This window comes from Polaribacter marinaquae (assembly GCF_038019025.1).
GTDB lineage: Bacteria > Bacteroidota > Bacteroidia > Flavobacteriales > Flavobacteriaceae > Polaribacter > Polaribacter marinaquae.
Map to the genome: position 1 here is coordinate 488,468 of NZ_CP150496.1, position 57,671 is coordinate 546,138.

Below are 57,671 nucleotides of genomic sequence, written 5' to 3' on the forward strand. Positions count from 1 at the left end.
TTGGTTGTTGTCTGTTTTGAGCATAAGCATTTACCATATTGTAGCTTTTGCCTAGTTTTTCAGCCAACCAAGTTTGCTTTATTCCTTTCTGTTCCAACACTTCCTTAATTCGGTTCATTTCAGATGTTATTTTTCAGCCACTAATTTACATTTATATCTCAAAAAACTGTGTATTAAATCAAAATATTTTCAGGTGGAGGTGTGTAAGGGTAAGCTCTTTTTATTTTGTGAGGCACGAGCAAAATGAAATGTGCTAGACCGTGCGGTTACTTTTCAGAGCTTGTAGTGACGTTAGGTTCTTCTTTTAAATTTGTGGTAATAGTGTTTATATATATATAAGTTACCTGTTTGTATGAGAAGATAATTTTAAGTAGGGGAGAACGTATTTGTGTATGGCTCGTTGAGGAAAATCAGCTATGATTTTCCGCCGTAACCGAAAGATAGCAAATTGCAATGAATTCCGATTAGGAATTCAGTCGCAATGAGCTATACACGTTGTTGTAGCTAGTTATTTTTTAATATTCGTTAATTATCACTTTATCTCCATTAGCATCTGAATCAATTTCATAGGCGTAAGATTCAGTTGTCCATCCTAAATCAGTCGTGTACATTACAAAAAGTCTATTCTCATCGATTTTGAATTCTTTCCACTCAAGTATGGACTTTTCATCAAAATTACAAGGCCAAGATAAAGCTGGGAAAAAGTATGAATCTTCGTTTAGCCAATATTTTAAATGAATGAATTTAATTTTCTCAAAAGCTTGGTCTGAACTAATTCTTTCATCATTATACTGTTTGTTTATTTCAAGTTTTTCTTTGTGAAATTTTTTTATCAGTTCAATATTTTGTTCATCTTGAATTGGGATTGTATGATTTTTAGGTTCAATTATCGAAATTTCATTTCCGTCTTTGAATATTTTGATATCTAAAAGAGAATAATATATAATTGCATTGTCTTGACGTTTCGAGTCGAAACCATTTGAATTGAAGTTATAGCTAAAAAGGGATAACAAGTTTGAATTGAATTCAGTAGTAGATTTAAATTTATCTTTTTGATATTTTTTTGGTAGCGTCTTTCTAAATGAATTTACTTTACTATTAAGTTTTTCATTAATTGAAGGGTTTTTGTCCGACCATAAAAAGGTTTTATCGTCTAGATTAAATGTTCCTAATATCTCTGGTTTTACAATAACTTCGAATCCATTTTCCTCAACAATATATTTTACTTCTCCTTTAGTTTGGTCAAATAAATATTCATTTGTTGGTTGCATCTGCCAAACTATTCTTTGATACATATTTCTTAAATTCATATCAGAGTTAGATTCTAAAAACTTGGCTTCCAAGTTCGATTGACCTTTAGAAAAGAATGAAAACATAATTAATATGATTGTCAAGTTTGATTTATGCATTTCGTTTAATTAGCTACGACTCGTTATATAAAATCAAATATATTGCATTTAGATTTTATTTATTTGTATGGCAGTACTTTTTTATTTGTAAAAATAAAATATCTTTTAGTTATCAAATACAAACAACATTTGTTTTTTGGCAATATCATCAACTAAATAATGCTGAAGTCTTAAGAAAGTTATTTCTACTTAATAATTTATTAAAGTTCTGTTGATGTTAGGTTTTTTTTTAAAATTTGTGGTATTAACTTTTATATATATAAGTTACCTGTTTGTATGTGTGGATACTTATAAGTAGGGGAGAACGTGTTTATATATGCTTTGTTACGTGTTTCAAGCACCTAATTTAGTACATACAAACCAAATAGAAAGTCTGCGAGGACTTTCGTAAATTGGCTTATACTAGCAATTTTGGTTATATGGTGTTGGCATGGTGTTTTTATTCAGTCAACTTATAATTTCGTCCAGTTTTAAATCCGCTGTATACTATCAATCCAACTATTATTATTTGTAATGAATATAGAACTGTTGAAACATTGTCAAATATTTTGTTAGTTACAAGAAGATTATATTCTGTAGTCTCTGTTACTCCGATATAAGAATTGACAAATGAAATCATTCCAGTAAGAATCCAAATACTCAATACTCCACTAATAACAAAAATCATATTAGCAGTTAAGTTTTTAAAATTCTGTTTTAACATTCGTATAAGATAAACGCTAAAAAAAATCAGAATGGATAATGGCAGAATAAAATGAATATTCGCAATTACAAAATAAGTGTCGTGAACATTTATGTCAGTTACAGATTCAGATTTGAATCCGTCAACACCAAATAGAGAAAAATTTATAATCAGCACAAAAATTGCTGTTCCAATAAGCCAAAATATTTCTTTGCGTTTCAATTCAGTCGTTAGTTTTTAAGTTAGTTCTCAATATTATGCACAACGTGTTTGTGTTAAGGAAAGTTGCGTTTAAAGTGAACGGCTATTTTCCGCAGGAAAATATGAGTTTACATAAATGCGACTAACTTTGATTAAGTTAAAATTAAGCAATTTTTTTTACACGGTGTTAGGGCAAGTTTTTTATTTTCTATGGAACAAATAATCTAACTCAATTTCAATTCGTGGTTTTTCAAATTTTTCATCAGTTAATGGTGAAAACAGAATTTTATAAGGTAATCTTAAATCTTCAAAAGTCTTGAAATATGCAACATAATTTTCTCTTTCAACATAATCGCCTCTGTCTATTGATGAACCGTGAATTAAAAGAGTTGCTGTAATATTCTCAATTTCTCCGTTTGAACCTTTTACAACGAAAATATTTTCTAAATACTTTTCTATTGGTTCATTATTTGTAATTTCAACTTTATATTTTGAGCCTAAACTATCTTTTTCGATTATAATAGCCTTGTCTGTAGATTTGAAAAATGGCAAAGAAACAACATCTCCAATTCTGTTCATTTTTCCAATATAAGATTTTATATTCTTATCAGTATTTAACCTTGGATATTCATTTTGAATTTCTCCATTCAGGTCATAAGTTCTTACGTATGTCTTTTTAATTCTTTCAATTTTGAAATATTGGTCAATTTTTTCTTGATAATCGAAAAATGAATTTTTAAACCCCTCTGTGTTGTTTAAAATCCATTCAGTTTCTATTTCTCCATATAGGTCAAAACTTATTAAAGTCATTATATTTTTCTGGATAGTTGAATAAGGAATTTTAAGTCTAAATCTACCAAAGATATTTTTACCTAATTTTCCTTCGTTATCTTTTAATAATTCCATATCATCAAATAATGTTCCATAAAAATTGAATTTATCGATTGTTTTTGAAATTAGTTTTGAATATTCTGAAATTTTAAAAAAATCAGTTTTATTTTTATGATTTACTATATCTAACAAATAGATATTATTTCTTGTTAAATTTTTAGAATAAATACTTTTTGATGGATTCCCTCTTAAAATATAATGTTTAATAATTTTTTTATTTTGAATAAGTTGAAAGTCATAAATTACATTATTAAGTATGTATTCATTCCATTTTTTTTCTTGAATTTTAGGGTAAAGACTTTTAAATTCTCGATCTTCTGACATTAAATGTTCGTATGGGTCGAAAAATTTAACTTTTAGCTCATAGTTATCAAACTTTATTTTCTCAATTGTTTTGGATTTCTGTGCAATTGAAATATTCAATCCAAATATGAAAAGTGTAATTAATAGGACAAATTTTTCTTTCATAGTTTAACTCTGCGTTTTGAAGGGGATTTGCCCTAACTCGTTATATAAAATCAAATATATTGCATTTAGATTTTATTTACTTGTATAACAGCACTTTTTTATTACTTAAACTAAATATCATGTAGTTATCAAGTAGAAACAGTAATCTATTTTGGCTATATCATTAACTAAATAATGCTGAAATCTTAAGAAGTTATTTCTACTTAATAGTCTATTAAAGTTCTGTTGACGTTAGGTTCTTCTTTTAAATTTGTGGTAATAAGGTTTATGTATATAAAAGTTACTTGTTTGTATGTAGAGATAATTATAAGTAGGGGAGAACGGAATTGTGTATGCTTTGTTGCATGGTTTAAGCAGTGAATTAAATAAATAAAACACGAACAAAGAAAATCCAAGAGGATTGTCGTAAGTTGGCTAAAACCAGCAATTAATTTTATACTGTGTTGTATGTAGTTATTTTTTAATTTCATTTTGAATATCCACTAATTTCAATTCTTTATGGTAGTTTTCTATTCTTGAGTGCGCAGTTCCGTCAACTAATAAAATGACTATTAGCATTGCAATAGCTGTAATACAAATTGCTCTCGAGGTAGGTGTATTTACAAACAGCATTATTAATGCGGCTATGATAATTAATATTGGAATTACTTTAAATACAACTGTATATTCTTTTAAAGTACTTTCTGAACGTTCAATTTCAGATTGATAAAAAGCAGAAGCGTCTTCATTATAATGTTTTTCAAATTGTTTAACTCTTTGAATGTTTGTGTAATTAAGACCGCTACCAATTATTAAAAGTAATATACCTGCCACTAATGTTGGAATGATATAGGCTTTTGCCAAATCTGTTTTTCCTAATTGCCAAAATCCAACACTTGCAAATAAAAACCCTATAGAAAATAAGATAAAAAAACGTGTTGAAAATACTTCGGATTTTGCCCATTCTGTTGCTAATTTTAATAGTTCCATTTTAATTTAGTTTGTATTTTTCTCTGTATTCTGTAGGACTTATGCCTTCTTTCTTTTTAAATAGTCTCGAAAAATAAGGCGGATATTCAAATCCTAATTCGTAAGCCACCTCTGAGATACTTTTATTGGGTTGTAAAAGTATATTTTTAGCCTTGTCTATTAAGTGTAAGTGTAAATGTTCGGTTGTAGTTTTACCTGTTTCTTTTTTTAAAGTGTCACTTAAATAACGTTGTGAAAAGGACATTTTATCTGCAATTTGCTCAATACTTGGAATTCCTTTTTCTTGTAATTGTCCAGACTCTAAATATTCCGTTAAATGCCTATTGAATTGCTCTAACAAATTATTGGATATTTCTTTTCTATTTAAAAATTGCCTTTCATAGAAACGATTGGCATATTTTAATAACGTGTCTAATTGCGAAATGATTATTTCTTTGCTAAAAGCATCTTGGTTATTTTGATACTCAATTTCAATATTTTTAACAATAGATGCTATCTGTTTTTCTTCTTTAGGCGAAAGGTGTAAAGCTTCATTTACAGAATACGAGAAGAAACCATATTTTTTAATTTGTTCTGCCAATTCTGTGCCTTTCAAAAAATCTTCGTGAAAGTTTATCGAAAACCCTTTTTGTTCAAAAACTACGCTGCTATCCCATTGCAAGACTTGTCTTGGTGCAATGAAAATCAAAGCACCATTTGTGAAATCATATTTAGTTCTGCCGTAGTTTAAATTCCCTTCTACATATTTTTTAAAACTTATGGAATAACAATCGTTTGTAATTGGTGGCGAACTTTGTCTTGGACAAGGCAGATGCCCATCTTCTTTAGAGTTAAAAACGCTCAACATGGGATGTTCTGAGCGAGGAAGATCTAAATACTCTAAATAAGATGATAATGTTTTAAAATGTTGCATACTACAAATTTAAATATTCCATTTTACACCTGTCTCTTTTTCAGAAATTTTCCATAGACGCTTTGCCACTGCTTTATCTTTAGCGTGCGGTTCTATTTTGTGAGCGCCAACTGGTCCTACCCAATTGCTTCTTCCTGTTGGTCCATAAAAACCGCTTTGGTCTAAATTTGGTTCTGTTGCACACATTAATTGCGGATAAGCCCCTTTTTCTGCTGACTGTGTTAATGGAGATAATTTCATCAAATTAAAGATGAATTTCATCATAAAACTACCACTTGTGTTTATCAAGTTGGTTCTCGAAGAACCAGGATGACACGCATAGGCTTTAACTTCTGTTTTTTCTGCTGCTTTTAATCTATCTTGTAATTCGTACATTGACATTATTTGAGCCAATTTACTTTGACTATAAGCATTGTTAGGCGTATAGTCTTTATCCCAATTTAAGTCCTCAAATTTTATGGTTTTAATGCCCATATCGTACCCCATACTTCCAACGGTTACAATACGTCCTTTAGATTTTTCAATAAGAGGAAACAATAAAGCTTGCAATGTCCAATTTCCGAAATAATTCGTTCCCATCTGGCTTTCCCAACCGTCTATTGTAAGGGTTTGTTTAGGTACTTGGGCAATTGCTGCATTACAAATAAGCGCATCTATTTGAGAAACTGTTTTTAACACTTCTGCTGCTGCTTTTTTTACAGAAACTTGCATAGACAAATCCATTTGAAGGTTTATTACATCAATATCATTTCCCATTTCTTGTTTCAACATTGCAATAGTGTTTTCTGCTTTTTTAGGATTTCTATTAAGCATAACCACTCTTGCACCTTTTGATAGTAATATTTTCGCTGCTTCAAATCCTGTTCCGCTTGTAGTTCCTGTTATAACGTATGTTTTACCATATAATTTTTCAATCCTGTCTGGTGTCCAACCTTTTTTACCAAATTGATTTGTATTCATTTTATCTATTTTTTAAGGTTAAAATTTTAATACAAAGGTCGGGTAGTAGTGGTCTTAATTGCTTATACATATTTTCAGATGTTGGATACTTTTTGGTTAAAGTACTTATTATAAGTAATATAGTTGTATATGTTTTGTATTTCAAGTAATTAACTTAGTAAATAATTACTGACGAATAAAGTCCGAGAGAATTTATGCAAATTGAGTAAAAACAAGCAATAAATTATAGATGATATCGGCAGTAATAAATCTTTTAGATAAATACTAATCAAGTTAATTTGAATGTCATCTTTTTGATTTTTTACAAGTTTTAGTGCTTTAAAAATTGTTATCAAATAAAAACAGAAACTATATAATCATAATTACTCTTAAAACAATTATATAGGAAACCTAAAGCACTATATCTATAATTATTCGTAAATAGCCATAAAATGGTTATAAGTAAATTATTATGTATTTGTTCTATAATATTCTGCGTTATGTAACTTTGCTTTGGTGAAAAGCGAAGTTCTTTAACCCAATTTTCTTGGATTTTTTTCTTTCTAAAAGTTTCTTTAAAAATGAAATGGAATACGCTTTGCTCGAAGCGACGATAGGAGTGAAATGGTAATGTGTATGGAATGGGTTAAGATTGTATACTTAAAGATTTATTTCACAAACTAAACTTATTATAGGTTAGTTTTCCTAAATACATTTGGAGATATACCTTTTTTCATTTTAAATTGTCTGTTAAAATTAGAGATATTGTTAAATCCCGATTTAAAAGCAATTTCATTAATAGATAGATCCGTGTTAGTATTTAATAATTTACAAGCATTTTCAATTCGTAATTCAGTCAAAAAGCTAATGTACGTCTTGTTCGTTCGTTTTTTAAAATATTTACAAAACGCATTTTTTGTCATATTTGCAACTTTAGAAATGTCATCTAAAGATATTTTCTGACGCGCATTTTCTATTGTATAATCAAATACATTTCGCATTCTTTTTCCTTCTAAATCAGAGTATTTTTTATTGTAAACAAAAGTTGATAATGGTTCTGAATTTGAAATAGTAACCGTTTTTAAAATTTCTAAAAACAAAATAAATCGATTTAATTTTGATGCTTCTTTTAACTGTTTAAAAGCCTTAATAATTACTTTTTTATTAGTTTCGACCTTTAAACCTTGTAGCGATTTAGAAAAAAAATGACTGACTTCAGAAAGCTCTTTCAACTTAAAAAAAGAATCGCCAAAAGAAGATTCAGTAAAAAACAAACTCATCATTTTAGAGGTTTCATCTGTGTTTTTATCACTTTTAAAAGCGTGAGGTAAATTGCTTCCAATTACAATAATATCATTATCACTATAGCTATAAATGCTATCACCAATTAATAGAGTTCCTTTGCCTTTTTCAATAAGGCTAATCTGTATTTCGTCATGTTGATGTAACTTATCATAAAAAACTACCTCAATATCTTCTTGATAAATCAAGGAGTTGTTCTCTGGTTTTGGTATTTTAAAGGGTAGAACTTTCATTTAAAAATTTCATTTATTAACAATATTATGTAAATAATATGCTTTTTTGCGAATTATTGTGTAAAAAAGAATAATATAGTATCAAAAGTGATTAATTTATCATTATTTAAGTATCTGTTAACTCTTTAATTTTGATAACATTAAAAACAGAATTATGAATGTACATTGGAATGGGGTAATGCCAGCAGTTTTTACATGGTTGAAAGAGTCAAAATCTGGCTCACTTGAAATTGACTTTGATGCAACACAAAAACAGGCCGCAGGTATTTTAAAAGTTCCAGGAAAAGGAGGAAGCAGAATGAGCGGACTTGTAGGTTCTGGAACTCTGGGTGAGAATAGCTATCTGAGCAACAAGCAGCGTCTTTCTTTACTTAAATCACTTTCTGAGGTTGCTGAAGAATACAATGTTCCGTTGATTAGCGGAGCAACAGCAGAAACTAAGGAAGAACTTGCCAAAATCATTGAAGGACTTGCAACTGTTGGCGTTGATACAGTCATGGTGATGCCACCAAAAACTAAGGAGATTCCTTCTGAAAAAGAAATGTATGAGTACTATGCACTTTCTGAAGCAACTGCAAAAGATGTAGGTGTAACAATTATGCCTTATAACAATCCTGATGCAGCCGGTTATCATTCGCTCTCTACAGACCTTCTTAAAAGACTTTCGGTTCTTTCTATGGTAACTGCTCTTAAAATATCGACTATAGATGTTTCAATTATTGAAACCTTGTTGTTAGAGAACAAAGATTTAAAAATTTTGGCAGGAGTAGACACCGTTACTGTATATGCAGGACTCGCTGGTGCAAGTGGAGGGATTACAGGTGTAGGTACAATTTTTCCAAAAGCAAGTGTTACTATGCAAGAGTGTGTTTTAAATGGAGAATGGGCTGAGGCAAACAAAATTTCCCAGGCTTTAAATTCATTATCATATCTGGATGCTCAGCCGCTGCTTATGGAATATCTTAAGCTTGCTATGGGAATTCATCATAATGATGTTGCTGGAGGGCTTCGTACTTTTGGTAAGAAATTAACTCAACAGCAAATTTATGATGTCCGTGCAAGATATATTCTGGCAAAAGAAAGACTTGAAATTCTGGACTTAATAGGTTAAGACTTTTTAAACATTCAAAAAAAGTAGCTTACTATCCAATAAAATTGAAAAAAAATACATAAAAATGATTACAGGAAAAAACTACATAGGTAACCAATTATCTGCCATCGGAAATAAAACATATACTACTTTCAATCCAGAATTGAATGAAGAAAATACAACTGTTTTTACAAAAGCAACTTCAGACGAAATAAATGAAGCTGTAGCATTATCTTCAGAAGCATTTAAGGAATTTAGAAAAGTTTCTGGAGAAAGAAAAGCAGCATTTCTAAACGCAATTGCAGACGAAATTTTAACCTTGGATGATTTATTAATTCAAACATATTGTTTAGAAACAGGTTTGCCAGAAGGAAGAGCAAAAGGAGAAAGAGCTAGAACTATTGGGCAGTTAAGAAGTTTTGCAAATCTAGTAGCAGAAGGTTCTTGGGTAGAAGCAACTATAGATACAGCTCAACCAAATAGAGAACCAATGCCAAAATCTGATATCAGAAAAATGTTAATTCCTTTAGGTCCAGTTGTGGTTTTTGGAGCAAGTAATTTTCCTTTGGCGTATTCTACTGCTGGGGGAGATACAGCTGCAGCTTTAGCATCAGGTTGTCCTGTAATTGTAAAATCGCATCCAATGCATGCAGGAACTGGAGAATTAGTAGCTTCAGCAATTATAAAAGCTGCTGAAAAAACAGGAATGCCAAATGGTGTTTTTTCTAATTTAAATTCTAGCGGAATTGACGTTGGGCAACAATTAGTTTCGCATCCAAATGTAAAAGCAGTTGGATTTACAGGAAGTATAAAAGGAGGAAGATCATTGTTAGATTTAGCAGCAAAAAGAGAAGAACCAATTCCGGTTTTTGCAGAAATGGGAAGTATAAATCCTGTGGTTATTTTACCAAAGGCATTAGAAAATAGACAAAAAGAAATTGCTAAAACCTATGCAAGTTCTATAGCTTTAGGAACTGGTCAGTTTTGTACAAACCCAGGCTTGTTGTTAGGTGTAAAAAGTGATTCTTTGTCAAGTTTCATTAAAAGTCTATCACATGAAATTATGAAAATCAATCCTTCTTGTATGTTGCATCCAAATATCAAAAAAGGATATATCAATAATAAAGAAAAGGTAATTTCTCAAGCAAATATTTCTGTTACAGCTAATTATACATCAGAAATAAAAAACAATTATGCAGAACAGGCAATTGTTAGTGTTACAGGAAAAGATTTTTTAGAAAACCCAACATTACATTTAGAGGTTTTTGGCCCATTTTCTATGGTTGTTCAATGTGAAAATGAAGTTGAATTAGAATCAATAATATCAAAAATAGAAGGACAATTAACAGGAACTGTAATTTCTGATGATAATGAAGTTTCTGAATATTCAGAAATAATTGCTGCATTACAAAATAGAGTAGGACGTATTATTTTTAATGGAGTTCCAACAGGTGTAGAGGTTTGCGAATCTATGGTTCATGGAGGTCCTTATCCTGCATCTACAGATAGTAGGTTTTCTGCTGTAGGAATTACTTCAATAAAACGTTGGGTAAGACCATTCAGTTATCAAGATTGGCCTAATAATTTGTTGCCAAAAGAATTACAAGATGACAATCCGTTATCAATTTTTAGAATCAAAGACGGAATTAGATCAAAGTAAAATGGGTAAGCATATTTTTGTTTGTATTGATGCTCATACTTGTGGAAACCCAGTAAGAGTTGTAAAAAGTGGAGGTCCAATTTTAGTTGGAAATTCCATGAGTGAAAAACGACTTCATTTTTTAAAAGAATTCGATTGGATAAGAAAAGGTTTAATGTTTGAACCTCGTGGGCATGATATGATGAGTGGTAGCATCTTGTATCCACCACATAATCCAGAAAATGACTTTGCTATTTTATTTATTGAAACTTCTGGTTGTTTGCCTATGTGTGGTCATGGAACCATTGGTACTATTACAATTGCAATTGAAGAAGGTCTAATACAACCCAAAATTCCAGGAAAAATAAAAATGGAAGCGCCTGCAGGTTTAGTAGAAATTGAATATCAACAGACAAATAAAAAAGTAGATTGGGTAAAATTAACCAATGTTAAAAGTTATTTAGCGGAAGAAAATTTAACGGTACATTGCCCAGAATTAGGTGAAATTACTTTTGATGTTTCTTATGGTGGGAATTATTATGCCATAGTAGATCCACAGAAAAATTTTAGCGGGATTCAAGATTTTACAGCTTCAAAAATTATTCAATATTCGCAAGTTGTTAGAGATAGAATTAATGTAAAATTTCCTAATTTGTTTGTGCATCCAGAGAATGAATCTATAAAAGATGTAACGCATATGTTGTGGACAGGAAAACCAATTGATGAAAAATCTGATGGTAGAAATGCAGTTTTTTATGGTGATAAAGCTATAGATAGAAGCCCTTGTGGAACAGGAACTTCAGCAAGATTAGCGCAATTATTTGCCAAAGGAAAATTAAAAGTTGGTGATGAATTTATTCATGAAAGTTTTATAGGAAGTAAATTTGTTGGTTGTGTAGAAAAAGAAACTACTTTAGATGGCAAAAGAGCAATAATACCTAGTGTAAAAGGTTGGTCAAAAGTTTTTGGACACAATATAATTACTATAGATACTGAAGATGACCCTTATGCTTTAGGCTTTCAAGTGATTTAATATGAATAAAAACGTCATCATCATTGGAGGAGGAATAATAGGTTTATGTACAGCTTATTATCTTTTAGAAGAAGGTAATCAAGTATCAATAATTGATAAATCTAATTTGTCACATGGTGCATCTTATGTTAATGCAGGTTATATAACACCTAGTCATTTTATTCCGTTAGCTGCTCCAGGGATGATTAATAAAGGGATTAAATGGATGTTTAATTCCAGTAGTCCTTTTTACATAAAACCGCGTTTAAATTCAGATTTTTTAAAATGGGCTTGGGCGTTTAAAAAATCGGCTACTACGTCAAAAGTAGAAAAAGCAATTCCAGTTATTAAAGCTATTAATATTTTAAGTAGAGATTTATATGAAGATATTAAAGCTTCTAACGCGTTTAGTTTTCATTATGAACGCAAAGGTTTGTTAATGTGCTATAAATCGGATAAAGTTGGTGAAGAAGAGTGGAAAATTGGTCAACGTGGAATTGAAGAAGGTTTAGGTGTAAAAAAATTAACTAAAGAAGAAGTTAATGTTCTGGAGCCAAATGCAAACCTGAATATTAAAGGTGCCATTTATTTTGATTCGGATGCTCATATGACTCCAACAGATTTTATGCCAGAAATGGTAAAGTATTTAAAGACAAAAGGAGCTGTTTTTTTTACCAATGAAGATGTAAAAGATATTGAATTAATAAACGGAACAATTTCAAAAATAATAACAAATAAACAAGAATTAAAAGCTGATGAAGTTGTTTTATCTGCAGGAAGTTGGAGCCCTTTATTGACTAAAAAACTAGGATTACAAATTCCTATACAAGCAGGAAAAGGATACAGAATTAATGTAAACAGAGAAACAGGAATTACAATTCCTGCAATATTATGCGAAGCAAAAGTAGCAGTTACACCAATGGACGGATTTACACGTTTTGCAGGCACGATGGAAATCGCAGGAATCAATCATAACATTAATCCAATTAGAATACAAACTATTGCCAATGCTGCAAAGAATTATTATACTGATCTGAATATTTCTAAAGAAGAAAAAGAAGCCGCAGATTGCGGTTTAAGACCTTGTTCTCCAGATGGTTTACCATATATAGGCAAATCTTCTAAGTGCACTAATTTAACAATTGCAGCAGGACATGCAATGATGGGTTGGAGTTTAGGACCAGCAACAGGTAAACTAGTTTCTGAAATAATTTCAGAAAAAAAACCTAGTTTAGATTTAAATTCTTTTAATCCAGATAGAAAATTTTAAGAACCAATGTTTTTTTTCAGATGAAGCGTTGGCAAAATGGCCTCAGAAAACTTTGGTTAAAACACAAGACTTTCTGGGATATTTTACATAATATTACATTATAGCTATCAAATGGCATAACAACTGGATATTATCTAAATATGATATTTGTACTATAATTTATATTATGTTAAATAGAATATTTCAAACCATACTTCTATTTTTATAAAATATAATAATTACATGTTCTGAGTGTAAAAATTATAATCTTTTAAAACAACAGATATAAACTCTCTATCACTTTTATGAATAGATTTAATCTGCGTAACTTCTATAATTTTATTACGTAATTTTATTAAAGTTTTATAATCATTAAATTTAATAGCAGTCTTAAATGTATTTTTAATTATTCGTGCATCATTATCAGACAATTTAATCACGTTCGGATATGTTGGTACGTATTTATCAGCTAATTCTTCTAAAATGGTTTCAGAAAACTTTACTTCATCTTTTAAATAAATAACAACGGTGTTTGCAATGATATCGCCAAATCGTTGATTATTGGGTGTAAATAATATCAACAATAATCCTACTAACTTCCCTACAACAAATGTCAATCCTAAAAGAAAATCAGAATCATTAATGGTAATAGATTGAATGTATACTGCTAAGAGTATAAATAAATTAAAATCTACTATTCGTAAAAACCAACGCATTGTATAATCAGAAACCGAAGGTTTAAATCCATCTACATTTATTACTTTAACATGTAAAAGTTTCTTCCCTAATGTTTGTCCGTCCATTAAAATTTCTGAATATAATGTGTAAAAAGTAACCGGAATTAACACTAAAATTCCGACCGCTTGTACCGTCCAAGTATCGCCAGAAAATGTTTCTTCCACCGCTTGAAAATCAAACACATAATACACAAAATAGATATAAGCAAACTTAAGAATATTGTCAAATAAAAACGCTAATAACCTTTGACCAACGTTGGCTACCGTAAAATTTATATTTATATTTTGTGCGGTTTTTATTTGGAGTGTTTTCATGCAATGGTTAAATTCGCTCTTAATGAGAGAGGTCGCTTTTATAAAGCAAAATAAAGAAAAATGGCTCGAATTTGAACAAGTTATTTCAAATAAAACGAAAAAAAGTCCAGATGACATTGCCAACTTGCATATAAAAATCATGAATGATTTGGTATATGCCCAAACCTATTACCCAAAAAGTAAGGTTACTTCGTACCTAAATAAATTAGCTAAAAGCAGTTTCGACAAAGTTTATCATTCTAAAAGAAGAGATCAAAATATATTTTTATATTTCTTTTTTGATAAAGTACCACTTCTCTCCTATCAATACAGAAAATTCTTTTATTTATCATTTACTTTTTTCTTTGTGTGCTTTTTTATCGGTTTACTTTCTACTTTTAATGATGATAGTTTTGCTAGACAAATTTTAAGTGACGAATATATAGATCAAACACTAGAAAATATAGAAAGTGGTGATGCTATGGCGATTTACAAAGGCGGTAGCAATTGGGGTACTTTTATTGGTATTTATAATAATAACCAAAGAGTTGGCCTAAATATGTTTCTTTCTGGATTGTTTCTAGGAATTGGAACAGGTTATTATGTTGTGATGAACGGAATAATGGTTGCTGTATTTCAGGCATTCTTTTACCAACAAAATAGTTTTTTTGATAGTATTAAAGGAATCTGGATTCATGGTACTTATGAAATCTTCGGAATGATTATCGAAGCTGCAACAGGTTATATTATTGGTGCAAGCATTTTGTTTCCTGGAACATTAAAAAGATTCGAATCTTTTAAAAAAGGAGTACGAAATGCTTTTTACATCTTTTTAAGTACCATACCATTTACAATTATGGCTGCTTTTTTAGAAGGTTACGTTACAAGATATTCTAATATTATGCCAACCTTTTTCTGCTTTGCAATCATTCTATTTTGCTTAGCAACCATTAGTTATTACTATTTAATTTTGCCTTTTAAAGTGGCTAGAAAACATCAATTAAGATAATGAAAAAAGTTATTTTATTATTGATGATTTTTACAAGCTTAATTGCCAAAGCGCAAGAAAAAAAGCTTGATAGTATTGTAAAGTACAAAGACACAACCAAATACATTAAAAGTATTGAATACAGTACCTTAAGAACTTTTTCTGATAGTTTACATACAAAATACACAGGTAAAGATTTTATTTATAAAGAAGAAAAAGAAAAGAAAAGATCTAATACCGATTTAAGTTTTTTAACAAGTATTGCCTCTTTTTTAAAAGTAATTTTTCCTTTTCTATTAGGCGGAATTGTAATTTTTATCATCTTAAAAGTGGCTCTTGGTTCTAGAATTGGTTTTTTCAATTTTAAGAAAAATCCTAAAAAAACGTTAGAAAAACTAATTTATGAAGAAGATGATATTAATGAATTAGATCTAAATGCACTTTTAGAAAAAGCAATACAAACAGAAAATTATAAATTAGCTATTCGTTATTATTTTTTAAAAACATTAAAAGCACTTGCTACCAAAAAACTAATTAATTATCATAAAGACAAAACGAATTCAGAGTACAAATTTGAACTTAAAAAAGGTACAATTAGAAATCAATTTTCTTATTTAACCTATGTATATAGCTACGTTTGGTATGGCGATTTTGCCGTGTCTAAAAGTGAGTTTTCTATATTACAAACTAAATATGAATCATTTATAAAAAACATTTCTTAAATGATGTACTTTAAAAACATATTTAGAATTTTCTTAATTATTACCTTGGTTTTTATAACAGGTTGTACAAAAACCAATTGGAATGAAAATTACAGAGAAAAAGAAAAAAGTCCGTTTGGAAATTATATAATCTCAAAAGAAGCTTCTAACTTATTTCCAGATACAGATGTTACAATTCTTAAAGAAAATTTTTACGACACAACTATTTTTTCTTTTGATGGCGATACGATCGGTAAAAAAAATTATGTTTTAATAAAAAATAGTGCTTTTAAACAAACTAAAGAAGGTACTAAATCTTTGTTAGATTTTGTGTCTAAAGGAAATGCTGCATTTATATCTTTACATTATTTTAATGCCGATTTTAAAGAAGCTTTAGAGTTTAGCATCAATAATTTAGATAAAAACACTTTTGGCAATCAAAACTTAAAAAAATTAAACGGAGAATTTTACCTAAAACATCCAGATTTTGGTAAAAAACCATATTTGTATTCTAGAAATATTAAAAGAAATTATTTTTTACAATACAACGAAGGTAAAACAATGGTTTTAGGTACAACAAAGATAGATGGCGAAGAAGTACCTAATTTTGTAAAAATCTATCATGGTAAAGGTGCTTTTTATTTACACACAAACCCTATTGTATTTACAAATTACTACTTATTAGAAGGTAAAACAGATTACGTGGCCAACCTACTCTCCTATTTACCAAACAATAAAGTTTTATGGGACGAGCATATTAAATCGAGTGAATTTTCACAGAATCCAGATGATAAACCATCCGTATTTAATTATTTCTTAAAACACCCAACGCTTACTTGGTTTTTATATGTATCAATAATTGGCTTACTATTTTTTATGCTCTTTAATGCACGCAGAAAACAAAGAGCAATACCAGTTCTAAAACCTTTAGAAAATACCACTGTTGCTTTTACCCAAACAATTTCTAACTTGTATTTAAGCGAAGAAGATCATCAAAATTTAGTTGACAAAAAAATTACATTTTTCTTAGAAAAAATTCGTTCGAAATACTTAATTGATACAACAATTTTAAATGCTGATTTTATTAAAAAACTAGCAGCAAAATCTGGTAACGAACTGCAGAAAACAAAATACTTAATACATACAATTATTACTTTAAATAAAAAGACAGAATATTCTAAAGAACAATTAATTGTATTGCATAAAATGATAGAAAATTTCTTTAAAAAATAACTATGGAATCTTTAAATACAGCACAACCAAATTCATCAGAAGAAACGAATAATATCGAGTTTAAAAATCGATTAGATGTAAGTGAATTACAAGAAAATGTTTTTAAAATTAAAGAACAATTGCAAAAGGTAATTGTTGGGCAAAAGGACATGTTAGAACTGTTAATTGTTGCCTTATTATCTGATGGCCACGTTTTAATTGAAGGTGTACCTGGTGTTGCCAAAACAATTACTGCAAAACTCTTATCTAAAACTATTGCTGCAGATTTTAGTAGAATTCAATTTACGCCAGATTTAATGCCTTCGGATATTTTAGGAACTTCGGTTTACAATCTACAAACCTCTGAATTTGAGTTTAAAAAAGGGCCTATTTTTTCGAAAATGATTCTTATTGATGAAATTAATCGTGCACCTGCAAAAACCCAAGCTGCTTTATTTGAAGTGATGGAAGAAAAACAGGTAACTATTGATGGTAAAACCTATAAAATGGAAGAACCTTTTATGGTTTTAGCTACGCAAAACCCTATAGAACAAGAAGGTACTTATAGATTGCCCGAAGCGCAATTAGATCGTTTTTTATTCAAAATAAATGTAGCATATCCAAATGCAGAAGAAGAATTTGAAATCATATTAAAAGAACAAGCCTTAAATAATACCACAAAATCTAGTAAAATAGAAACTGTAATTTCTGCCTCTAAAATTAAAGAATTTAGAAATTTGGTAAATCAAATAGCAATAGAAGAAAATTTATTAAAATACATTGCTAATATTGTTGTAAACACAAGATCTAATTCTTTTTTATACTTGGGCGCTTCACCAAGAGCAAGTATTGCTATCTTAAATGCATCTAAAGCATTTGCAGCCATAAATGGTAGAGATTTTGTAACACCAGAAGATGTTAAAAAAGCGACAATACCTGTTTTACAACACAGAGTTATTGTAACACCAGAAAGAGAAATGGAAGGTTTGGGAAGCAAGCAAATTATAGAGCAAATTATAGAAGCAGTAGAAATACCAAGATAATTTAAAGAGAAAATCAAACCTTGAAAAACTTTTACAATTCACTCTTTTTAAACAATAGATTTTTCTATTTATTAGGCTCAATTGCAGCACTTTTTGTTGTTGGCTTTTTTGCACCCGTATTTTTCGAAATTTCTAAAGTGCTACTTTTTATACTTTTAACAATTTCGTTAATTGATGTAATTCTTTTGTATAAATTAAGAAATGGTATCGAATTTTCAAGAAATTTACCCGAAAGATTATCTAACGGAGATGTGAATACTATTCGTTTAAACTTTACAAATACTTATGGTTTTAAAGCACATTTAAATATTATTGAAGAGTTACCCTATCAGTTTCAAAAAAGAGATGCCAATTTCAATTTAAAAATTGCTACTGGTGATAATAAATCCCTTTTTTATGATTTAAAACCTAATCAAAGAGGAGTTTATAACTTCGGAAAAACAAACATTTATACGAATACTCCGCTACAATTAGTAACTAGAAAATATGTTTTAGGAGAGGAGAAAATCTTAAAATGTTACCCTTCATTTTTAAAACTAAAAGAATTCGATTTTAAAGCTTTTACCAACAGCACAGTATCTTACGGCACAAAAAAAGTGAGAAGAATTGGGCATTCTTTAGAGTTTGAGCAAATTAAAGAATATGTTTCTGGAGACGACATTAGAACTTTAAACTGGAAAGCAACAGCAAAAAGTAATCAACTGATGGTCAATCAGTATGTAGAAGAAAAGTCGCAACCTGTTTATGCTATAATCGATAAAGGTCGTGCAATGCAAATGCAATTCAATCAGCTTTCTTTATTAGATTACGCTATAAATGCTACACTTGCAATTAGCAATATCGTTTTAAGAAAACAAGACAAAGCCGGAATGTTATCTTTTTCTAAAAAATTAGAAGATTGGATTGTTGCTGAAAAAAGAAATTCTCAAATGAATTTGATTTCTGAATCACTATATAACCTTAAAACTGATTTTTCTGAATCTGATTTTAGTACGCTATACGCAGTTATAAAAAGAAAAATTACGCACAGAAGTTTGTTAATTATCTATACAAACTTCGAAACTATGGATGGTTTAAACAGGCAACTACCCTATTTACGTGCTTTAGCAAAAAATCATTTGGTATTAATTATATTTTTTAAAAACACCGAATTGCAAGCTCTAATTAATACGGATGCAGACAATATACAAGATGTTTACGACAGTATTATTGCAGAAAAGTTTATGTATGAAAAGGTTAGAATTGTTAATGAGTTGAAAAAATACGGAATTCAATCTGTTTTAACTGCACCAGAAAATTTAACAGGAGATGTTATTAATAAATATCTTGAATTAAAATCTAGAGGATTGTTTTAAAAAAACTATTTTCGTCAAAAAAAAGCAATGAATTATTATAAGTACTGCATAAAAAACTATGCAAATTTTTCTGGTCGTGCTAGAAGAAAAGAATATTGGATTTTTCTTCTTTGCAATCTAATTATATTTACAATACTTGGGTTTCTTGCAGAGTTTATAAATACATTTACTTCAACTAACGAAGGTTTTTTATTAATAGGAATTTATGGACTATTTATAATTACACCACATTTAGCTTGTGCAGTTAGAAGATTACATGATGTTAACAAATCTGGTACTTATTGGTTTGTTCGCTTTATTCCGTTAATTGGGCCTATTTGGCTCTTAATTTTATTTTTAGAAAACAGCTGGGAAGGACAAAATAAATACGGAATGAATCCGAAGAAAATGGATACATCAGAATTAGAAAATATAGGAAAAGAATAAAAGCAAAAAACTATGGATTGGTATTTAAAAGTATTAAAAGACTATTTTAAATTTTCTGGCAGAGCTAGAAGAAAAGAATATTGGATGTTCTTTTTATTTCATTATTTGTTTACAGGACTTTTATTGTTTCTTTTTATATATTCTAACGAAAATCTTTTTGATTATAACCAAGAGTTTGAAACTGAAAACACTTCATATCTATTTTTAATACTTCTATTAATTTATACATTAGCTACCATTATACCATCTTTAGCTGTAAGCTCAAGAAGAATGCACGATTTAGGTAAAAGTGGCGCATGGTTTTTTATCAACCTTATACCATACATTGGTGGTTTTTGGTTTTTGATATTAACTTGTATGGAAGGCGAAAATAAAGTGAATCAATACGGAGAAAATCCAAAAGGAATAAACAATAACAGAGAAATAGATTTTATAGGAAAAGAATAAGTTCACTTAAAAATAAGAAAAATGAATTGGTATTTAAAAGTTTTAAAGCAGTATACAGATTTTAAAGGAAGAGCAAGAAGAAAAGAGTATTGGATGTTTGTATTGATAAATTCAATAATATCATTTTCGCTTAAGTTTATAATGCATGGTTCATTAGTTTCTCCTGAAACATCGCTTATTGAAACCATATATTCTATTGCAGTATTTTTACCATATTTAGCAGTAGGAGTTAGAAGAATGCACGATGCTGGTAAAAGTGGTTGGTTTTTATTGATTCCTTTTTACAACTTGTATTTAGCTTGTACTGATAGTGAAAATGGTGAAAATAAATGGGGATCAAACCCAAAAGGTTTAGGAAACAGCAATGAAATAGATTTTATTGGAAATGAATAATTTCTTTAATTTATACACAATAAAAAGGACTGCAATTTTGTAGTCTTTTTTTTTATGTAAAAAACGAATATTTACAGAATTATAAAAGTGAATAAACTACTTTTGCCGAATGAAAATTAGACAAAAATCTGAAATAGAATTTATTATTGTAATGGCTTCTTTAATGTCTTTAGTGGCATTAGCTATAGACGCTTTATTACCTGCAATAACAGATATTGGTATGTCTATTAATGTTATAGATTCTCAGAATAATCAGTTATTAATTACCATGATTTTTCTAGGTTTAGGTTTTGGACAGTTAATTTCGGGTCCGTTATCAGATAGTTTTGGTAGAAAACCTGTAATTTATGTAGGTTTTATTGTCTTTGCTTTTGCAAGTTTGGTGTGTATCTTTTCTAAAAATTTAGAAATGATGATATTTGGTAGAATTCTACAAGGTATTGGTCTTTCTGCACCTAGAACTATAAGTATTGCAATGGTTAGAGATCGTTTTAGCGGTAATTATATGGCCAAAGTAATGTCTTTTGTTGTGGTTATTTTTATTCTAGTTCCTGTTGTTGCACCTGCTATTGGTAAAATAATGCTAGATTCTTATGGCTGGAAATCTATTTTCTATAGCCAATTAGTGTTTGGTTTGTTTGTAATGCTTTGGCTTTGGAAAAGACAACCAGAAACACTGAAAGTAGCAAATAGAAAAAAATTTAAATTATCTTTATTTGTTTCGGGAACAAAAGAATTTATAAAACATAAAAACGCTGTAATTTTTACTTTATTCTCTGGTTTTATTACTGGCTCTTTTATGGTTTATTTAAGTGCAAGTCAGCAAATATTCGAAAAACAATATCATTTAAAAGAAGAATTTCCGTTTATTTTTGCAGGTTTGGCAATTAGCATTGGTATTGCAACATTCTTAAACGGAACTTTAGTTGTGAGATTAGGAATGTTTAAATTGGTTAAAATTTTTACAGTATTATTTACACTTATTCCAATTATCTACATATCGCTATTTTATGGTGAAAGCAACCCAAGTATTTATGTGTTGATAACATTTTTTGCTGTACAATTTTTTGCAATTGGCTTTTTATTCGGAAATACGCGTGCTTTGGCCATGGAACCTATTGGTCATATTGCTGGTATTGGTGCAGCAATTAATGGTTTTTTCTCTACCATAATGGCAGTTCCTATTGCTACATATATTGGTGGATTTTTAGATAAAACTGCATTACCATTATTTATAGGTTTCTTTATCTGCGGATTAATTGCTCTTTGCTTAATTCAGTATTTGAATATTGCTAATAAGAAAGCAAGTTAAAACTTAGTTATTACTGTTTTCGGTTAATACTTTCCAATTTCCGTTATAATAAATTGTTGATCTATGACTGCTATTTACATTCAAACTACAATTGCTGTTTGGGTATAAAGTTAACGTAGCATTGTAACCTTCGTCTTTTGCATTTAAAGTATACTTTAAAATATAAGCTCCTTTTTTAGCATCAAAAGTTTTTTTAACAACCTTTGGCTTGCCTTCAAATTTAATTCCTGCATCTGCATTGTAACCCCTAGACAATTGCTGCTGACCGTAAAAAGGCAAATCTACATGAACACTATCATTTTTAATTCTAAAAAAATTAGCATTTCCAGATAAATTAATATTATTTGTAGAGCTACCTGGCGGTAATAAATTTTCTAATCCTCCTACATTATTATTTAACCCCATTGGCTGCGCCCAATCAAAAATTGCTTCTATATTTTTACTAGCTACGGTTTCTTTTAAATTATCAATTTCTGCTTGTGTAGCGGTACTTTTTAAACTAGAACAACCAAAGCAAAAAACTAATAAACTTACCAATACTATTCTCATAATTAAATATTTTATTGATTATTAGGTATCTAAATTTACAAAAAAGGAATTTAAATTCATTTAAAGATATCACAAATTAAATGGTATTTTTGAAATCTAAATAATAGAAATGAGTGTACACATTATTTTTGAAGATGATTATATCTTATGCGTTAGTAAACCTAACAATGTTGTGGTTCATCATGCGCATCACTCTAGAAACGTTGCTGATGAAGCCTCTCTTTTACAATTAGTTGAAGCGTTGAAAGGAATAAAAACGTACCCGATACATCGTTTAGACAGAAAAACATCTGGTATTATTTTATTAGCAAAAGAAAAACAATACGTTTCTAAGTTTCAAGAATTGTTTACTAATAATCAAATTGAAAAAACATATTACGGTTTGGTTAGAGGTTTTGCTCCAGAAGAAAAAATAATAGATTCGCCAGTAAAAGGACGTGATGCCAATGTACACAAAGATGCATTAACAGTTTTAAAAACTTTAGAAAAGGTAACACTAGAAATTCCTGTAAAACCCTACGATTCTTCTCGTTATAGTCTTATTGAAATGAAACCTAAAACAGGTAGAATGCATCAATTAAGAATTCATACCAATAAAATCAGCAATCCGTTGATTGGCGACCCTAAATATGGCGATAAAAACCACAATGTAATGTTTGAAAACAACTTTGGTTGGTGCAAAATGTTTTTACACGCTGGTAAATTAGAATTTAAGCATCCTTTTTCTGAGGAATCCTTAAGTTTAAAAGCAAAGTTTCCGGAAGATTGGCAGCATGCTTTTAAAGAATTCTCTTGGAAAAATCCATTAGCAAATTAAGCACTTAAAATCGGTATAGAGCTATTGTTTCCAAAATTTCTTAGCCCTGATAGAGCGGTTTGTTTGAGCTCTTTTTAGATTTTTTTTATAAAAAGATATTTTTATAAAAACAATCTAGCGAAGCGAAAAAAAGCGAGTAGCGAAAGCAGGAAATAGCTTCTAAAAATTATTGTTCGATACTTTGTGTATTAAAGGCTATTAATTCTCCTGCCTCAAAAGTTGGTGTAACTTCTATAGGATTACAGCAAACCTCACAATCTTCTATATAGGTTTGCTGATGTACGCTTGCATCTAAAATCATCGATACTTCTTCCCAACAATATGGGCATTGAAAAAAATGCTCTTGCTCCACTACTCTTTTACTTTTAAAACTAATTTTCCGTTTTTATTACCCGTAAAAAGTCTATTATAGGTTTCTTGAAAGTTTTCGATTCCGTTGTAAATATCTTCTTTCGATTTTAGTTTCCCTTCTTGTAACCAGCCACTCATTTCTTTTACAGCTTTACCAAAATCTTTGGTATAATCCATTACCATAAGACCTTGCATTGTAGAACGTGTTACTAACAATGATAGATAATTACTAGGACCTTGTACTTTACTTTTGTTGTTGTATTGAGAAATTGCTCCACATATAATTACTTTTGCATGCATTCTTAATTTGCTTAATGCTGCATCTAGTATTACACCACCTACGTTATCAAAAAAGACATCGATACCTTTAGGACATTTCTTTTTTAAGGCAGAATAAATATTCTCGTTTTTATAGTCTATAGCACCATCAAAACCTAACTCATTTACAATGTAGTCACATTTTTCTTTTCCGCCAGCAATACCAATTACTGTACAGCCTTTTATTTTAGCTATTTGCCCAACAATAGCACCAACAGCCCCTGCAGCACCAGATACCAAAACGATATCTCCTTGTTTAACTTTTCCTACTTCTAAAATACCAAAGTACGCCGTCATTCCTGGCATACCTAAAGTACCCAAATACATTGGCATCGAGGCCAAACTTTCATCTACTTTAAACCAGCCATCTCCGTTTGTAATAGAATATTGTTGTACGCCACCCCAACTTGTTACACAATCTCCCACTTCAAATTTTGGATTGTTATTTGTTTTGATAACTTTACCAATAGCACCTGCTCGCATAACGTGATCTAATGCTACTGGCGGAATGTATGATTTTGAATCATTCATCCAACCGCGCATTGCTGGGTCTAATGATATATAATGATGTTCTATTAAAATTTCTCCGTCTTGTAACTCAGTAATTTCATTACTTTCTAATTGCCAAGTATTTTCATCTGGATAACCTTTTGGTCTATTTTTAAGTATAACTTGTTTGTTAATCATGAATACTAATTTTTAACTCTAAAAATACTAATTTTTAATAATTTAAAAGCACTTCTATAGCTTTATCTAATCGACTTTTTCCTAAATACTGATTTTCTAATTCCGCTTGAAAAGGTATAGGAGTTTCTAAGCTTGCAATTCTAGCAACCGGTGCGTCTAAATATTCGAAACAGTTTTCGCTTATTAATGCAGAAATATCACTAGCCAAACCACCAAACATAGAATCTTCTTGTACAATAATTGCTTTACCTGTCTTTTTTACAGAACTATATATTGTTGCAACATCTAAAGGTTGTAACGTTCTTAAATCGATTACATCTATATTTTCTATTTGTTGCTTTTCTAAAGACTCTAAAACCCAATGTATTGCAGCACCATAACTAATAATTGTTAATGCATCACCTTGTTTTACAACAGCTGCTTTACCAATTTCTGTTGTATAACTATTTGTTGATACCTCTTGATAAACAGAACGGTACAAAGCTTTATGCTCGAAAAACATTACAGGGTTTGGATTCTCTATTGCCGAAGCTAGCAACCCTTTTGCATCTGATGGAAAAGCCGGATAAACAACAATTAAACCAGGAGTTTTGGTAAACCAAGCTTCGTTTGTTTGACTATGAAAAGGCCCTGCATTAACACCTGCACCGCAAGGCATTCTTACTACAATGTCTGCTTTTTGTTGCCAACGATAATGTGATTTTGCTAGTAAATTTACAATAGGATTAAATCCTGATGATACAAAATCTGCAAATTGCATTTCCATAACAGCTTTAAATCCGTTAACAGACAAACCATAAGCAGCAGAAACAATTGCAGACTCACAAATTGGAGTATTTCTTACACGTTCTTTGCCAAATTTCTCTAAAAATCCATCAGTAATTTTAAAAACACCGCCATAAGCTGCAACATCTTGCCCCATGATAATCAAATTACCATTTTTTTCCATTGCTTGCTCCAATCCTTCCGAGATGGCATCAACAAATCTTATTTTTTTCTTATCAAGAGACGGAACTATTTCTTTATAACTATAATCTTTATAAACGTCTTTTAACTCCTCTTCTAAATTTGGTGTAATTTCTTCCTCATTATACGCTATATCTAAATTTGTATTTATTTCTGATGTAATTTCAGTACGAAAAGACGCATCTAATGTTTCTGAAAGAACACCTTCTTCTAATAAAAATTCTTTAAAATTTTCTAACGGATCTTTATCTGCCCAACTATCTAATAAATCTTGTGGTACGTACTTTGTTCCACTCGCTTCTTCGTGGCCACGCATTCTAAAGGTTTTAAACTCTAACAATACTGGTCTTGGTTTTTTTCGAATACTTTCGGCTATTTCAGATACTTTTGCATACACCTCTAAAATATTATTCCCATCAATTACATAACTCTCCATGCCATAACCAATGCCTTTATCGGCAATATGATTGCATTTAAATTGTTCTGATGTAGGCGTAGACAAACCATATCCATTATTTTCTACACAAAATAATACCGGTAAATCCCATACAGAAGCAACATTTAAGGCCTCATGAAAATCTCCTTCACTTGTACCACCTTCTCCTGTAAAAACTGCACAAACTTTGCCATTTTGCTTTATTTTATTTGCTAATGCAATACCATCTGCAACCCCTAATTGTGGCCCAAGATGTGATATCATACCAACAATATGAAATTCTTGTGTGCCAAAATGAAAACTTCTATCTCTACCTTTAGTAAAACCATTTAATTTACCTTGCCATTGCGAAAAAAGTCTGTATAAAGGAATTTTACGTGTTGTAAACACTCCCAAATTTCTGTGCATTGGTAAAATGTACTCGTCATCGTACAAAGCAGCCGTTACACCAACTGCAATAGCCTCTTGCCCAATGCCAGAAAACCATTTAGATATTTTACCTTGACGCAAAAGAATTAACATTTTTTCTTCTATCAATCTAGGTAACAACATTTCTTTATATAAATGTAAAAGTTGTTCTTTTGCTATAGAATTTGCGATAAATTTAATTTTACTTGCCATACGTTGTATATTTCATAACGTTAACAAACATAAACAATCAAAAGTAGAATCCACAAAAAAATCCTTATCATTTTAATGATAAGGATTTCTAATTATTAATAAGTAAAATACTCTACAATTCTTTAAAAATTGCGTGCATCATTCTCTTTTTATCGTTTATACTTTCTTCTAAAGCAATCATAGTTTCTGTTCTATTTACTCCAGGAACATCGTCTATTTGATATATAATGTCTTTTGCATCATTTGTTCCTTTTGCTCTAACTTTACAGAAAATATTATATTTACCTGCTGTTACATATGCAACAGTAACGTTAGGTATGTTTCTTAAATTTTCTATAACACTCTGTGTCATAGACGTTTTTTCTAGATATACACCAACATGTGCTATAAAAGAATAGCCCATTTTTTCGTAGTTAAGTGTTAAAGTAGAACCTTGAATAATACCTTCATCCTCCATCTTTTTTACACGAACGTGAATGGTTCCTGCAGACACTAATAATTGTTTTGCAATATCTGTAAATGGTGTTCTAGCATTCTCTATTAAAATGTCTAAGATTTGATGGTCTATTTCGTCTAAAATGAATTTTTTCATAATTTATATATTATTCAATTATAATCGCAAATTTATAAATTTAATTTAAGAGAACAATGAAAAAAATGAGAAATATCTAATGTTTTTAGATTTCGAAAACGATTTCGTGGTGACCAATTTTGCCTTTTAAGCTACTTTCTTCTACTTTAACCAATGTCGAAACTAACTCACCATCAACAATTTGATCTTTATATTGGTAGGCAATATCTTTCTTTTCGCCTGAATATCGATGAATTATATCATAAAAATCTTTTGCGTTGTTTGGGATAGTAAAGTAGTCTTTATACTCACTAAAATCTTCGGTAATTGCAATATGATACAATCCTTGTAAAATAGCATAAAAAGTATATTCTCTAGACACTTCTCTTACATAATCATCAGGATAGTGACCAGATTCTATTAAGATAGTATTGTAACCTAACTTTTGAAAATTATCTCCGGTAGCAGTTGGGTAAAACTCATCAGTGTATCTACCTATATAATTCGGAATCATTTTTTGCAAAACAGCATTCATAGCTACAATTACATTCATTGTCTGTTTTCTACCTTTAGTTAACGCCCTTGTCACTTCTTCTGATGGCGCTAAGAAAGATATTGTAGCAGGATTTTTAGTGTTTTCTACATTAAAAATAGTTCTTTGGTCGTGTAAATTAAAACAAAACTGCGGATTAAAATCTTCCAAAACACTTCTTAATAACTTGCTTTCTTTTGCAATTCGATCTACAGCATCTCTATTAAGATCTATATTATTACCATTTACTCTTGTATAAACTTCTGCTCCGTCTGGATTTAACATAGGTATAAAAACCAATGTACATGCATCTAAAATTGTTTGTAATTGCTCTTTATTTGTGTTTAAAAAGCAATTAAATAGATCGAATAATGCTTTTGTACCCGTACTTTCATTTCCGTGCATTTGCGACCACAACAATATTTTTTTCTTACCAGTACCAATTTTAAGTTTATAAATAGGTATTCCTTTTTCTGATGTACCTATTTCTTGCACAAGAAATTTTGATTCATATTTCTGAAACAAACTTTCTATGTCTTTAAAACGAATCCATTTTCCAGAAATAGAAGTTTCTTTTTGTTCTTTAAAAATGGTCTTCAAAAAATCTACTGCTAACAAGCTCATAATAATCGGTTGTAAAATCTTTGTAAAAATAAAGCAATCACATTTGTAATCAAACTAAAATGTTACAAATGTAAATTACCCAATTGTTACAAATGTAAACCTGCGATTCTGTTTACAAAGTTACTTTTGTAAACAGGATTTCTATTTTTTAATTCAGAAAACTATTTGATTAAACATCAATATAATAATTTCCTATGTAAAAATTTTAAATATATGTTTTTTAGTGTTTTATATCGATTAACTAAAGTTTTACTTTACTACTTTAAACACATAATAAAACTAGATATAAATTTACCTTTGTGGTTACAATAATATATTTTACATTTGTAAAACAACAAGTTGTTACAATGATAAACACAGCCAATTTTACAAGTAAACTGAAAAAAGTAATGGAACATCATCAACTTTCGGCATCTACGTTTGCAGATAAAGTTGGTGTGCAACGTTCTAGCATCTCTCATATTTTATCTGGAAGAAACAAACCAAGTTTAGATTTTATATTAAAAGTAACATCAGAATTTAACGACGTAGATATTAATTGGCTTTTAAAAGACGAAGGTGTTTTTCCTAAAAATGCAGTTCAGAAAATAAAACAGCACACCCCTTCTTCACCTACTTTATTTTCTTCAGAAAAAAATAACAGCGGAAAAAATATTCAACGAATTGTAGTTTTTTATGATGATGGTACTTTTGAAGAATATCAAAAATAATTTTACGTTTACTTTTCGTTTTCAACAAAAAGCTAATTTTTACAACAAACTTGTTTAAATAGTATATTTTAGTACTTATGAATAAAATTGATATAAGAACAGTAAATGTGGTTCAGTATTTACAACCTTTAAGAGAAGGTGGTTCTTTGCCTGCAATTGTAAAAGCAGATAATGGCTTTTTGTATGTCTTAAAATTTAGAGGAGCCGGACAAGGAACCAAAGCTCTAATTTCTGAATTTATTGGTGGCGAACTTGCGAGAGCTTTAAACCTGAAAGTTCCAGAACTAGTATTTATGAATTTGGATGATTCTTTTGCAAAAACAGAACCCGATGAAGAAATACAAGATTTATTAAAATTTAGTGTGGGTTTAAATTTAGGGCTTCATTTTTTATCGAGCGCAATTACTTACGATCCTTTGGTTTCTAAAGTTGATGCTTTTACGGCATCAAAAGTTGTATTGTTAGATAGCTTGATTAGTAATATCGATAGAACAACAAAAAATACAAACTTGCTGCATTGGAATAATGAACTTTGGGTAATTGACAATGGCGCTAGTTTTTACTTTCACCATAATTGGAGTACTTGGGAAAATCATTTAACAAGAACGTTTCCGTTAATTAAAGACCATGTACTTTTAGAGAAAGCAACAAAACTAAAAGAAGCTGCACTAGAAATAAAAAAAGAAATAAACGAATCTATTATAAATGAAATCGTTTCTAAAATTCCGGAAGATTGGTTAGAGAATGAAGGTGAAGTTTTAAAACCTAACGAAATGAGAAATGCATATATTACTTTTTTAAATGCAAAATTAAAGATGTTAGATTCATTAGTAAAAGAAGCAGAAGATGCAAGATAGATTTACATTTGAATATGCAATTATACGTGTTGTGCCAAAAGTAGAACGCGAAGAATTTTTTAACGTGGGTGTAATTCTATTTTCTAAAAGAAAAAAGTTTTTAGGAATTAAATACCATATAAACCCAGACAAGTTAAAAGCACTTGCCCCAGAATTAGATCTTAATTTTTTAAATAATTATTTAGCAGCTTGGGTGCAAATTTGTGAGGGCAATAAAGCTGGTGGTAAAATTGGTGAATTTGAAATTGCAGACAGATTTAGATGGCTTGCTGCTTGCAGAAGTACAATTATACAAAGCTCTAAAACACACCCTGGTTTGTGTGAACAACCAGAAGATTCTTTAAATGATATTTTTAAGAAATTTGTAATGTAACTTACAATAGTTCATAATTATACTTAAATAATTATTGAATTGATGTTGCCTCTTTATCAAAGACAACTTACAACAGGTATAAAAATTATGATTAACTAATATTTCTAAAAAAAATCTACTATATTTTTATAAATATACTAGATATTTTTTTTTGCTAAATCATGTTAGCGTATTTACGTTTACAAATAAAAACTATTTTTTGATTCTTTACTTAAGTAGCAAACAAGTTTAGCCCTGATTGTAGCATTTGTTTGAGCTCTTTTTTAGTTTGTTCGTGAAAATTTGTGAAGTATGAACAAATTTTCACGAACAAACTAAAAAAAGCGAGTGCGAAAAGCAGGAAATAGCTTCTAAAAAAATCTATAAATGACTAGCGATTAAATTATTTTTAACAGTAACCTCTGGTACTTTAAAATTGAAATAATTAAACAACGGAATTTTGAAACCTTTATGATTTAAATAATTATTTAATGCAATATTTAATCCTTCGCTATAAAGATGATGCTCTGCCCCTGTTGGATCTTCGTGAAATAAATCGTTTTCTGCAAAACCTTCAAACTTTGGTCCTGTAATTTTAATTTTAAATTCTTCTGGATTTTTACCTACCGGACTATGACTTGTACAAGCAAATTGATGCCAAAAAGCAGATTGAATACAATTGTTATAAAACAACTGACGCACAACTTCTAAAGAATCGATAGTTTCTTGCGCTGTTTCTGTAGGAAAACCAAACATTAAATAAGCATGAACCATTATATTTTCATCGGAAAATGCTTTGGTAACTCTTGCTACTTGCCCAATGTCTACTCCTTTTTTCATTTTTGCTAACAACCTATCGGATGCAACTTCTAAACCACCAGTTACTGCAATACAACCAGATTTAGATAAAAGTGCACACAGTTCTGGCGTAAAAGTTTTTTCGAATCTAATATTTGTCCACCAAGTAATAAACACTTTACGTTCTAGTAATTTATTGGCTAATGCTCTTAACATTTTTGGTGGTGCTGCTTCGTCTACAAAATGAAAACCAGTTATACCTGTTTCTGCAATTATCTTTTCGATTTTATTTACCAAATCGTCTGCAGTAGTGTTTTGATAATTGCCGATATAATCTAAAGTAACGTCACAAAACGAGCATTGTTTCCAATAACAACCATGAGAAATAGTTAACTTATTCCATTTACCATCAGACCACATTCTGTGCATCGGATTCATAACATCTAAAAAAGATAAGTATTTTGCTGTTGGCAAACCAACATAACTTGGTGCTGGTAAATTTTTATGATGAAAAATTGTATTCGGAGTTTTATCTGCATAAACAACTTTGTTTTCTCTGCAAATAAAAGTTCTTTCTAAAGACTCCTCTCCTATTTTATTTTCTAAATATTCTGTAATTCTTAACAACGGCCCTTCACCATCATCTAAAGTTATAAAATCTACGTAATTAAAAATACGCGTGTCTGATAAACGTCTAAGTTCTGTATTGCAATAACCTCCGCCAAAAGCAACCTTAATTGTTGGATATTTTTCTTTGATAAATTGCGCACATCTTAATGCCGAAAACAAGTTACCAGGAAACGGAATTGTAAAACAAACCAAATTATAAGCATCTTGTTGTAATTGTTCTTCTAACAAATACAACATTTCGTCTTCTATTAAAGTGGTTTCATATTGCAAACATTCTTCTAAAGTATTAAAACTAGATGCTGCTCTACCAATTTGTTCTGCATAACGTGTAAAAGAAAAAAACTCGTCTACATTGGTATTAATAAAATCACCCAATTCTTCTACAAATAAAGTGGCAATGTGTTTTGCTTTGTCTAAAATACCTAGTTTACCAAACTCTTTAGATAAATCTTTGTTTAGTTTTACACGCCTGTGCCCGTGTGGTAAAAAATCTTTGTGCACAATTTGATAAGCTGCAGTAACTTCTTGTACACGTAAATAATTCATTACAGTATCTACTTTGTCTATATATGCTTCTCTTTGTTGCCAAACCAAAGGCAACGCAGTATTACCAAGCATTTCTGCTTGTTTAAAAATGGCATCTATAAATTCTTTAGTAAAAACACTTGTAAATAACTCGATACTTAAATCTAGCTGCTTCGTTTTAACATCTTTAGCATCTAAAAACCCTTTAATATATGCTGTAGCAGGATAAGCAGTATTTAACTGCGTAAATGGCGGAGTAATTAAAAGTGCGTTAGTAGACATCTAATTTATTAAAATGCAAAGATACTACCTCAATTATAATTACTCTTTAAATTTTTAATGCTTTTTATTAAGATTGATTTTCTTACAAAAACAGGTATTTATACGTAAAATCTTTGCCAACTAAAAACTTACATTCGTTTTATAACTTAAAAACAATTTAATTTTGAATAGTAACCCTAACTTTATTGAAATTAAAACAGAAACCACAAAACTGTTAGATCCTGAAATTACTCAGGAAAATGCTAAAATTAGTTTAGATATAATTCATCTTAAATTACAAGAAACAACTGCTATTACAGGTTCTGATTTCTCAATTGAAAATTTAGCAGCAATACCCACATCAAAAGGAAAAGCGTTGGGTTTAAATTATGCTGCTTTATGTTTATTAGATTATAAAAGAACAACTCTTTTTTTACAAGCAATATATACTGCTATTAAAGAACTGCAAGACAAAAAACCTAAAAAAAAGATAAAAATATTCTATGCCGGTTGCGGACCTTACGCACCTTTTTTTACATTGATATGTACTCTTTTTAAACCAAGTGAAATTGAGTTTTCTTTGCTTGATATTAATATTGCATCAATAAATTCAACAAAAAAAATAATTCATGCCTTTAACTTATTTCCATACATAAGTTCAATTTATACTGCAGACGCCACAACTATAAAAGTACCTAAAAGTGTATGTTATAACATTTTAATAAGCGAAACTTTAGATGCTGTTTTATATAGAGAATGTTATGTACCTATTTTAATGAATTTATTACCTCAGTTTAAGAAAGACGTAATTTTGATTCCAGAAAATGTGCTACTCACCTCTTCTTTAATTAATACTGATGAACCTGATAAAGAAGAAGAACTTTTAAATGTTATTTTTGATGTTAGAAATAGCATACTAAATAATACAATTTCAGATAATTTCAATCCTTTAAAAGTTGCTATTTCTAAGAAAACAGAACACTATAATACTTTGGTAATTGATACAAATGTTCATATTTATAAAGACTATTGGTTAAAAAGATACGATTCTACTTTAACAACACCTTACGCCTATCACCTAGAAAAACCATTTACTAAGCAAAAAGCTGTTTTTACATATCATTTGGATCCAGAAATAGAAATGAAATTAACTTTTGAGTAACTAAATTATTCTGTTTCATCGTAGATACTTCTTTACATATTGTAGTTTTTTTTAAATTGGAAAAGAGAAAAATTTCACAGATGATGATCATCTTTTTTTCTCTGATATATTTCTGATTTAAAAAAGTAGTAGTTTTGCAAACTAAATTTTTAATACACACAAATTAAAAGCATCTAAACAAAAATTTATTTTGCAAGAAGAAAGTTATAATTACAGAATACAATGTTACAAATGTATGAGACCAAATAGTACTTGTATTTGTAAACACATCCGTTCTTTTGATACAAAAACTCGTTTTATTATTTTAATGCATCCGAAAGAATATAAAAAAGAGAAAAACGGAACAGGAGTTATGACAAATCTTCAGTTAAAAAATGCTGAAATAGTAGTTGGTGTAGACTTTACCAACAACAAACGAATTAATAATATAATTGATAATAAAAAAAAATCTTCTTTCTTATTATACCCAGGTAAAGAAAGTTTTAATTTATCTACTAGAAAAAAACCAGAAATAGAACGTTTTTTAGATAAAAAACCTCATATTTTTATTCTTGATGGTACTTGGCCTTGTGCAAGAAAAATGCTGAAGCTAAGTAAAAACTTACAGGAATTAAATAGAATAAGTTTCGACAACAAAATAAAGTCTAAATTTATTATCAAACAACAGCCAGAATCGCTTTGTCTTAGTACGATAGAGTCTGTTTACACGGTTTTAAATCTACTTAAAAAAGCAGAAATAGAAAATTGTGATACTTCTAATTTTCTAGTTCCTTTTAAAAAAATGATTGGGTATCAACTTGATTATTTATTAAACCCAAAAAGTAAAAATTATCTTCCGGAAGCTAGTAATATTATTACACCTAAAAATAGTTATAAGAAAGAAACTCAAAGAAGTATTATTTACGAACAAGAATAATTTGCGTTCTTAAATCTACTTTTTTTACTCTTTTTAAACTTCTAAAAATTATTTGATAAAACAAGACGCTAACATCTTATATAAATCTGGGTGTTTTCTTTTCATTAGTTTAGGTCTTTCAAAGAAATACTCTCCAGCCACAGCTAAAAATTCAATTTCAGATGTTCCTCCGTAATTTCTAATATCAGAATCATCATTATTAATTTCTTCGATTTTTTTATGAATTAACTGTAAATAAGGAATCGTGTATTGTTTGTCTAGTAAAACTTCTGGAATACCATCAATAACACCATCCAATTTATCGAGAAGATGAATAAACTCGTGAATAGCTGTGTTTCCTTTATCTGTTTTATTCTGAAAACCATGATGCAGTGCTTTTCTTGATAAAATCATTTGATTTTCAAACCTTCCTGTACCCACTAAACCACCAATATTTCTGTGTGCTACCTTAGAGTCAAACTGTAAATCATCATCAAAATAATCTGGATAAATTAAAACCGTTGTTAAGTTTGTATACTGCCAAGAAGGAAATCTAAATACCGGAATTACAGCACTGGCAGCAACTAACAACGTATCTAACTCTTCCAATTCAAATTTAATAGCCCTAATATGAACGGATGCTAAAAAGCCTGCCATTTTTTCTCGAAAAAGTTGTTGCTCTTTTTCTGTAAGTTTTTGATAAAATAAAACGTTATCCTTTAAAACACTATGCCAATGGTTGGGTACAGAAATTTTTTCAATGTTTTTAATCGCTCTTTTTTTATTACTTCTAATAGTAAATATTAAAAGTATTAATAATAAAGAGATTGCAATAATATAAAGCATTCTACTATTTTTTAATAAAAAATATTACAAGAGACCCGTCATTGCTTCTTTTACAATTGCAATATTTCTATCTTTATTGGTATTTGTAGATTTTTCTTGTTCTTTTATTATTGTTCTCATTAAGTTGATTACTACCTTATCGAAGCTAAACTTTTTATATTGATTTCCTTTGGTTACCATATCTTCTACTAAATTCTGAATTGCCAACATATTATTGCTTTTAGAAATCATTTTAAAAGCTTTTTCATACATCACTTTTGTTGATCCTTGTCCAGATAAAAACATACCAGAAACAACACTTTTTGCAATAAATGGTAATTCTGTTTCGTCTTTAGACTCAATAAATATTTGTGTTAAGGGTGTTGCCAATATTTTACGAACATCGTCTGGTAATTCTTTAGATTTTTTTAAAGCCAAATCTTTATCTATATAATACATAGCAACTAAAGATTTTCCTAAAACTGCATACGATTTACTTTGCAAACCTTTTGTAAAAATAGATTTTAATTCTGGGTCTGTTAATTTCCCTAAAGTTTCTATAGCAGCAGCTTTAACTAATGTTTTAGCATCATTATTAGCCAATTGCATAATTTTTCTAATGGCATCTTTCTTAGAAAATTTATTAATTAAATCGATATTTTCTAAAGCTAGTACTCTAATTTTATATGAAGAATCATCTAAAGCTGATACAACAGCATTAAATGCAACTTTATCGTCTTGTTTTTTTACAACTTCTAAAAGAGCCTCTCTTCGATGCATAAAATGTGTTGCATTTTTTAACTGAAAAATATAATCACTTAAAACTTTATTTTCATTAAACTCTGCCAACAATACACCATCAGAATTTATCTGAATTAAATCTGGCATTGTATTAAAAGGAAATGTGAATGAAGCATCCTTATTCTCTACAAAAACAGTTTCTCTTCTACGCTTATTACCTTCAAAAATATCTAATGTTAAAGGAAATTGAAAATTTTCTGGTTGCAGTTGTAAAATGTTTACTGTCACAGTTTTTCTTAACTTATTATAATCATAAGAAACATCTATTTTTGGATGATTTGCACCAAAATACCATTGATTAAAGAACCAGTTTAAATCTTTACCAGTTACTTTCTCGAAAATTAAACGCAATTGATGTGCCTCTGCTGCCTTATATTTATAGTCATTTAAATACGTTTTTAAGCTTTCGAAAAAAGCTTTGTCTCCTAAATAGTTTCTTAGCATGTGCAAAATAGCGCCACCTTTGTTATAGCTAACTATATCGAACATATCTTCTTTATCTAAATAATTAAAACGAACCAAATCTTTATCAGATTCTTGACCTTCTAAATATAAACTAACATTAGAATGCATGTACATTTCTGCTGCCTCTTCTCCGTATTTATATTCTTGCCATAAATATTCGCTATAATTCGCAAAAGACTCGTTAAGTGTTAGATTAGCCCAACTCTCTGTTGTTACTAAATCGCCAAACCAATGATGAAAAAGTTCGTGTGCTATAGTGTTTTCATGAGTGTTTTCGTCTATTAATTGTCCGGGTGTTTGGTAGGCTTGTTCACCATGAACAACTGCTGTGGTATTTTCCATAGCACCAGAAACATAATCTCTAACAACCATTTGGCTGTATTTATTCCAAGGATAAGCAACGCCCAATTTTTCTGAAAAGAATTGTATCATTTCTGGTGTATTACCAAAGATATCTTTTGCATATTGTGCATATTCTTTTTCTACATAGTAGTTTACCGGAATATTTTTATAAGAATCTTTTACTATCTCGAACTCGCCAACACCCATAAAAAATAAATAAGGTGCATGTTTTTGATCCATTTTCCAGTAATCAGTTCTTAAATTGCCATTATTTGTTTGATTTACAAGTGATCCATTAGATAAAGTAACAAATTTGTTAGGAACTGTAATGTAAATTTCTTGTGTAGTTTTTTGATTGGGCGCATCTATTGTTGGAAACCAACAACTGCTTCCCTCTGTTTCTCCTTGTGTCCAGATTTGTGTTGACTTATTTTTATCTGCACCATCAGCATTTATAAAATACAAACCTTTTGCACCAGTAATTGCCGCACTACCTTTGTCTTTAACTTTTTCTGGCCTTGCTGTATATTTTAAATAGATCGTAAATTTTTCTTCTTTTGTATACTTTTTTGGAAGTTTTATTACTATTTGAGCATCATCATAATCGTAATTTAATTTTGTTCCGTTTAAAGAAACTTCATCAAACAACATTGCTTTTGCATCTAACGTAAAAAGGTTTGTAGCATAGAAATGAGGTTTTGCAGTAACCCAAGCTTCACCGTTTAATTCTTTTTTATCAAAATTAAAATTAACTTTTAGTTTGGTATGAATTAAGTTGTGCGTTTTTTCTCTTTCTGCCCTATAAATGGCATTATTTTGTGAGAAACTTAAGGTGCTTATTGATAGGAATGCAAGTAGAATCCAGATTTTAATCTTCATAAATAATATATTCTTCTAAACTTCAAAAATACTAAATATGAAGATAGAACGTGTTAATGAGCAGTTAAATTCAAAAAACGTACCAAAAAGCCTTAAATTACATAAAAAAATGAGTTGTATTTGGTACAAAAATTCAATAAAAATTACAACTTATAATTTTATAAGAAACTAAATATCATTGTTGATTATTTTACTAATTATTTTTCGATCTCATTTAAAATCCAATCCAATTCTGGATCTGTTTTATTTAATCTATTTTTTATTGTTGGTATAATTTCTACATCTGGTTTAACACCATAACCATCGGGGTTTTCTTTGTAAGGAGTTGCAATATGTAAAACTCCGTACCTCACTACTACTTTGGTATTAGATAATTTATGCTGCCTCATAAAACCAGCAACAGTACCGTTATAAGAGCCTCCTGTTTCTTCACCCACAAAAAACGCTCGTTTGCTACCATGCAAATATGTTGCTAATAATGCTGCAGCAGAATATGAATATCCATTAATTAAAACATATATTTTACCTTTAAAATTCAAAGGATTAGGTTTCTCATTTTTTGTACCATAATTAAAATATAATTGACCGTTTTCTTTTTCGACACTAAACATTCTATGCATAGCAATAAAAGGTGAAACTGCACCAAAAATTATTTTAGTAAATGCAGGTGTACTGTTACTATAAATTACTTTTAATAACGGCATTCTAGTTTTTACTTCACTTCGTGTATAAAACTGGAATTGTTTATCTGTTAAATAAGAATATAAATTTTTAATTTCTTTTGCTTTACCACCTCCATTAAAACGTAAATCTAAAATTAAATTTTGTGTTTCATTCTGAGCTATTTTTGCAAAGGATTGCTCATAAAACTTTTTGAAATTTCCTTTAGTGAAACTTCTAATTTTCATGTATGCAATTGTACTATCTTTTCCGATAAATTCTAAATTTCTATTATAAGTTTTGTCTCGATAATTATAGCCATGAATTTTATTATACTTTCGTTTTTCTTTCCATGAAATTTTATTTTTTTCTTTTGTATTCGGTTTAATTTTTAGTGAATTTTTTTGCTTATCGTTGCTATTCGTTTTTTTTCTTAGAACTCTTTTAAAAGTTCTATTAAATAAAGAATCTTTTAAACTTAAAATTAATTGAATACTATCTTGTCTACCATTATTTTTTAAATATAATTCTTTAAAGTGTTTACCAATTGCTTTATCGTAAAATGTGGTATTGAAGCCATCTGAAGAAAAGGTTTTTCTATAATTTACATAAATATCAGAAATGTCCTCATCATTTATTTTAAGAACTTGTGCTCCTATTAGTAAACTATCAGATTCTGCCCCTTCACTTATAAATAATTTAGAATTTAATGTTTCAAACTTTAACTCATTAAACTCGTTTTTCATTTTTAAATCAAGTTTTCTCTCCTTTTTGGTTCTTATTTTTGCAGGCGGACTAATAGCAGTATGTCCGTGCCCCATTTGAGAAATAACTACCACTGCTTTTTTATAGAAATCTCTACTATTTAAAGGTTTATTCAGTGAATTTTTTAAACTATCAAACTTATAATCTAAAACTTCTTTAGTTCTATACTGATATAATCTTGGATGGTATTTTTTAAGTTCAGAATACAATTCATCAATATCCTTTCTTAAATCTTTTACCGAATGTAGTTTAGAAATTTGTTCGTTGTGTTTTTTAATACTCACGCAGGAAGTTAGTAGCATTAAAAATGCTACATATAGTAATCTTATTTTCATTAGAATTTTTTCTAAAAATAACTAAAAAAACCTCAACTTCTTTCGAAATTGAGGTTTTTTGTAAGTTTAAAATGCTAACTATTTGTTGAACATCTTAGAAAACTGTTTTAAAGAAGTACTGTCTCCGTCTACATTTACGCTATTTAGCATATCGATTATCTTAGAAGGATTCATATTTTCTCCTAATAATCTTGCCACTCCTACTCCGGCTTCTTTACCGTATCCAAAAGCGATAACTTCGTCTATAGAATTTGTATCACCAGAATAGTAAACTTTTACATTCATTCCTTTTGCCTTCATAGACATCAAGTTTTTATAAGTTTCGTTGTTGGTAAATATCTTTTTTAATTTTCCTTTTTCAGTTTCGTAAGCAACAGAATTATCCGCAGTTTTAGGTAAAAAAGCTACATTAATTTTCTTGATACTTTTCATGGTTTCTTTTACATCATCAGAAACATCTGAATTTACAGTTAGTAAAGAGCTTACTGGTAAATCGCCCGTATAAAAATCTTCTTTACCGCTTGTGTCTACTAAATAACTTTGTAATGATTTATCGTTTTTACATGAGCTTGCTAAAACTAATACAAAAAGTAAAGAAAGTATGGTTGTTAATTTTTTCATTGATTAAGTTTTAAAAAGTACAATCTAATTTTAAAAAAACTAGATTGTACATGTTTTATATTATTTGTTTGCAAAAGTATCTGCTAGATCAGACATTTTATTAATATCTATGTTACCTGTTAAAGAGACAATAACTGCTTCCGACATGCCATTTGTCTTTTTATCGATACCTTTAATAAACATTAAAACTTCATTAACAAAGTCTTTGTTTTTAGATGCTTTTACATAAATCTTAACTCTAGAATCGTCTTCTTTAATTCTCATTAACTGTGTTAAGTTTTGTTTTTTAATAGAAGCATTTACCATGCTTTCCATTTTGTTTGCAATGACCTTGTCTTCTGTAGAAAACATTTTGAATTCTTTTAATTCTTGTATCATTTGAAACACTTTCATTTCATCGCTATCTTTAAATTTTTCTGAATTAAATTTCGATAAAATTTCAAATGCATCTTTGGTAACAACTACCATATCTACTTCTTTTATGTCTTCTAAAGAATCATATAAAGACTGCGCATTGCTTAACAAAGGTGTTACTATAAATGCGATTAATAATAATATTTTTTTCATCTTTTCTTGTTTTACTTGGTTTTACTAATATTTACTTGGTTTATCTTAAAATCTTTTTTACTGAGTTATCATAAGTATGTAAAGTTGCAACTGCTTGTTCTCCTTTTTTTAAGTTTTTAGACAATAATTTTAATCCTTTACTTACTTCTGCATAAATTTTTTCTGCTTCTTTTCTTTCTTGGTACTCGCTGTATTGTTGTTTACCAACAAATACACTAAATAATAAGACTACAGATGCTGCTACAGATAACCATTTAAAGTTTTTCTTTTTAGATTTTTTAGTTTCTAACTTAATGGTTTTTGTATACGTTTCATCTTTCGATACAGAAAAGTAGGTAAACATATAAGCATACTCTTTCAAATGTTGTGCTACATCACCTTCTTTAAAATAGTTTCTTAAGGTTGCCTCTTCTTGCAAAGTAGTTTCTGCGTTTTCGTACTTTTCTATTAATTTTTCTATGTTAGCTAACTCCATAGTTGTGTTTTTTAATTAATTGTTCTCTAATTGTTTTTCTTGCTCTAGATAATGCCACTCTTACTGCGGTTGGCTTCATATCTACCATTTTACATATTTCATCAAAATCATATTGTTCAATATCTCTTAACTGAATAATAATCTTTTGCTGTTCTGGCAACTTTTCTATCAATTGGTGCACTTGGTTTACACTGTCTTGATGTTCTAGTTTTTTATCTAAAGACGTTTCTTTCTCTTTATAATTACTGTGTACTAATGTTAAATTACTTGCTTGCTTAGATTTTAGTCTATCATAACAATAATTTTTTGTCATTGTCATTGCAAATGCTTCTACATTTTTATAACCAGCTATTTTATCTTTACTACGCCACAACTTAAAAATAAGCTCTTGTGTAGCATCTTCTGCTTCTTCTGTAGACACCAATAATCTTTTGGCTAATCTAAAGACCTTATCCTTAAAAGGTAAAACAACTTTTAAAAAGTCTGATTGGTTCATTTTTGTTTGGTTGATTAATGGTAAACCTGTTAATTAAACTTATTTTATTATCGGGTTTACATCATTACGACGAGCAACAATATATTTTGTTACACAAGAATTTAAAAATAATACTATTTCTATTTATATTGCGTTAGATTATTAAAACAATTCTTATTTTTTATAAATGAAAAACCTCTTAAAACTCTTTTATTTAGGCGCAATTACACTATTACTTATCAATTGTTCTAAAGAGTACCAAATACCCAATAATTTAGTTGTGCACGATTTTGTTTGGAAAGGTTTAAACGCATATTATTTGCATCAAGATGAAATTGCTGATTTATCTGACAGACGTTTTAACTCAGACCAACAACTAAATGCTTATTTAACTGGTTTTGCAGATTATAATACACTTTTTTCTAGTTTATTATTAAGTACAGATGAAAAGTCTATGCTTATAGAAGATTATACAAATTTAGATTTAGATATACCAAGATCTGCTTTTGTAAACGGAATGGAATTTGGCATTGTTGCGCAACCTAACACTACTACAAATACTGTTATTGGTTATGTAACACATATTTTACCTAATTCGAATGCAGCTTCAAAAGATTTACAAAGAGGTGAGTTTTTTAATGCTGTAAATAACATCTTATTAACAGAAGATAATTATTTCGATTTATTAATAAATGGCGATACATCTTATACTTTAAGTATGGTAGATTTTGACGGAACAACTGTTACACCAAACGCAAAAACGGTTGTTTTAGATAAAGAAAATTACGATTATGATACCACATTTTTAGAAAAAACCTTTAATATAGGTTCAGACAATATTGGCTATTTAATGTACAATAACAATTTATCTAAATCGTCAATTAACAATTTAAACAACACTTTCTTAAATTTTAAAAATCAAAATATTAACGAATTGGTTTTAGATTTAAGATACAATATTACTGGTGGTAGTTTCGCTAAAAACATTACCAATTTGGCAACTATGATTACCGGGCAATTTACAGATGAAGTTTTTATAAAAGAAGAATGGAACTCGAAAGCACAACCTTGGTTTTTAGAAAATCAACCAGATTCTTTACTAACTAAATTTCCTGCTAAACTTAATCCTTCAACAGATTTTAATAGTTTAAACCTAACAGAAGTTTATATAATTTTAAATGGAGATTCTTTTAGCGCTTCTTCTGCAATAGAACTATTAATAAACAGCCTAAAACCTTATATAAACGTACATATTGTAGGTACAGCTACTAATGGAAACAATACAGGTTCTATAACTTTATATAATTCTCAAGACTACGATATCGAACTAAAAAACAATACACATACAGTAGCTTTACAACCTGTTGTGTTAAGTTTTTACAATAAAGACGACCAAACCTACAACGAGGGTTTTACACCAACAATTGCAACTTGTCCAAATGAAGATATTTTAAATCTAGGTTTTATTGGTGAAAGGTCTGAACCTATTTTAGATAAAGTATTAGAATATATCTCAACAGGAAATCTTGGTACAAATGTTACTTGTAATCCTAATAATTTTATATATTTATACAAATCTATAGATACACAGAGAGAATTAGATAATGGTGTATTTATTAAACAAGATTTACCTAACACATATTAATATGAAAAAATACTTTTTAGCAAGTTTACTATCCTTATTAGTTTTAACTGCATCGTGCAGTAAAGAAGAAGTTAATAATCAAATTCCAGAAGAGGTTGAAGAATTTATTATTACCACAGATGATGAAATAAATTATTTTATCTGGAAAGGATTAAACTTGTATTATTTATGGCAAGAAGATGTGCCAGATTTAGCTGATAACAGATTCAATAATTTTGAGGATTTATACACACACTTTAGACAATACGACTCACCAGAAGCTACTTTTAATAGTTTATTAAGTCAACCCGGAGTTGTAGATCGTTTTTCTTGGATTGTTGATGATTATGTAGCTTTAGAAAATTCTTTTCAAGGAATTAATTTAAGTACTGGTTTAGATTTTGGTCTAGTAAGAGATGTAAACAGTAGTACAAAAATATTTGGTTACGTAAGATATGTAATTCCAAACTCTAGTGCTGCAACAGCTGGGGTTACAAGAGGTACTTATTTTAGTACTGTTAACGGAATTCAATTAACAGATACCAATTTTAGAGATTTATTATTTAATGATGATGCTTCAATAACACTAGGATTTTCAGATTATAATGAAGGTAGTCCTATAAGTAATAACAGCACTGCTGTTCTAGAAAAAACAGAAGTTCAAGAAAACCCAATTGCAGTTTCTAAAGTGATTACAGATGGAACTCAAAAAATTGGTTATTTAATGTATAATCAATTTGCAAGTTCGTACGACCAAGATTTAAATGCTGCTTTTAGTAATTTTAAAGCAGAAGCTGTAAACGATTTAATTATCGATTTAAGGTATAATGGTGGTGGTTCTACAAATTCTGCCGGATATTTAGGAAGCATGGTAACTGGTCAATTTACAGGAGAAGTTTATTCTAAAGAAGTGTGGAATAACAAAGTTTTAAGCGCATTCTCTTCAGATAATTTTACCAATAATTTTCCAACAAAAATTACCAAAACAGATGCTAATGATAATATTGTTGTTGATGAAGCTATAAACAGTTTAAACTTATCTAGAGTTTATTTTATAGTTTCTGGTAGCTCTGCATCTGCATCAGAATTAGTTATAAATGCTTTAGATGCATACATCGATGTAAAAATTGTTGGTACAACAACTGTAGGTAAACAAGTAGGTTCTATTACTTTGTACGATTCTGATAATTTATTTAGAAGTGGAGACAATTTAAACACAGAGCATACATATGCAATGCAGCCATTGGTTTTAGAAATTACAAATAAAGATGGTAAAAATTACCCGAACGGAATTGTCCCTGGAACAAATTTTACAGGTATTAATTTAGGTGAAGATATTGGTAACTTAGGTGTTTTAGGTGAAAGATCAGATCCTTTATTAGATAGAACTCTAGAATATATTTCTACTGGCGCTAAATCATCAGCAAAAACAAAAGACTTTATTAAAACAGAAGAAATATTTAATTCTAAATTGGCTACACCGGCAAAGAATAATATGTATTCCGAATTAAAATAACAAATTAAAAAATCCAGCTTAATTGCTGGATTTTTTTTTGCTAGATATTTAAATTTTCTGCCTCTTCTGCAGAATCTTCCATTTCTTGATCGGTAAGAATATCTGGTCTAAATTCGCTCATCTTCTCTTCTTCTTTAGATTTAGCATAATTAAACCCAGATTTCCACCATTTTTTCATTAGTTTTTTATCAAAAACCAAAGAGTTGGTGGTTAAAACTGTTGGTGTATAATATAAGTTTAGTTTGATATCTTTATTTGAAGCCGCTAATTTACCAATAGTAATATTGTGCCTTTCTACATGTACCAACATAAAATCCATGACATCAAATAATAAAGAAAACGGATTCTTTGCAGGCAACCTGTTAATTTGAGTAACTTCTGTCTCTAAAATAATTGCATCAATTTCTGTAGCTCCTCTTAAAATAGCTTCTCTAATTGGTATTAAAGAACCAAAACCACCATCGGCATATTGACAATGATCTTTTTCTAATAAACTCATAAACGGAACATAGTTGCAAGACCCCCAAATCCAATCACAAAAATCTTCATAACTACAATCGTTAATTGATTTATACTCAATTTGATTTGCTGTTAAATTAGAAACAGTAACAACAACTTCTTTATTTGCCGCTTTAATTTTAAGATACATTTCTTTGGTAACATTTTTCTTAATTAGAGATCTTAAATTTTTACTTTCTCCAAAAGTTTTTCTACCATTTAAAAAATTCCAAAATGTATTTAAGTGGTTGATGCTTATCACTTTTTCACCAGCAACTTTTCTAATTTTAAAAGGATTGTTACTAAAAATAGTTTCTTGATTAACATTGGTATACAACTCTTTAAGTTCATCTAACATATCCATAGCCAAATGAGATACCATTAAACTTCCTGTAGAGGTTCCTAAAAACAAATCGTATTTTTTGTTTTCATGTTTCATTAAGTACTGCGCAACACCTCCTGCAAATGCTCCTTTACTTCCTCCGCCAGAAATTACCAATGCTTTTTTCATTATCAATTATGATTTGATTACTTTAGTCGTATAAAAATATCAAAAATGAGAAGAATATTCGGTATTATTTTAATTTTCCTTTTTTTAATCTCTTGTAAACAAGAATATCAGCCAAGAAATATTAGTGCAATTTCTATTGAAGCATATAACATTGATACTACTAGTATAAGAGCAATTCAAGTAATAGATTCGACAACAGTTGTTTATGCTGGCTCTAACGGAACTATAGGAACAACTGTAGATAATGGTAAAACTTGGTCTATTTTAAATATAAAATATAAAGACTCTATAATTCCTAACTTTAGAAGTTTAGCATTTAATGGCTCAGATTACTTTGCATTATCCATAGCCAATCCTGCATTGCTTTATAAAATTTCTGATATGGAAGCTACTTTACAATATACAGAAGAAGGTGCCAAAGTTTTTTATGATGCAATTGCATTTTTTGATGATAATAAGCACGGTATTGCCGTTGGTGATCCTACAGAGAACTGTGCTTCTATTTTAATTACTGATGATGGCGGAGAAAACTGGCATAAAATTCCGTGTGAAAATTTACCTGAAATAGCCGAAGGTGAAGCTTTTTTTGCTGCAAGTAACACCAATATTAAAACAATTGGCAGTACCGTTTATATTGCCTCTGGCGGTAAAAAATCTAGAATTTTAAAGTCTAATAACTTCGGAAAAACATGGCAACTATTTGAAACCCCAATAATACAAGGTAACGGACCACAGGGAATGTATTCTATCGATTTTTATGATAAAAATAACGGAATCGCAATTGGCGGCGATTACTCGAAATCATTAGAAAATAAAGCTAACAAAGCAATTACTGCAGATGGTGGTAAAACTTGGACTTTAATTGCAGATGCAGAAAATCCTAATTATAAAAGTTGCGTACAGTTTGTACCAAATACCAACGGAAAAGAAGTTTTTGCTGTAGGTAAAACTGGTATTTCTTACTCTAAAGATGGTGGATTAACATGGAACAAAGTTTCTAATGATAGTTATTATACCATTCAATTTATAAATAAAAATACTGCTTGGTTAGGTGGTGCAAATAAAATAGGAAAACTTGAATTGTAAATTTCTTTTTAAATACGCACTTATTTTAGGAGCTTTACTCCTACTTTTTAATTGCAATAAGTCATCAGACCTAAAGCAAAACCTTACTTGTAATGAGATTTATTTTAAGAATTTAAAAGAAATTTCAGATGCTAAAAACAACTTTAAAATAAGTTTGCCTAATAATTGGAAAACAAGCAATTTTACAGACAATTATCAATCTTCTATTTATACAGCAGATACAACAAAGCAACTTACCAAAAGCTTGCTTTTAGATGTAAACTTTATCAATAACGCTATAGAAATAGATGATATTTTTAAGCTAAAAATAGAACACGAAAACTTAACTAATAAACTAATTCAAAAAGAACAGAAAGAAATAACTTTTTTAAATAGAAAAAGTTATTATGTTGTTTCTATTGGTAAAAAACAGAATTTTAAATACAAATCTTTACAACTATTTGTACCTTTAAATAAAAGTAGTTCTTTAGCTATAAAAGCAGAAGTTTATGGCGATTCTTTAGTACAAAAAAGAATTTGTAAGGCTTTAACTTTAATAGATAAAATTAAAATTGAACAGTAAATGATTGATAAAAAACACATTACAGATAGGTTTATTAAGTATGTAACTGTAGATACAGAATCAGATCCAAATAACCCAGCTTTTCCTAGTACAGAAAAACAATGGGATTTAGCAAAGATTTTAGTTGATGAATTGAAAGAAATTGGAATGCAAGATGTAAATTTAGATGAAAATTGCTATATCATGGCAACTTTGCCAAGTAATATAGAACATCGAGTACCTACAATTGGCTTTGTTGCGCATATTGATACAAGTCCGGATTTTACTGGTAAAAACGTAAAACCACAAATAGTAGAAAATTACCAAGGAAATGATATTCTTTTAAACGAAGAAAAAAACATCATATTATCTCCAGATTATTTCGAAGATTTACTACAATATAAAGGGCAAACTTTAATTACTACAGATGGTACAACTTTGTTGGGTGCAGATGACAAAGCTGGTGTAACAGAAATTGTAACCGCTATGGAATATCTAATTAAACATCCAGAAATTAAGCATGGTAAAATTAGAATTTGTTTTACACCCGATGAAGAAGTTGGTAAAGGTGCACATAAATTTGATGTAAATAAATTTGATGCAGAATGGGCTTACACTATGGATGGAAGCCAAATAGGAGAATTAGAATATGAAAACTTTAATGCTGCTAGTGCAAAAGTAACTGTTACAGGTAAAATTGTTCATCCTGGGTATGCAAAAGGTAAAATGATAAACTCTCTTAAAATTGCAAATGATTTTATGGCAGCCATTCCGCAAGAAGAAGTGCCAGAAAAAACAAGTGGTTACGAAGGTTTTTTTCATTTACACGACATGCATGGTAATGTAGAAAAAACAGTTTTAGAATACATTATTAGAGACCATGACTTAGATTTATTTGAGAAAAGAAAATATTTGATGCAAAAAATAGCATTCGATTTTAATGAAAAATTGGGTGAAGAGTTAATTGAAGTTTCTATAGAAAATCAATATTTTAATATGCGAGAAAAAATTGTACCCGTTATGCATATTGTAGATTTGGTTGAAGAAGTAATGAAAGACTTAGAAATTACACCTATAATTAAACCAATAAGAGGTGGTACAGATGGTTCTCAATTATCGTATAAAGGTTTGCCATGTCCTAATATTTTTGCTGGCGGACATAATTTTCACGGAAGATATGAATATGTTCCTGTAGAATCTATGGTAAAAGCTACAGAAGTAATTATTGGTATTGCAGAAAAAGTTGTAGAAAAAAATTCATAAAAAAAGTCTTCAGCGAACTGAAGACTTACATCATAGCATATGCTATAAAGTAAATTTTTAATAATAGAGCCCCTAATCTCTATTAAAAACGATTTACTAATACAAACTTAGTGAATTTTATTTATTAAAACTACATTCTTTAAAATAATTCAGGGTTTTTCCCCTTAATATTCTTAAAAAAACTCTTAAAATTATCAAAATCCTTCTCTAAACTGTCTGTTGGGTAATAAGGTTCGGATATTTTAACTGTCTTATTTTCAAAATCTAACGTTGCCATAACAATTGGCACATTAGCTCCTTTTGCAATATAATAAAATCCTGTTTTCCATTTTTCTACCTTTTTTCGAGTTCCTTCTGGCGAAATGCCTAACCTAAATTCTTCTTTAGAATTAAAAAGTTTAATAACAGCATCTACCATATTATTACTTTTAGATCTATCTACAGGTGTGCCTCCTAGAATTCTAAAAAAATAACCAAAAGGCCATTTAAATAGAGAACTTTTTCCTATAAAATGAACCATTATACCTTCGCTCATTCTTGTTAAAATTGCAATAGGAAAATCTACCCAACTTGTATGTGGTGCGGCAATAACAATATATTTCTTAGGCTCTTTCGGAAAACCATTTTCAATCTTCCAACCCAAAATAGTATGTAAAATAAACTTAGATATTGCTTTCAAATTGTCGTGATAAGTTAATTGTTTACAAAAACCTAAAATAAAGGTTTTGTGTTCTTTTTATAAATGATAAATTTAAGGACTTAATTCGACATGATGACAGAAATAATCATATACTTAATAATTGCTGTAGTTTTTTTAATATTTGGCTTTTTAATCGGTAAATTAATTTCAAAAATTAATTTTGAGAAAGAAAAATCGATTTTAGAAAAAGTAAATGCCACATTAGAAGAGAGATCTATTAGGTTATCTCAATCTAAAGAAACTTTAGAAAATAACTTCATAGAAAATCAGCAAGAATTAAAAAATAATCAACAAGAAAAAGAAAAACTTCTTGGGATAACATCAAAACAAGAATTTGAGATTGAAAATCTTCAGCTTAAATTAAAGGAAAATAAAACCGAAGTAGAAAATTTACAGCAAAAGTTCACCAAAGAATTTGAAAATTTAGCGAATAAAATTTTAGATGAAAAATCGAACAAATTTACTGTTCAGAACAAAGAAAATATTCAAAATATATTAAATCCTTTACAAGAAAAAATAAAAGGATTTGAAGATAAGGTTGAAAAAACTCATAAAGAAAGTATCGATTACCATGCCGCGCTACGTCAGCAAATACTTGGTTTAAAAGAATTAAACCTACAAATGAGTAAAGAAACTATTAATTTAACAAAAGCTTTAAAAGGCGATAATAAAGTTCAAGGTAATTGGGGTGAACTCGTTTTAGAACGAGTTTTAGAAAAATCTGGCTTAGAAAAAGACCGAGAATACTTTGTGCAGCAAAGTTTTACAAATGACGATGGCAAAAGGGTTTTGCCCGATGTAGTTATTCATCTGCCGAACAATAAAAAAATGATTATCGACTCTAAGGTTTCTTTAGTGGCTTATGAACAATATGTAAATGAAGAAGACGAAAGTTTAAGACAAACTTTCTTAAAAGAGCATGTAAATTCTTTAAAAAGACACATTACACAATTAAGTGATAAAAAATACGAAGACATATATAAGATAGCATCTCCAGATTTTGTATTGCTTTTTATTCCGATAGAACCTGCTTTTGCAATTGCTTTAAATGAAGACACGCATCTATATAACAAAGCTTTCGATAAAAATATTGTTATTGTTACACCTTCTACCCTATTAGCTACATTACGTACCATAGATACGATGTGGAACAATGAAAAACAACAAAGAAATGCACTTGAAATAGCAAGACAAGCGGGTGCTTTATATGATAAATTTGAAGGTCTTTTAAATGATTTAATTGGAATTGGTAAAAAAATTGATGACAGTAAAAAAGAATATTCTAATGCCATGAATAAATTAGTTGATGGTAGAGGAAACCTTATTAAAAGCGTTCAGAAATTAAAAGAAATGGGAGCTAAAGCTAAAAAATCTATTCCGGAAAACTTATTAGAACGTTCTAAAGAAAACTGATTTTATTTCTTTTGAGTCATTATTTAATCCTTATTAGTTAATACATCTGTACAATTAAAATTAATTTTGATGTATTATAACTTAAAGAAAAATATTATGTCAAATAAAGAAAGACCAAGTGCCGAAAATGTAACAAAAGGAAACTCTGGAGATGTTCATGAAAGAGGTTTACATCCCTTAAAAGGAACTGTAAAAAAAGGCTATAAAGATACTGATAGCTATAAAGATAGATTAAAAGGAGAAGATAAAGATAAATTAAAAGATCAAGTACATAGTGTTACTAAAGATAATGACAAAGTTGCTGATAAAATTCAAAACTCAGAAAAAAGCAAGTAATATTTCATATGAGTTATTCTTTCGATTGATACCACTAACATTCTATATATAAAGGTTTTAAATTTGTAGTATTATTAACCAGTACTAGAAATAGTACATAAAACTAAATAATATGAATACGGATACAAACGAAGGTAAGTGGAAACAAATAAAAGGTGAATTTAAAGAAGAGTTTGGTAATATTACTAACGATAAATCTACCGAAACTGATGGTAAATTTGATAAACTTGTTGGACAAATTCAAGAAAAATACGGTGAAACCCGAGAAAAAATAGAAAAAGAAGTTAAAAGCTGGTAAAAACAACTTTTAAGTATTTAGCATAAAAAAAGCATCAAGAAATTATTCTTGATGCTTTTTTATATAATTTTTATAGAAAATTACATTACAAATAGTCTTCTTGCGCTCATCATATCAGAAACACGTTCACCTATTTCATGTAAAGCCTCTTCGTTATCTGCGTTATTAATCGCTTCATCAATAAAATCTACAACAGCTTTCATATCTTCTACTTTTAAACCTCTTGTTGTAATTGCTGGCGTACCAACTCTAATACCAGAAGTTACAAAAGGAGACTTATCATCAAAAGGAACCATATTTTTATTAACCGTAATATCTGCTTTACCTAAAGCAATTTCTGCATCTTTACCAGAAATATTTTTATTACGTAAATCTATTAGCATACAATGGTTATCTGTACCACCAGAAATAATTTTATAACCTTTTGCTACAAATTCTTTTGCCATTGCAGCTGCATTTTCTTTTACTTGAATTTGATATTCTAAAAACTCATCTGTTAAAGCTTCGCCAAAAGCTACTGCTTTTGCAGCAATAACATGTTCTAACGGCCCACCTTGGTTACCAGGAAAAACTGCCGAATTTAATAATGTCGACATTTTTTTAGGTTTACCACTTTTAAGTGTTTCTCCGAAAGGATTTTCAAAATCTTTACCAATCATAATCATACCACCTCTTGGGCCACGTAATGTTTTATGAGTAGTTGTAGTAACAATATGACAATGAGGCAAAGGATCATTTAAAATTCCTTTTGCAATTAAACCTGCAGGATGAGAAATATCTGCTAATAAAAGTGCACCAACACTATCTGCAATTTCTCTAAAACGTTTAAAATCGATATCTCTAGAATATGCAGAAGCACCAGCTATAATAAGTTTTGGTTGTTCTTTATTTGCAATATCTTGAATTTTATCATAATTTAAAATTCCTGTTTCTTCATCTACACCGTAAAATGTTGGGTTGTATAATTTACCAGAAAAATTTACAGAAGAACCATGAGTTAAATGTCCACCGTGCGATAGATCGAAACCTAAAATAGTATCACCAGGTTTTAAACAAGCTGCAAAAACGGCTGTGTTAGCCTGTGAACCAGAATGTGGCTGTACGTTTACATACTCTGCACCAAATAATTCTTTAGCTCTATCTATTGCTATTTGCTCTACAATATCAACTATTTCACAACCTCCATAATACCTTTTACCAGGATATCCTTCAGCGTATTTATTCGTTAAAATAGAACCTTGAGCTTGCATAACTTGGTCGCTTACAAAGTTTTCTGAAGCGATTAATTCCAAACCATTTAATTGTCTTTCTTTTTCTTCCTGAATAAGGTCAAAAATTTGATTGTCTAATTGCATTGTAATTGTTTTGAATATATATCAAATGTAACAAAAAACAAAATCCTATTAAATAACTTTTTCGTATATTTTTAAAGAACTTATTAAGATTTATACAATTCAAAAAAAAGCATTGTTAAAAATAAGTTATTCGTTAAATTTCATTTTAAAGATGAGAAAAAATTGCATAAATTTGAACAAAATAAAGATTTTTATAAGATGATCATAACAGCAAATAATCCGAATAGAAAATCATGGTTAAAGGTAGAAGAAGATTCAGATTTTCCGATACAAAATATACCGTTTGGGGTTTTTATTACAAGAGATGATATTATTACAATAGGAAGTAGAATTGGCGATTTTGCTATTGATCTAGGCGCTTTACACCAATTAGGTTATTTTGAAGGAATACCATTAACAGATGATATTTTCTTACAAGATAATTTAAATGATTTTATTGCAGATGGTAGAAAAACTTGGCGTTTGGTTAGAAATAGAATTGCAGAAATTTTTGATGTAACAAATGGCAATTTAAGAGACAACGCAAACCATAAAGACAAAATTATCTTTAGAATGGATGAAGTTGAAATGCTTTTACCCGTTTCTGTAGGCGATTATACAGATTTTTATGCAAGTAAAGAGCACGCTACAAACGTTGGTTCTTTGTTTAGAGATCCAGAAAATGCATTATTACCAAACTGGTTACATATACCAATTGGTTACCATGGTAGAAGTTCTTCTATAATACCTTCTGGTACACCAATTAGAAGGCCGTTAGGACAAACAAAACCTGCTGAAGGAAGTAAAACTCCTGGTTTTGGACCATCTAAATTATTAGATTTTGAATTAGAAATGGCATTTATTACTACGGATGCAAATGTACTTGGAGACAGAATTCCTATCGAAGAAGCAGAAGAATATATTTTTGGTTTAGTACAATTTAACGATTGGTCTGCAAGAGATATTCAAGCTTGGGAATATGTGCCATTAGGCCCTTTCTTAGGAAAGAATTTTGCTTCTACAATTTCACCTTGGATTGTTACTTTAGATGCATTAGAGCCTTTTAGAACAGAAAACCCGAAGCAAGTGCATGAGCCTTTACCTTATTTAAAGCAAGAAGGAAAAGGTAGTTACGATATTAATTTGCAAGTTGGTATTCAGCCAGAAAATGGTGAAGAAACAATTGTTGCAAACTCTAATTTTAAATATATGTACTGGACTATGGCACAGCAATTAGCGCATCATACCGTTAATGGTTGTCCTGTAGAAGCTGGTGACATGATGGGTTCTGGTACAATTTCTGGACCAACCAAAGATAGTTTTGGTTCTATGTTAGAGTTAACTTGGCGTGGACAAAACCCAATTACTTTAAAAGACGGAACTACACGTAAGTTTATAAACGATAACGATACTGTTATTATGCGTGCACATTGTAAAAATGATACCATAAGAATTGGTTTTGGAGAATGTATTGGTAAAGTTTTACCCGCCAAATAAATAGCATTTATATTTTAGAAACAAAACCTCATTTTTAAATTAAAAAATGAGGTTTGTTTTTTTATGATCAAAATAAAAACACTTAGTTAGAAGATTTTACTATCTTATAAACTTAACAATCAACTACAAATCTTGAAAGAGAAATTAAAACATTTAGAGTTATTCTTAAAAAGTTCTGATTTTAATCGAGGCATTAGAATTGGTGTTGCAATTGCAATACCATTTGCCCTACTCTACTTTTTAGGATATTTTGAATACGCACCTGCAATTGCAGTTGGTACTTTTTTAAATTCACCAAGTGATATACCTGGAAGTATCAAAAGAAAAGTAAATGCTATTTTAATAAGTATTCTATTATCAATGGTTATTACGGCAGCAATATTATTTGCTAAACCTTTTTTAGTGGTTTTAATTTTAGTAATTACAATTATTTCGTTTATAGTTTCTTTGTTATCTGTTTATGGTTTTAGAGCTTCGTTGGTTTCTTTTTCTGGTTTATTAGCAATGATTATTGCTTTTGCCATTCAGAAACAAACTACTCAAGAAATATTAGTACACCTTGGTTTAATGACTCTTGGCGGGTTATGGTATTTAGTGGTTTCTTATGTTTTTCAAAAACTAGCTCCTAAAAAAGATCAAAATCAATTATTATCTGACTCTTTATTACTAATTGGCGAATATTTAAAATTAAGAGCAAAACTTTTAACTAAAAAAACAAAAAGAGACGAGTTACTTAAAAAAACTTTTGTTCTTCAGAATCAAATTAATGAAAAACACGAAACTTTAAGAGAAGCATTACTTACCGCAAGAAAACGCTCTGGTAGATCTAGATACGAAGAAAAACAATTACTGATTTTTGTTTCATCAATAAAAATTTTCGAATTAATTGAAGCAAAGCATTTAGATTATAAAATGATTGATTCTATTTTTGGGGAACGAAAATCATTTTTAAAAGCATCTAAAAAACTAAACAAAATTATGGGAAACCATCTTATTGTTTTATCTGAATTATTAATTCAGAACGAAAAAATACCTAATAAAGATGTTTTATTAAAAGCTCTTTCAAAAACAAAAGAATCTATTAATCAATATGTAGAAAGTGTTCAACTGCCAGAAGCAAGAGAAGGTGCTTTAGTGTTGCAAAACTTATACGATTATCAAGAGCAATTATTAGAAGAAATAAGAGTAATTAGACGTGTAATGGCCAATGTACATGATGCATCTAAAATTTCTTTAAAAAGAGAAAGTTCAAATCAGTTTTTAACATTACAAGAATATCGTTTTAATGTATTATTGCAGAATTTAAGCTTAAAATCTACCATTTTTAGACACTCTCTAAGATTAACATTTGCCTTGGTTTTTGGTTATCTCTTCGGATATTTTCTAGAAATACAAAATACCTATTGGATTTTATTAACCATAATCGTAATCATGCGACCAAGTTACGGTTTAACACGTTTAAGAACCAAAGATCGAATTATAGGAACTTTAATTGGTGCTGCAATTGCTTTAAGTATTGTTTCTATAACTCAAAATATTGTAGTTTATAGCATTTTAGCTTTTTCTTCATTAATTTTTGCTGTTTCATTGTTGCAACAAAATTATAAATCTGTAGCAGCTTTGGTAACAATAAGTATTGTATTTGTATACTCTTTAATGAACCCTGATGCATATGAAGTAATTCAGTACAGAGTTTTAGATACTATTATAGGAGCTATAATTGCCATTGTAACTAATTATTTAATACTTCCTACTTGGGAAATCGATAATCAGAAACAAATTTTAGTAAATGCGCTTAAAATGAATAAAAATTATCTTTTAGCAACGCAAGAACTATATAAAAACCCAGATATCAATAAATTACATTATAATTTAGCTCGAAAAGAAGTATTTTTAGCAATAAGTAATTTAAATGCTTCTTTTCAAAGATTAACTCAAGATCCTAAATCAAAACAAAAAGAATTTGAATTGGTGTATGAAATTGTAACCATTAACCAAACTATGGTTTCTGCAATTGCTTCTATTGGTAACTTTATAATCAATCATAAAACGACACCAGCTTCTAAAGAATTTGATATTTTAATTGATAAAATTAGCAACTCTTTACAACTAGCTTGTACCAATTTACAAGTAAAAACTAGCAATGCTAAAGTAGCAGAAGAAATTGTAGAAAAAGCAGAAAACAAACTTTTAAATGCGTATCAAAAATTATCTAATTTAAGAGATGAAAGCATTAAAAAAGGCAATACCGAAATAGACCAAAAAACATTGCATGCACTGCAAGAAGCCTATTTAATTTCTAATCATATGGTTTGGTTAAAATCACTATCAGAAAGTTTAAAAAAAGCTACAAATAAGTACAAAAAAACTATTTTAGAAAACCAATTAACTCACTAAAAAACAGTAAAATAAATTTTTAACAATTCGTTAAATCAATTCTTTTTTTATCTAATTTTGTTTTAAGAAAATGGTCTATTTTAAAAAACCATTGCATTAAAAATGATACAAAACATAGAGAATATTGAGCTTCATTATTTAACATTAAATGACTACAAACAGTTAAAAGAAGCAATGATTGAAGCATATGCAAGTATGCCAGATTCTTATTGGAAAGAAGACCAAATTAAGGCTTTAATTGATAAATTTCCAGAAGGACAAGTAGTGATAAAAATTAACGGAGAATTAGCGGGTTGCGCTCTTTCGATAATTTTAGATTACGATAGTTTTGATGACCAACATACGTATAAAGAAATAACAGGCGCATTTACATTTAATACGCATAATACAAGCGGTGATGTTTTATACGGCATTGATGTTTTTATTAAATCTGAATATAGAGGTTTACGTTTAGGTAGAAGGTTGTATGATTACAGAAAAGAATTAACAGAAAAACTAAACTTAAGAGGCATCGCTTTTGGCGGTAGAATTCCTAATTATCACAAGTTTTCTAATAAATTATCCCCAAAAGAATACATAGAAAAAGTAAAAAGAAAAGAAATTCATGATCCTGTTTTAAATTTTCAAATTTCTAATGATTTTCATCCTTCAAAAATTTTAAAGGGATATTTAGAAGGTGATGAAAATTCTGGTGAGTTTGCTGTATTACTAGAATGGGATAACATTTATTATCAAAAAAAATCTAAAAGAGCAACGAGTAATAAAAAAGTGGTTCGATTAGGATTAATACAATGGCAAATGCGCTTGTACAAAGATTTGGAAGAATTAATGCAACAAGCAGAATATTTTGTAGATGCCGTTTCTGCATACCGATCGGATT

The 57,671-nt window shown here is 29.3% G+C and carries 56 protein-coding genes (2 of these 56 running past the window's edge); 30 read left to right on the forward strand and 26 right to left on the reverse strand.

The features are described 5' to 3' along the window. The 8 genes from WG950_RS02290 to WG950_RS02325 form a co-directional block, all read right to left on the reverse strand. A protein-coding gene (locus WG950_RS02290) for a helix-turn-helix transcriptional regulator (protein WP_340933955.1) crosses the window boundary here: on the reverse strand, positions 1-118 show its 5' portion. It extends 83 nt beyond the left edge of the window; 118 of the gene's 201 nt are visible here — the first part of the coding sequence; its start codon is at positions 116-118; its stop codon lies beyond the left edge, outside the window. A gap of 397 nt (positions 119-515) precedes the next feature. Beyond that, positions 516-1,409: a DUF6882 domain-containing protein gene (locus tag WG950_RS02295; protein ID WP_340933957.1), complete on the reverse strand. Its 894-nt coding sequence runs from the start codon at positions 1,407-1,409 to the stop codon at positions 516-518. Positions 1,410-1,848: 439 nt separating this feature from the next. Next, complete coding sequence (locus tag WG950_RS02300; RefSeq protein WP_340933958.1) at positions 1,849-2,313, reverse strand: hypothetical protein; 465 nt, start codon at positions 2,311-2,313, stop codon at positions 1,849-1,851. A 180-nt stretch (positions 2,314-2,493) separates the two neighbouring features. Further along, positions 2,494-3,651, reverse strand: coding sequence for a hypothetical protein (locus WG950_RS02305; RefSeq protein WP_340933960.1), 1,158 nt, complete (start codon positions 3,649-3,651; stop codon positions 2,494-2,496). A gap of 453 nt (positions 3,652-4,104) precedes the next feature. Then, positions 4,105-4,620 carry a hypothetical protein gene (locus tag WG950_RS02310; RefSeq protein WP_340933963.1) on the reverse strand — a complete coding sequence of 172 codons (516 nt, stop codon included), beginning with the start codon at positions 4,618-4,620 and terminating at the stop codon, positions 4,105-4,107. Position 4,621: 1 nt separating this feature from the next. Beyond that, positions 4,622-5,533, reverse strand: a complete 912-nt coding sequence (locus WG950_RS02315) for a helix-turn-helix transcriptional regulator (protein ID WP_340933965.1) — start codon at positions 5,531-5,533, stop codon at positions 4,622-4,624. Between the two features lie 9 nt (positions 5,534-5,542). Next, positions 5,543-6,493 carry an SDR family oxidoreductase gene (locus WG950_RS02320; RefSeq protein WP_340933966.1) on the reverse strand — a complete coding sequence of 317 codons (951 nt, stop codon included), beginning with the start codon at positions 6,491-6,493 and terminating at the stop codon, positions 5,543-5,545. 668 nt (positions 6,494-7,161) lie between these two features. Continuing rightward, positions 7,162-8,007 (reverse strand): AraC family transcriptional regulator, encoded by an 846-nt coding sequence (locus WG950_RS02325; RefSeq protein WP_340933967.1) that lies wholly within the window; start codon positions 8,005-8,007, stop codon positions 7,162-7,164. 154 nt (positions 8,008-8,161) lie between these two features. Here WG950_RS02325 and WG950_RS02330 point away from each other — a divergent pair, with 154 nt between their 5' ends. From WG950_RS02330 to WG950_RS02345, 4 genes are all read left to right on the forward strand, one after another. Beyond that, on the forward strand, positions 8,162-9,118 hold the full coding sequence (locus tag WG950_RS02330) for a dihydrodipicolinate synthase family protein (protein WP_340933968.1): 957 nt from the start codon (positions 8,162-8,164) through the stop codon (positions 9,116-9,118). Between the two features lie 64 nt (positions 9,119-9,182). Further along, positions 9,183-10,757, forward strand: coding sequence for an aldehyde dehydrogenase (NADP(+)) (locus WG950_RS02335; protein WP_340933970.1), 1,575 nt, complete (start codon positions 9,183-9,185; stop codon positions 10,755-10,757). A gap of 1 nt (position 10,758) precedes the next feature. Further along, positions 10,759-11,769, forward strand: a complete 1,011-nt coding sequence (locus WG950_RS02340; protein ID WP_340933973.1) for a 4-hydroxyproline epimerase — start codon at positions 10,759-10,761, stop codon at positions 11,767-11,769. 1 nt (position 11,770) lies between these two features. Continuing rightward, positions 11,771-13,018, forward strand: coding sequence for an NAD(P)/FAD-dependent oxidoreductase (locus tag WG950_RS02345; RefSeq protein WP_340933975.1), 1,248 nt, complete (start codon positions 11,771-11,773; stop codon positions 13,016-13,018). Between the two features lie 218 nt (positions 13,019-13,236). Here the strand turns inward: WG950_RS02345 and WG950_RS02350 are convergent, their stop codons facing one another. Further along, entirely contained in the window at positions 13,237-14,049 is an 813-nt protein-coding gene (locus WG950_RS02350; RefSeq protein ID WP_340933977.1) for an RDD family protein, read from the reverse strand. A 22-nt stretch (positions 14,050-14,071) separates the two neighbouring features. Here WG950_RS02350 and WG950_RS02355 point away from each other — a divergent pair, with 22 nt between their 5' ends. The 9 genes from WG950_RS02355 to WG950_RS02395 all read left to right on the forward strand — a co-directional run bounded on the left by WG950_RS02355 (position 14,072) and on the right by WG950_RS02395 (position 21,905). Continuing rightward, positions 14,072-15,037 carry a stage II sporulation protein M gene (locus tag WG950_RS02355; RefSeq protein ID WP_340933979.1) on the forward strand — a complete coding sequence of 322 codons (966 nt, stop codon included), beginning with the start codon at positions 14,072-14,074 and terminating at the stop codon, positions 15,035-15,037. Then, positions 15,037-15,738, forward strand: a complete 702-nt coding sequence (locus WG950_RS02360; RefSeq protein ID WP_340933980.1) for a hypothetical protein — start codon at positions 15,037-15,039, stop codon at positions 15,736-15,738. Before WG950_RS02355 ends, WG950_RS02360 begins: the two co-directional genes overlap by 1 nt. Next, a complete protein-coding gene (locus WG950_RS02365) occupies positions 15,739-16,950 on the forward strand; it encodes a hypothetical protein (protein WP_340933983.1) in 1,212 nt (403 codons plus the stop codon). Between the two features lie 2 nt (positions 16,951-16,952). Further along, complete coding sequence (locus WG950_RS02370; protein WP_340933984.1) at positions 16,953-17,972, forward strand: MoxR family ATPase; 1,020 nt, start codon at positions 16,953-16,955, stop codon at positions 17,970-17,972. Positions 17,973-17,992: 20 nt separating this feature from the next. After that, positions 17,993-19,327: a DUF58 domain-containing protein gene (locus WG950_RS02375; RefSeq protein ID WP_340933986.1), complete on the forward strand. Its 1,335-nt coding sequence runs from the start codon at positions 17,993-17,995 to the stop codon at positions 19,325-19,327. A gap of 27 nt (positions 19,328-19,354) precedes the next feature. Further along, on the forward strand, positions 19,355-19,753 hold the full coding sequence (locus WG950_RS02380; protein ID WP_340933988.1) for a DUF805 domain-containing protein: 399 nt from the start codon (positions 19,355-19,357) through the stop codon (positions 19,751-19,753). A gap of 12 nt (positions 19,754-19,765) precedes the next feature. After that, positions 19,766-20,200 carry a DUF805 domain-containing protein gene (locus WG950_RS02385; protein WP_340933989.1) on the forward strand — a complete coding sequence of 145 codons (435 nt, stop codon included), beginning with the start codon at positions 19,766-19,768 and terminating at the stop codon, positions 20,198-20,200. A gap of 21 nt (positions 20,201-20,221) precedes the next feature. Then, positions 20,222-20,593, forward strand: a complete 372-nt coding sequence (locus WG950_RS02390; protein ID WP_340933990.1) for a DUF805 domain-containing protein — start codon at positions 20,222-20,224, stop codon at positions 20,591-20,593. A gap of 109 nt (positions 20,594-20,702) precedes the next feature. Then, complete coding sequence (locus WG950_RS02395; protein ID WP_340933991.1) at positions 20,703-21,905, forward strand: multidrug effflux MFS transporter; 1,203 nt, start codon at positions 20,703-20,705, stop codon at positions 21,903-21,905. Positions 21,906-21,908: 3 nt separating this feature from the next. Here WG950_RS02395 and WG950_RS02400 read toward each other — a convergent pair whose 3' ends face one another. Then, positions 21,909-22,454, reverse strand: a complete 546-nt coding sequence (locus WG950_RS02400; protein WP_340933992.1) for a DUF4251 domain-containing protein — start codon at positions 22,452-22,454, stop codon at positions 21,909-21,911. A 109-nt stretch (positions 22,455-22,563) separates the two neighbouring features. On the opposite strand from WG950_RS02400, the gene WG950_RS02405 reads away from it, so the two are divergent. Then, positions 22,564-23,271 (forward strand): RluA family pseudouridine synthase, encoded by a 708-nt coding sequence (locus tag WG950_RS02405; RefSeq protein WP_340933993.1) that lies wholly within the window; start codon positions 22,564-22,566, stop codon positions 23,269-23,271. A gap of 166 nt (positions 23,272-23,437) precedes the next feature. Here WG950_RS02405 and WG950_RS02410 read toward each other — a convergent pair whose 3' ends face one another. From WG950_RS02410 to WG950_RS02430, 5 genes are all read right to left on the reverse strand, one after another. Further along, positions 23,438-23,623, reverse strand: a complete 186-nt coding sequence (locus WG950_RS02410) for a CPXCG motif-containing cysteine-rich protein (protein ID WP_340933994.1) — start codon at positions 23,621-23,623, stop codon at positions 23,438-23,440. Beyond that, on the reverse strand, positions 23,623-24,627 hold the full coding sequence (locus WG950_RS02415; RefSeq protein ID WP_340933995.1) for an NADP-dependent oxidoreductase: 1,005 nt from the start codon (positions 24,625-24,627) through the stop codon (positions 23,623-23,625). Before WG950_RS02415 ends, WG950_RS02410 begins: the two co-directional genes overlap by 1 nt. A gap of 34 nt (positions 24,628-24,661) precedes the next feature. Beyond that, positions 24,662-26,650 carry a dehydrogenase E1 component subunit alpha/beta gene (locus tag WG950_RS02420; RefSeq protein ID WP_340933996.1) on the reverse strand — a complete coding sequence of 663 codons (1,989 nt, stop codon included), beginning with the start codon at positions 26,648-26,650 and terminating at the stop codon, positions 24,662-24,664. A 112-nt stretch (positions 26,651-26,762) separates the two neighbouring features. After that, on the reverse strand, positions 26,763-27,242 hold the full coding sequence (locus tag WG950_RS02425; protein ID WP_077809232.1) for an Lrp/AsnC family transcriptional regulator: 480 nt from the start codon (positions 27,240-27,242) through the stop codon (positions 26,763-26,765). An 85-nt stretch (positions 27,243-27,327) separates the two neighbouring features. After that, the gene (locus WG950_RS02430; RefSeq protein WP_340933997.1) at positions 27,328-28,377 is read right to left on the reverse strand and encodes a M14 family zinc carboxypeptidase; all 1,050 of its coding nucleotides are present in this window, start codon (positions 28,375-28,377) and stop codon (positions 27,328-27,330) included. A 347-nt stretch (positions 28,378-28,724) separates the two neighbouring features. On the opposite strand from WG950_RS02430, the gene WG950_RS02435 reads away from it, so the two are divergent. The 3 genes from WG950_RS02435 (at position 28,725) to WG950_RS02445 (ending at position 30,317) form a co-directional block, all read left to right on the forward strand. Further along, on the forward strand, positions 28,725-29,087 hold the full coding sequence (locus tag WG950_RS02435; RefSeq protein ID WP_077809230.1) for a helix-turn-helix domain-containing protein: 363 nt from the start codon (positions 28,725-28,727) through the stop codon (positions 29,085-29,087). Between the two features lie 77 nt (positions 29,088-29,164). Further along, complete coding sequence (locus tag WG950_RS02440) at positions 29,165-29,944, forward strand: HipA family kinase (RefSeq protein ID WP_340933998.1); 780 nt, start codon at positions 29,165-29,167, stop codon at positions 29,942-29,944. Beyond that, positions 29,934-30,317 carry a DUF3037 domain-containing protein gene (locus tag WG950_RS02445; RefSeq protein WP_079738792.1) on the forward strand — a complete coding sequence of 128 codons (384 nt, stop codon included), beginning with the start codon at positions 29,934-29,936 and terminating at the stop codon, positions 30,315-30,317. Before WG950_RS02440 ends, WG950_RS02445 begins: the two co-directional genes overlap by 11 nt. A gap of 360 nt (positions 30,318-30,677) precedes the next feature. On the opposite strand, the gene WG950_RS02450 is transcribed toward WG950_RS02445, so the two are convergent. Further along, on the reverse strand, positions 30,678-32,531 hold the full coding sequence (locus tag WG950_RS02450; protein WP_340934000.1) for a B12-binding domain-containing radical SAM protein: 1,854 nt from the start codon (positions 32,529-32,531) through the stop codon (positions 30,678-30,680). A gap of 163 nt (positions 32,532-32,694) precedes the next feature. Here WG950_RS02450 and WG950_RS02455 point away from each other — a divergent pair, with 163 nt between their 5' ends. Both WG950_RS02455 and WG950_RS02460 read left to right on the forward strand, forming a co-directional pair. After that, positions 32,695-33,672: a phytanoyl-CoA dioxygenase gene (locus tag WG950_RS02455; RefSeq protein ID WP_340934001.1), complete on the forward strand. Its 978-nt coding sequence runs from the start codon at positions 32,695-32,697 to the stop codon at positions 33,670-33,672. Positions 33,673-33,862: 190 nt separating this feature from the next. Then, positions 33,863-34,588: a tRNA-uridine aminocarboxypropyltransferase gene (locus tag WG950_RS02460; protein ID WP_340934002.1), complete on the forward strand. Its 726-nt coding sequence runs from the start codon at positions 33,863-33,865 to the stop codon at positions 34,586-34,588. 48 nt (positions 34,589-34,636) lie between these two features. On the opposite strand, the gene WG950_RS02465 is transcribed toward WG950_RS02460, so the two are convergent. The 7 genes from WG950_RS02465 to WG950_RS02495 form a co-directional block, all read right to left on the reverse strand. Continuing rightward, positions 34,637-35,413: a M90 family metallopeptidase gene (locus WG950_RS02465; protein ID WP_340934003.1), complete on the reverse strand. Its 777-nt coding sequence runs from the start codon at positions 35,411-35,413 to the stop codon at positions 34,637-34,639. Positions 35,414-35,437: 24 nt separating this feature from the next. After that, positions 35,438-37,879 (reverse strand): M1 family metallopeptidase, encoded by a 2,442-nt coding sequence (locus tag WG950_RS02470; RefSeq protein ID WP_340934004.1) that lies wholly within the window; start codon positions 37,877-37,879, stop codon positions 35,438-35,440. Positions 37,880-38,076: 197 nt separating this feature from the next. Beyond that, on the reverse strand, positions 38,077-39,639 hold the full coding sequence (locus WG950_RS02475) for a S41 family peptidase (protein ID WP_340934005.1): 1,563 nt from the start codon (positions 39,637-39,639) through the stop codon (positions 38,077-38,079). A 78-nt stretch (positions 39,640-39,717) separates the two neighbouring features. Next, on the reverse strand, positions 39,718-40,260 hold the full coding sequence (locus tag WG950_RS02480; protein WP_340934006.1) for a DUF4252 domain-containing protein: 543 nt from the start codon (positions 40,258-40,260) through the stop codon (positions 39,718-39,720). 60 nt (positions 40,261-40,320) lie between these two features. Further along, entirely contained in the window at positions 40,321-40,827 is a 507-nt protein-coding gene (locus WG950_RS02485) for a DUF4252 domain-containing protein (protein ID WP_340934007.1), read from the reverse strand. A 40-nt stretch (positions 40,828-40,867) separates the two neighbouring features. Beyond that, positions 40,868-41,302, reverse strand: coding sequence for a hypothetical protein (locus WG950_RS02490; RefSeq protein WP_340934008.1), 435 nt, complete (start codon positions 41,300-41,302; stop codon positions 40,868-40,870). After that, on the reverse strand, positions 41,289-41,798 hold the full coding sequence (locus WG950_RS02495) for an RNA polymerase sigma factor (RefSeq protein ID WP_077809219.1): 510 nt from the start codon (positions 41,796-41,798) through the stop codon (positions 41,289-41,291). Before WG950_RS02495 ends, WG950_RS02490 begins: the two co-directional genes overlap by 14 nt. 166 nt (positions 41,799-41,964) lie before the next feature. Here WG950_RS02495 and WG950_RS02500 point away from each other — a divergent pair, with 166 nt between their 5' ends. Further along, positions 41,965-43,422, forward strand: coding sequence for a S41 family peptidase (locus tag WG950_RS02500; RefSeq protein WP_340934009.1), 1,458 nt, complete (start codon positions 41,965-41,967; stop codon positions 43,420-43,422). Between the two features lies 1 nt (position 43,423). Beyond that, on the forward strand, positions 43,424-44,917 hold the full coding sequence (locus WG950_RS02505; protein WP_340934010.1) for a S41 family peptidase: 1,494 nt from the start codon (positions 43,424-43,426) through the stop codon (positions 44,915-44,917). 40 nt (positions 44,918-44,957) lie between these two features. On the opposite strand, the gene WG950_RS02510 is transcribed toward WG950_RS02505, so the two are convergent. Next, positions 44,958-45,926 carry a patatin-like phospholipase family protein gene (locus WG950_RS02510; RefSeq protein WP_340934012.1) on the reverse strand — a complete coding sequence of 323 codons (969 nt, stop codon included), beginning with the start codon at positions 45,924-45,926 and terminating at the stop codon, positions 44,958-44,960. Positions 45,927-45,971: 45 nt separating this feature from the next. Here WG950_RS02510 and WG950_RS02515 point away from each other — a divergent pair, with 45 nt between their 5' ends. The 3 genes from WG950_RS02515 to pepT are packed head-to-tail and all read left to right on the forward strand — an operon-like array spanning position 45,972 to position 48,816. Further along, positions 45,972-47,012, forward strand: a complete 1,041-nt coding sequence (locus WG950_RS02515; protein WP_340934013.1) for a WD40/YVTN/BNR-like repeat-containing protein — start codon at positions 45,972-45,974, stop codon at positions 47,010-47,012. After that, the gene (locus tag WG950_RS02520) at positions 47,002-47,574 is read left to right on the forward strand and encodes a hypothetical protein (protein ID WP_340934014.1); all 573 of its coding nucleotides are present in this window, start codon (positions 47,002-47,004) and stop codon (positions 47,572-47,574) included. Before WG950_RS02515 ends, WG950_RS02520 begins: the two co-directional genes overlap by 11 nt. Further along, the gene (gene pepT / locus WG950_RS02525; protein ID WP_340934015.1) at positions 47,575-48,816 is read left to right on the forward strand and encodes a peptidase T; all 1,242 of its coding nucleotides are present in this window, start codon (positions 47,575-47,577) and stop codon (positions 48,814-48,816) included. A 139-nt stretch (positions 48,817-48,955) separates the two neighbouring features. Here pepT and WG950_RS02530 read toward each other — a convergent pair whose 3' ends face one another. Next, a complete protein-coding gene (locus WG950_RS02530) occupies positions 48,956-49,495 on the reverse strand; it encodes a 1-acyl-sn-glycerol-3-phosphate acyltransferase (RefSeq protein WP_077809212.1) in 540 nt (179 codons plus the stop codon). 93 nt (positions 49,496-49,588) lie between these two features. Between WG950_RS02530 and rmuC the strand changes: the two genes are divergently transcribed. From rmuC to WG950_RS02545, 3 genes are all read left to right on the forward strand, one after another. After that, entirely contained in the window at positions 49,589-50,929 is a 1,341-nt protein-coding gene (gene rmuC, locus WG950_RS02535) for a DNA recombination protein RmuC (RefSeq protein WP_340935222.1), read from the forward strand. Positions 50,930-51,025: 96 nt separating this feature from the next. Then, positions 51,026-51,265, forward strand: coding sequence for a hypothetical protein (locus tag WG950_RS02540; protein WP_340934016.1), 240 nt, complete (start codon positions 51,026-51,028; stop codon positions 51,263-51,265). A gap of 112 nt (positions 51,266-51,377) precedes the next feature. After that, positions 51,378-51,563 (forward strand): CsbD family protein, encoded by a 186-nt coding sequence (locus WG950_RS02545; protein ID WP_079738774.1) that lies wholly within the window; start codon positions 51,378-51,380, stop codon positions 51,561-51,563. An 80-nt stretch (positions 51,564-51,643) separates the two neighbouring features. On the opposite strand, the gene glyA is transcribed toward WG950_RS02545, so the two are convergent. Further along, the gene (gene glyA / locus WG950_RS02550) at positions 51,644-52,918 is read right to left on the reverse strand and encodes a serine hydroxymethyltransferase (RefSeq protein ID WP_079738773.1); all 1,275 of its coding nucleotides are present in this window, start codon (positions 52,916-52,918) and stop codon (positions 51,644-51,646) included. Positions 52,919-53,116: 198 nt separating this feature from the next. Between glyA and fahA the strand changes: the two genes are divergently transcribed. The 3 genes from fahA to WG950_RS02565 all read left to right on the forward strand — a co-directional run. Continuing rightward, positions 53,117-54,394 carry a fumarylacetoacetase gene (gene fahA, locus WG950_RS02555; protein ID WP_079738772.1) on the forward strand — a complete coding sequence of 426 codons (1,278 nt, stop codon included), beginning with the start codon at positions 53,117-53,119 and terminating at the stop codon, positions 54,392-54,394. A gap of 132 nt (positions 54,395-54,526) precedes the next feature. Next, a complete protein-coding gene (locus WG950_RS02560) occupies positions 54,527-56,791 on the forward strand; it encodes an FUSC family protein (RefSeq protein WP_340934017.1) in 2,265 nt (754 codons plus the stop codon). Positions 56,792-56,893: 102 nt separating this feature from the next. Continuing rightward, positions 56,894-57,671: the 5' portion of a carbon-nitrogen hydrolase family protein gene (locus WG950_RS02565; RefSeq protein WP_340934018.1), read on the forward strand. The gene runs 749 nt beyond the window's last position; only the first 778 of its 1,527 coding nucleotides appear in the window; it begins with the start codon at positions 56,894-56,896; its stop codon lies beyond the right edge, outside the window.

Coding starts and splice junctions, on each gene's coding strand:
- WG950_RS02475 (WP_340934005.1), bottom strand. CDS start 39,639: ATGAAAATAAGATTACTATATGTAGCATTTTTAATGCTACTAACTTCC.
- WG950_RS02325 (WP_340933967.1), bottom strand. CDS start 8,007: ATGAAAGTTCTACCCTTTAAAATACCAAAACCAGAGAACAACTCCTTG.
- WG950_RS02395 (WP_340933991.1), top strand. CDS start 20,703: ATGAAAATTAGACAAAAATCTGAAATAGAATTTATTATTGTAATGGCT.
- WG950_RS02435 (WP_077809230.1), top strand. CDS start 28,725: ATGATAAACACAGCCAATTTTACAAGTAAACTGAAAAAAGTAATGGAA.
- WG950_RS02310 (WP_340933963.1), bottom strand. CDS start 4,620: ATGGAACTATTAAAATTAGCAACAGAATGGGCAAAATCCGAAGTATTT.
- WG950_RS02315 (WP_340933965.1), bottom strand. CDS start 5,533: ATGCAACATTTTAAAACATTATCATCTTATTTAGAGTATTTAGATCTT.
- WG950_RS02470 (WP_340934004.1), bottom strand. CDS start 37,879: ATGAAGATTAAAATCTGGATTCTACTTGCATTCCTATCAATAAGCACC.
- fahA (WP_079738772.1), top strand. CDS start 53,117: ATGATCATAACAGCAAATAATCCGAATAGAAAATCATGGTTAAAGGTA.
- WG950_RS02365 (WP_340933983.1), top strand. CDS start 15,739: ATGATGTACTTTAAAAACATATTTAGAATTTTCTTAATTATTACCTTG.
- WG950_RS02390 (WP_340933990.1), top strand. CDS start 20,222: ATGAATTGGTATTTAAAAGTTTTAAAGCAGTATACAGATTTTAAAGGA.
- WG950_RS02380 (WP_340933988.1), top strand. CDS start 19,355: ATGAATTATTATAAGTACTGCATAAAAAACTATGCAAATTTTTCTGGT.
- WG950_RS02450 (WP_340934000.1), bottom strand. CDS start 32,531: ATGTCTACTAACGCACTTTTAATTACTCCGCCATTTACGCAGTTAAAT.
- WG950_RS02480 (WP_340934006.1), bottom strand. CDS start 40,260: ATGAAAAAATTAACAACCATACTTTCTTTACTTTTTGTATTAGTTTTA.
- WG950_RS02400 (WP_340933992.1), bottom strand. CDS start 22,454: ATGAGAATAGTATTGGTAAGTTTATTAGTTTTTTGCTTTGGTTGTTCT.
- WG950_RS02495 (WP_077809219.1), bottom strand. CDS start 41,798: ATGAACCAATCAGACTTTTTAAAAGTTGTTTTACCTTTTAAGGATAAG.
- WG950_RS02405 (WP_340933993.1), top strand. CDS start 22,564: ATGAGTGTACACATTATTTTTGAAGATGATTATATCTTATGCGTTAGT.
- WG950_RS02420 (WP_340933996.1), bottom strand. CDS start 26,650: ATGGCAAGTAAAATTAAATTTATCGCAAATTCTATAGCAAAAGAACAA.
- WG950_RS02320 (WP_340933966.1), bottom strand. CDS start 6,493: ATGAATACAAATCAATTTGGTAAAAAAGGTTGGACACCAGACAGGATT.
- WG950_RS02430 (WP_340933997.1), bottom strand. CDS start 28,377: ATGAGCTTGTTAGCAGTAGATTTTTTGAAGACCATTTTTAAAGAACAA.
- WG950_RS02305 (WP_340933960.1), bottom strand. CDS start 3,651: ATGAAAGAAAAATTTGTCCTATTAATTACACTTTTCATATTTGGATTG.
- WG950_RS02340 (WP_340933973.1), top strand. CDS start 10,759: ATGGGTAAGCATATTTTTGTTTGTATTGATGCTCATACTTGTGGAAAC.
- WG950_RS02505 (WP_340934010.1), top strand. CDS start 43,424: ATGAAAAAATACTTTTTAGCAAGTTTACTATCCTTATTAGTTTTAACT.
- WG950_RS02345 (WP_340933975.1), top strand. CDS start 11,771: ATGAATAAAAACGTCATCATCATTGGAGGAGGAATAATAGGTTTATGT.
- WG950_RS02355 (WP_340933979.1), top strand. CDS start 14,072: ATGAGAGAGGTCGCTTTTATAAAGCAAAATAAAGAAAAATGGCTCGAA.
- WG950_RS02350 (WP_340933977.1), bottom strand. CDS start 14,049: ATGAAAACACTCCAAATAAAAACCGCACAAAATATAAATATAAATTTT.
- WG950_RS02415 (WP_340933995.1), bottom strand. CDS start 24,627: ATGATTAACAAACAAGTTATACTTAAAAATAGACCAAAAGGTTATCCA.
- WG950_RS02540 (WP_340934016.1), top strand. CDS start 51,026: ATGTCAAATAAAGAAAGACCAAGTGCCGAAAATGTAACAAAAGGAAAC.
- WG950_RS02295 (WP_340933957.1), bottom strand. CDS start 1,409: ATGCATAAATCAAACTTGACAATCATATTAATTATGTTTTCATTCTTT.
- WG950_RS02370 (WP_340933984.1), top strand. CDS start 16,953: ATGGAATCTTTAAATACAGCACAACCAAATTCATCAGAAGAAACGAAT.
- WG950_RS02465 (WP_340934003.1), bottom strand. CDS start 35,413: ATGCTTTATATTATTGCAATCTCTTTATTATTAATACTTTTAATATTT.
- rmuC (WP_340935222.1), top strand. CDS start 49,589: ATGACAGAAATAATCATATACTTAATAATTGCTGTAGTTTTTTTAATA.
- WG950_RS02440 (WP_340933998.1), top strand. CDS start 29,165: ATGAATAAAATTGATATAAGAACAGTAAATGTGGTTCAGTATTTACAA.
- WG950_RS02485 (WP_340934007.1), bottom strand. CDS start 40,827: ATGAAAAAAATATTATTATTAATCGCATTTATAGTAACACCTTTGTTA.
- WG950_RS02335 (WP_340933970.1), top strand. CDS start 9,183: ATGATTACAGGAAAAAACTACATAGGTAACCAATTATCTGCCATCGGA.
- glyA (WP_079738773.1), bottom strand. CDS start 52,918: ATGCAATTAGACAATCAAATTTTTGACCTTATTCAGGAAGAAAAAGAA.
- WG950_RS02360 (WP_340933980.1), top strand. CDS start 15,037: ATGAAAAAAGTTATTTTATTATTGATGATTTTTACAAGCTTAATTGCC.
- pepT (WP_340934015.1), top strand. CDS start 47,575: ATGATTGATAAAAAACACATTACAGATAGGTTTATTAAGTATGTAACT.
- WG950_RS02515 (WP_340934013.1), top strand. CDS start 45,972: ATGAGAAGAATATTCGGTATTATTTTAATTTTCCTTTTTTTAATCTCT.
- WG950_RS02490 (WP_340934008.1), bottom strand. CDS start 41,302: ATGGAGTTAGCTAACATAGAAAAATTAATAGAAAAGTACGAAAACGCA.
- WG950_RS02445 (WP_079738792.1), top strand. CDS start 29,934: ATGCAAGATAGATTTACATTTGAATATGCAATTATACGTGTTGTGCCA.
- WG950_RS02385 (WP_340933989.1), top strand. CDS start 19,766: ATGGATTGGTATTTAAAAGTATTAAAAGACTATTTTAAATTTTCTGGC.
- WG950_RS02545 (WP_079738774.1), top strand. CDS start 51,378: ATGAATACGGATACAAACGAAGGTAAGTGGAAACAAATAAAAGGTGAA.
- WG950_RS02425 (WP_077809232.1), bottom strand. CDS start 27,242: ATGAAAAAATTCATTTTAGACGAAATAGACCATCAAATCTTAGACATT.
- WG950_RS02330 (WP_340933968.1), top strand. CDS start 8,162: ATGAATGTACATTGGAATGGGGTAATGCCAGCAGTTTTTACATGGTTG.
- WG950_RS02510 (WP_340934012.1), bottom strand. CDS start 45,926: ATGAAAAAAGCATTGGTAATTTCTGGCGGAGGAAGTAAAGGAGCATTT.
- WG950_RS02500 (WP_340934009.1), top strand. CDS start 41,965: ATGAAAAACCTCTTAAAACTCTTTTATTTAGGCGCAATTACACTATTA.